55 protein-coding genes, 2 tRNA genes and 1 pseudogene (2 of these 58 cut by a window edge) are annotated in these 55,684 nt (G+C 68.2%); 41 read left to right on the forward strand and 17 right to left on the reverse strand.

All coding sequences use genetic code 11. From position 1 onward, the window contains the following. Positions 1-473 carry the beginning of an aminopeptidase N gene (pepN, locus tag ACFPJ1_RS17765; RefSeq protein ID WP_380105136.1) on the reverse strand. It extends 2,101 nt beyond the left edge of the window, so only the first 473 of its 2,574 coding nucleotides appear in the window; the start codon lies at positions 471-473; its stop codon lies off the left edge, out of view. A 161-nt stretch (positions 474-634) separates the two neighbouring features. Between pepN and ACFPJ1_RS17770 the strand changes: the two genes are divergently transcribed. The 8 genes from ACFPJ1_RS17770 to ACFPJ1_RS17805 all read left to right on the forward strand — a co-directional run bounded on the left by ACFPJ1_RS17770 (position 635) and on the right by ACFPJ1_RS17805 (position 7,513). After that, positions 635-1,249, forward strand: coding sequence for a mycothiol-dependent nitroreductase Rv2466c family protein (locus tag ACFPJ1_RS17770; protein WP_380105138.1), 615 nt, complete (start codon positions 635-637; stop codon positions 1,247-1,249). Positions 1,250-1,338: 89 nt separating this feature from the next. Then, the gene (locus ACFPJ1_RS17775) at positions 1,339-2,346 is read left to right on the forward strand and encodes a hypothetical protein (RefSeq protein ID WP_380105140.1); all 1,008 of its coding nucleotides are present in this window, start codon (positions 1,339-1,341) and stop codon (positions 2,344-2,346) included. Positions 2,347-2,368: 22 nt separating this feature from the next. Continuing rightward, positions 2,369-2,842, forward strand: coding sequence for a ribose-5-phosphate isomerase (locus tag ACFPJ1_RS17780; protein WP_380105142.1), 474 nt, complete (start codon positions 2,369-2,371; stop codon positions 2,840-2,842). Between the two features lie 159 nt (positions 2,843-3,001). Then, a complete protein-coding gene (locus tag ACFPJ1_RS17785; RefSeq protein ID WP_380105144.1) occupies positions 3,002-3,829 on the forward strand; it encodes an Fpg/Nei family DNA glycosylase in 828 nt (275 codons plus the stop codon). Positions 3,830-3,944: 115 nt separating this feature from the next. Continuing rightward, positions 3,945-5,114, forward strand: coding sequence for a PP2C family protein-serine/threonine phosphatase (locus tag ACFPJ1_RS17790; protein WP_380105146.1), 1,170 nt, complete (start codon positions 3,945-3,947; stop codon positions 5,112-5,114). 176 nt (positions 5,115-5,290) lie between these two features. After that, entirely contained in the window at positions 5,291-6,292 is a 1,002-nt protein-coding gene (locus ACFPJ1_RS17795; RefSeq protein WP_380105148.1) for a hypothetical protein, read from the forward strand. A gap of 331 nt (positions 6,293-6,623) precedes the next feature. Next, positions 6,624-7,040 (forward strand): class F sortase, encoded by a 417-nt coding sequence (locus ACFPJ1_RS17800; protein WP_380105150.1) that lies wholly within the window; start codon positions 6,624-6,626, stop codon positions 7,038-7,040. Positions 7,041-7,051: 11 nt separating this feature from the next. Continuing rightward, entirely contained in the window at positions 7,052-7,513 is a 462-nt protein-coding gene (locus ACFPJ1_RS17805; RefSeq protein WP_380105151.1) for a hypothetical protein, read from the forward strand. A gap of 173 nt (positions 7,514-7,686) precedes the next feature. Here ACFPJ1_RS17805 and ACFPJ1_RS17810 read toward each other — a convergent pair whose 3' ends face one another. Continuing rightward, a complete protein-coding gene (locus ACFPJ1_RS17810; RefSeq protein WP_380105153.1) occupies positions 7,687-8,151 on the reverse strand; it encodes a MarR family winged helix-turn-helix transcriptional regulator in 465 nt (154 codons plus the stop codon). 79 nt (positions 8,152-8,230) lie between these two features. Here ACFPJ1_RS17810 and ACFPJ1_RS17815 point away from each other — a divergent pair, with 79 nt between their 5' ends. The 4 genes from ACFPJ1_RS17815 to ACFPJ1_RS17830 all read left to right on the forward strand — a co-directional run bounded on the left by ACFPJ1_RS17815 (position 8,231) and on the right by ACFPJ1_RS17830 (position 9,771). After that, entirely contained in the window at positions 8,231-8,425 is a 195-nt protein-coding gene (locus ACFPJ1_RS17815; RefSeq protein ID WP_380105154.1) for a hypothetical protein, read from the forward strand. 62 nt (positions 8,426-8,487) lie between these two features. Continuing rightward, positions 8,488-8,922: an SRPBCC family protein gene (locus ACFPJ1_RS17820; protein ID WP_380105155.1), complete on the forward strand. Its 435-nt coding sequence runs from the start codon at positions 8,488-8,490 to the stop codon at positions 8,920-8,922. 37 nt (positions 8,923-8,959) lie between these two features. Further along, the gene (locus ACFPJ1_RS17825) at positions 8,960-9,298 is read left to right on the forward strand and encodes an ArsR/SmtB family transcription factor (protein WP_380105157.1); all 339 of its coding nucleotides are present in this window, start codon (positions 8,960-8,962) and stop codon (positions 9,296-9,298) included. Between the two features lie 35 nt (positions 9,299-9,333). Further along, positions 9,334-9,771 carry a nitroreductase family deazaflavin-dependent oxidoreductase gene (locus tag ACFPJ1_RS17830; protein ID WP_380105159.1) on the forward strand — a complete coding sequence of 146 codons (438 nt, stop codon included), beginning with the start codon at positions 9,334-9,336 and terminating at the stop codon, positions 9,769-9,771. Here ACFPJ1_RS17830 and ACFPJ1_RS17835 read toward each other — a convergent pair. Further along, positions 9,765-10,052, reverse strand: a complete 288-nt coding sequence (locus ACFPJ1_RS17835; protein WP_380105160.1) for a hypothetical protein — start codon at positions 10,050-10,052, stop codon at positions 9,765-9,767. The two genes, ACFPJ1_RS17830 and ACFPJ1_RS17835, sit on opposite strands and share 7 nt — an antisense overlap. Before the next feature lie 102 nt (positions 10,053-10,154). On the opposite strand from ACFPJ1_RS17835, the gene ACFPJ1_RS17840 reads away from it, so the two are divergent. Beyond that, positions 10,155-10,883, forward strand: coding sequence for a CDP-alcohol phosphatidyltransferase family protein (locus tag ACFPJ1_RS17840; protein WP_380105161.1), 729 nt, complete (start codon positions 10,155-10,157; stop codon positions 10,881-10,883). A 51-nt stretch (positions 10,884-10,934) separates the two neighbouring features. Further along, entirely contained in the window at positions 10,935-11,798 is an 864-nt protein-coding gene (locus tag ACFPJ1_RS17845; RefSeq protein WP_380105163.1) for a DMT family protein, read from the forward strand. A 7-nt stretch (positions 11,799-11,805) separates the two neighbouring features. On the opposite strand, the gene ACFPJ1_RS17850 is transcribed toward ACFPJ1_RS17845, so the two are convergent. Then, positions 11,806-13,002, reverse strand: a complete 1,197-nt coding sequence (locus ACFPJ1_RS17850) for an AAA family ATPase (RefSeq protein WP_380105165.1) — start codon at positions 13,000-13,002, stop codon at positions 11,806-11,808. Between the two features lie 277 nt (positions 13,003-13,279). Here ACFPJ1_RS17850 and ACFPJ1_RS17855 point away from each other — a divergent pair, with 277 nt between their 5' ends. Next, positions 13,280-14,245 carry a Gfo/Idh/MocA family protein gene (locus ACFPJ1_RS17855; protein ID WP_380105167.1) on the forward strand — a complete coding sequence of 322 codons (966 nt, stop codon included), beginning with the start codon at positions 13,280-13,282 and terminating at the stop codon, positions 14,243-14,245. Between the two features lie 5 nt (positions 14,246-14,250). Here the strand turns inward: ACFPJ1_RS17855 and ACFPJ1_RS17860 are convergent, their stop codons facing one another. The 4 genes from ACFPJ1_RS17860 to ACFPJ1_RS17875 all read right to left on the reverse strand — a co-directional run bounded on the left by ACFPJ1_RS17860 (position 14,251) and on the right by ACFPJ1_RS17875 (position 21,748). Then, a complete protein-coding gene (locus ACFPJ1_RS17860; RefSeq protein ID WP_380105169.1) occupies positions 14,251-14,991 on the reverse strand; it encodes a hypothetical protein in 741 nt (246 codons plus the stop codon). An 84-nt stretch (positions 14,992-15,075) separates the two neighbouring features. Continuing rightward, entirely contained in the window at positions 15,076-16,944 is a 1,869-nt protein-coding gene (locus ACFPJ1_RS17865; RefSeq protein ID WP_380105171.1) for an ABC transporter ATP-binding protein, read from the reverse strand. Continuing rightward, on the reverse strand, positions 16,941-18,605 hold the full coding sequence (locus ACFPJ1_RS17870) for an ABC transporter ATP-binding protein (protein ID WP_380105172.1): 1,665 nt from the start codon (positions 18,603-18,605) through the stop codon (positions 16,941-16,943). The genes ACFPJ1_RS17865 and ACFPJ1_RS17870 overlap by 4 nt, the downstream gene beginning before the upstream one ends. Positions 18,606-18,940: 335 nt before the next feature. After that, entirely contained in the window at positions 18,941-21,748 is a 2,808-nt protein-coding gene (locus ACFPJ1_RS17875) for a hypothetical protein (protein WP_380105174.1), read from the reverse strand. A gap of 164 nt (positions 21,749-21,912) precedes the next feature. On the opposite strand from ACFPJ1_RS17875, the gene ACFPJ1_RS17880 reads away from it, so the two are divergent. From ACFPJ1_RS17880 to ACFPJ1_RS17890, 3 genes are all read left to right on the forward strand, one after another. Beyond that, the gene (locus tag ACFPJ1_RS17880) at positions 21,913-22,974 is read left to right on the forward strand and encodes an AAA family ATPase (RefSeq protein WP_380105176.1); all 1,062 of its coding nucleotides are present in this window, start codon (positions 21,913-21,915) and stop codon (positions 22,972-22,974) included. A gap of 75 nt (positions 22,975-23,049) precedes the next feature. Beyond that, a complete protein-coding gene (locus tag ACFPJ1_RS17885; protein WP_380105178.1) occupies positions 23,050-24,831 on the forward strand; it encodes a vWA domain-containing protein in 1,782 nt (593 codons plus the stop codon). A 16-nt stretch (positions 24,832-24,847) separates the two neighbouring features. Continuing rightward, entirely contained in the window at positions 24,848-26,128 is a 1,281-nt protein-coding gene (locus ACFPJ1_RS17890; protein ID WP_380105179.1) for an MFS transporter, read from the forward strand. Here ACFPJ1_RS17890 and ACFPJ1_RS17895 read toward each other — a convergent pair. Next, positions 26,079-26,594: a GNAT family N-acetyltransferase gene (locus tag ACFPJ1_RS17895; RefSeq protein WP_380105181.1), complete on the reverse strand. Its 516-nt coding sequence runs from the start codon at positions 26,592-26,594 to the stop codon at positions 26,079-26,081. The genes ACFPJ1_RS17890 and ACFPJ1_RS17895 overlap by 50 nt on opposite strands. 55 nt (positions 26,595-26,649) lie before the next feature. Between ACFPJ1_RS17895 and ACFPJ1_RS17900 the strand changes: the two genes are divergently transcribed. Then, entirely contained in the window at positions 26,650-26,937 is a 288-nt protein-coding gene (locus ACFPJ1_RS17900) for a DUF1905 domain-containing protein (protein WP_380105183.1), read from the forward strand. Between the two features lie 54 nt (positions 26,938-26,991). Here ACFPJ1_RS17900 and ACFPJ1_RS17905 read toward each other — a convergent pair whose 3' ends face one another. Both ACFPJ1_RS17905 and ACFPJ1_RS17910 read right to left on the reverse strand, forming a co-directional pair. Beyond that, the gene (locus tag ACFPJ1_RS17905) at positions 26,992-27,651 is read right to left on the reverse strand and encodes a TIGR03086 family metal-binding protein (RefSeq protein WP_380105185.1); all 660 of its coding nucleotides are present in this window, start codon (positions 27,649-27,651) and stop codon (positions 26,992-26,994) included. After that, complete coding sequence (locus tag ACFPJ1_RS17910; RefSeq protein ID WP_380105187.1) at positions 27,652-28,005, reverse strand: VOC family protein; 354 nt, start codon at positions 28,003-28,005, stop codon at positions 27,652-27,654. 243 nt (positions 28,006-28,248) lie between these two features. Here ACFPJ1_RS17910 and ACFPJ1_RS17915 point away from each other — a divergent pair, with 243 nt between their 5' ends. The 3 genes from ACFPJ1_RS17915 (at position 28,249) to ACFPJ1_RS17925 (ending at position 30,107) form a co-directional block, all read left to right on the forward strand. Continuing rightward, positions 28,249-28,617 (forward strand): YciI family protein, encoded by a 369-nt coding sequence (locus ACFPJ1_RS17915; RefSeq protein WP_380105189.1) that lies wholly within the window; start codon positions 28,249-28,251, stop codon positions 28,615-28,617. Positions 28,618-28,804: 187 nt separating this feature from the next. Then, positions 28,805-29,563 (forward strand): MBL fold metallo-hydrolase, encoded by a 759-nt coding sequence (locus ACFPJ1_RS17920; protein WP_380105190.1) that lies wholly within the window; start codon positions 28,805-28,807, stop codon positions 29,561-29,563. A 229-nt stretch (positions 29,564-29,792) separates the two neighbouring features. Next, on the forward strand, positions 29,793-30,107 hold the full coding sequence (locus ACFPJ1_RS17925; RefSeq protein WP_380105192.1) for a hypothetical protein: 315 nt from the start codon (positions 29,793-29,795) through the stop codon (positions 30,105-30,107). Positions 30,108-30,822: 715 nt separating this feature from the next. Here the strand turns inward: ACFPJ1_RS17925 and ACFPJ1_RS17930 are convergent. After that, entirely contained in the window at positions 30,823-31,254 is a 432-nt protein-coding gene (locus ACFPJ1_RS17930; RefSeq protein ID WP_380105194.1) for a hypothetical protein, read from the reverse strand. Positions 31,255-31,471: 217 nt separating this feature from the next. Between ACFPJ1_RS17930 and ACFPJ1_RS17935 the strand changes: the two genes are divergently transcribed. Then, positions 31,472-31,972 (forward strand): tyrosine-type recombinase/integrase, encoded by a 501-nt coding sequence (locus ACFPJ1_RS17935; protein ID WP_380105195.1) that lies wholly within the window; start codon positions 31,472-31,474, stop codon positions 31,970-31,972. A 94-nt stretch (positions 31,973-32,066) separates the two neighbouring features. On the opposite strand, the gene ACFPJ1_RS17940 is transcribed toward ACFPJ1_RS17935, so the two are convergent. Then, a tRNA-Gly gene (locus tag ACFPJ1_RS17940) sits at positions 32,067-32,137 on the reverse strand. A gap of 124 nt (positions 32,138-32,261) precedes the next feature. Here ACFPJ1_RS17940 and ACFPJ1_RS17945 point away from each other — a divergent pair. The 6 genes from ACFPJ1_RS17945 to clpX all read left to right on the forward strand — a co-directional run bounded on the left by ACFPJ1_RS17945 (position 32,262) and on the right by clpX (position 37,094). Next, positions 32,262-32,334: transfer RNA gene (locus ACFPJ1_RS17945), tRNA-Pro, on the forward strand. 77 nt (positions 32,335-32,411) lie between these two features. Continuing rightward, positions 32,412-33,809, forward strand: coding sequence for a trigger factor (gene tig, locus ACFPJ1_RS17950; RefSeq protein ID WP_380105197.1), 1,398 nt, complete (start codon positions 32,412-32,414; stop codon positions 33,807-33,809). A 135-nt stretch (positions 33,810-33,944) separates the two neighbouring features. Next, positions 33,945-34,256 (forward strand): hypothetical protein, encoded by a 312-nt coding sequence (locus tag ACFPJ1_RS17955; protein ID WP_380105199.1) that lies wholly within the window; start codon positions 33,945-33,947, stop codon positions 34,254-34,256. A 98-nt stretch (positions 34,257-34,354) separates the two neighbouring features. Continuing rightward, on the forward strand, positions 34,355-34,978 hold the full coding sequence (locus ACFPJ1_RS17960; RefSeq protein WP_132197559.1) for a ClpP family protease: 624 nt from the start codon (positions 34,355-34,357) through the stop codon (positions 34,976-34,978). A gap of 28 nt (positions 34,979-35,006) precedes the next feature. After that, entirely contained in the window at positions 35,007-35,618 is a 612-nt protein-coding gene (locus ACFPJ1_RS17965; protein ID WP_132197557.1) for an ATP-dependent Clp protease proteolytic subunit, read from the forward strand. 180 nt (positions 35,619-35,798) lie between these two features. Then, positions 35,799-37,094, forward strand: coding sequence for an ATP-dependent Clp protease ATP-binding subunit ClpX (clpX, locus tag ACFPJ1_RS17970; RefSeq protein ID WP_380105200.1), 1,296 nt, complete (start codon positions 35,799-35,801; stop codon positions 37,092-37,094). 342 nt (positions 37,095-37,436) lie between these two features. On the opposite strand, the gene ACFPJ1_RS17975 is transcribed toward clpX, so the two are convergent. Continuing rightward, positions 37,437-37,937: a hypothetical protein gene (locus tag ACFPJ1_RS17975; protein WP_380105202.1), complete on the reverse strand. Its 501-nt coding sequence runs from the start codon at positions 37,935-37,937 to the stop codon at positions 37,437-37,439. 1,394 nt (positions 37,938-39,331) lie between these two features. Continuing rightward, the gene (valS, locus tag ACFPJ1_RS17980; protein WP_380105204.1) at positions 39,332-41,872 is read right to left on the reverse strand and encodes a valine--tRNA ligase; all 2,541 of its coding nucleotides are present in this window, start codon (positions 41,870-41,872) and stop codon (positions 39,332-39,334) included. Between the two features lie 73 nt (positions 41,873-41,945). Here valS and ACFPJ1_RS17985 point away from each other — a divergent pair, with 73 nt between their 5' ends. The 9 genes from ACFPJ1_RS17985 to ACFPJ1_RS18025 all read left to right on the forward strand — a co-directional run bounded on the left by ACFPJ1_RS17985 (position 41,946) and on the right by ACFPJ1_RS18025 (position 51,207). Next, a complete protein-coding gene (locus ACFPJ1_RS17985; protein WP_380105206.1) occupies positions 41,946-43,331 on the forward strand; it encodes a bifunctional folylpolyglutamate synthase/dihydrofolate synthase in 1,386 nt (461 codons plus the stop codon). Continuing rightward, the gene (locus ACFPJ1_RS17990; protein ID WP_380105208.1) at positions 43,328-43,693 is read left to right on the forward strand and encodes a DUF4233 domain-containing protein; all 366 of its coding nucleotides are present in this window, start codon (positions 43,328-43,330) and stop codon (positions 43,691-43,693) included. Before ACFPJ1_RS17985 ends, ACFPJ1_RS17990 begins: the two co-directional genes overlap by 4 nt. Positions 43,694-43,866: 173 nt before the next feature. Beyond that, the gene (gene ndk, locus ACFPJ1_RS17995) at positions 43,867-44,277 is read left to right on the forward strand and encodes a nucleoside-diphosphate kinase (protein ID WP_380105209.1); all 411 of its coding nucleotides are present in this window, start codon (positions 43,867-43,869) and stop codon (positions 44,275-44,277) included. A 415-nt stretch (positions 44,278-44,692) separates the two neighbouring features. Further along, positions 44,693-45,721, forward strand: a complete 1,029-nt coding sequence (mreB, locus tag ACFPJ1_RS18000) for a rod shape-determining protein (protein WP_380105210.1) — start codon at positions 44,693-44,695, stop codon at positions 45,719-45,721. A 10-nt stretch (positions 45,722-45,731) separates the two neighbouring features. After that, positions 45,732-46,658, forward strand: coding sequence for a rod shape-determining protein MreC (mreC, locus tag ACFPJ1_RS18005; RefSeq protein ID WP_380105212.1), 927 nt, complete (start codon positions 45,732-45,734; stop codon positions 46,656-46,658). Between the two features lies 1 nt (position 46,659). After that, positions 46,660-47,193 carry a rod shape-determining protein MreD gene (gene mreD / locus ACFPJ1_RS18010; RefSeq protein ID WP_380105214.1) on the forward strand — a complete coding sequence of 178 codons (534 nt, stop codon included), beginning with the start codon at positions 46,660-46,662 and terminating at the stop codon, positions 47,191-47,193. Then, the gene (mrdA, locus tag ACFPJ1_RS18015; RefSeq protein WP_380105216.1) at positions 47,190-49,241 is read left to right on the forward strand and encodes a penicillin-binding protein 2; all 2,052 of its coding nucleotides are present in this window, start codon (positions 47,190-47,192) and stop codon (positions 49,239-49,241) included. Before mreD ends, mrdA begins: the two co-directional genes overlap by 4 nt. Then, entirely contained in the window at positions 49,238-50,407 is a 1,170-nt protein-coding gene (rodA, locus tag ACFPJ1_RS18020; RefSeq protein WP_380105218.1) for a rod shape-determining protein RodA, read from the forward strand. Before mrdA ends, rodA begins: the two co-directional genes overlap by 4 nt. 50 nt (positions 50,408-50,457) lie before the next feature. After that, positions 50,458-51,207 (forward strand): hypothetical protein, encoded by a 750-nt coding sequence (locus ACFPJ1_RS18025; RefSeq protein ID WP_380105220.1) that lies wholly within the window; start codon positions 50,458-50,460, stop codon positions 51,205-51,207. Here the strand turns inward: ACFPJ1_RS18025 and ACFPJ1_RS18030 are convergent. Then, positions 51,204-51,659 carry an Lrp/AsnC family transcriptional regulator gene (locus ACFPJ1_RS18030; RefSeq protein WP_380105222.1) on the reverse strand — a complete coding sequence of 152 codons (456 nt, stop codon included), beginning with the start codon at positions 51,657-51,659 and terminating at the stop codon, positions 51,204-51,206. The two genes, ACFPJ1_RS18025 and ACFPJ1_RS18030, sit on opposite strands and share 4 nt — an antisense overlap. Before the next feature lie 79 nt (positions 51,660-51,738). Between ACFPJ1_RS18030 and ACFPJ1_RS18035 the strand changes: the two genes are divergently transcribed. Continuing rightward, positions 51,739-52,149, forward strand: a complete 411-nt coding sequence (locus ACFPJ1_RS18035; protein WP_380105223.1) for a DUF2000 domain-containing protein — start codon at positions 51,739-51,741, stop codon at positions 52,147-52,149. 85 nt (positions 52,150-52,234) lie between these two features. On the opposite strand, the gene ACFPJ1_RS18040 is transcribed toward ACFPJ1_RS18035, so the two are convergent. Next, complete coding sequence (locus ACFPJ1_RS18040; protein WP_380105225.1) at positions 52,235-53,206, reverse strand: asparaginase; 972 nt, start codon at positions 53,204-53,206, stop codon at positions 52,235-52,237. Positions 53,207-53,486: 280 nt separating this feature from the next. On the opposite strand from ACFPJ1_RS18040, the pseudogene ACFPJ1_RS18045 reads away from it, so the two are divergent. Both ACFPJ1_RS18045 and ACFPJ1_RS18050 read left to right on the forward strand, forming a co-directional pair. Further along, positions 53,487-54,163: pseudogene (locus tag ACFPJ1_RS18045) on the forward strand (alpha/beta fold hydrolase). 94 nt (positions 54,164-54,257) lie between these two features. Beyond that, positions 54,258-55,684, forward strand: the 5' portion of a protein-coding gene (locus ACFPJ1_RS18050; protein WP_380105227.1) for a hypothetical protein. The gene runs 412 nt beyond the window's last position; only the first 1,427 of its 1,839 coding nucleotides appear in the window; it begins with the start codon at positions 54,258-54,260; the stop codon falls past the right edge of the window.

Consider the following 55,684-nt stretch of genomic DNA (forward strand, 5'->3'; position numbering starts at 1 on the left):
CGGGCGGGTGCGGAGACGCTGAAGGTGAAGGGTGCCTTGAGGTCGGGCTGCTCGAAGGTGGTGAACACGCGGCGCGCGTCCGGCACCTCGAACTGGGTGTAGAGGTAGGTCTCCTTGTCGGCCGGGTCGACCGAGCGGTGTAGCCCTTCACCGGTGCGCGAGTAGACGCAGTCCGCGACCACCCGGAGCTCGTTGCGCTCCTCGAGACCCTCGAGCTGGATCCGGGCGCCGTCGTACACGGTGTCCGGGTCGAGTGAGCGGCCGTTCAGCGTGACCTCGCGGACGGTGGCCGCGATCAGGTCGGCGAAGGTGCTCGCGCCGGGTTCGGCGCTGAAGCCGAGGGTGGTCGTCGACGCGAACGTCGCGGCTCCGCTCGCGGCCGTGGTCAGGTCGAGCTCGATCGCGTAGCTGACGTCACTGATCAGGCCGGCGCGGGTACGCGCTTCGTTGCGCGTCAGGTTGGTTCCAGGCATGTCGGCATCCTATGCACCTGGATGCTTCGATTGCCGAGGGTTTCCCCGTGACTTCCGAAACGGATATGAAAGCGCATCCATCGGCCCGGGGCCGTTGCCGGATCGTGACGCCGCCACGCCCCGCGGTGACCGAGTTGGTTTCAGTTTGTACGATCGTGCATATGACCGCTCCCGCAGATTTCTGGTTCGATCCGGCCTGCCCTTGGGCCTGGATGACGTCCCGCTGGATGCTCGAGGTCGAGAAGGTCCGCGACGTCAGCACCACCTGGCACGTGATGAGCCTCGCCGTCCTGAACGACGGCCGAGACGAACTCCCCGACGAATACAAGACCTTCCTGGTCAAGGCCTGGGCCCCGGTCCGGGTGCTGATCGCTGCCGAGCAGGCGCACGGCAACGAGGTGCTGCTGCCGCTGTACACCGCGATGGGCCGGCGCATCCACGTCGAGGGCCGGGGCATCCGCGACGGCGCCGACGAGGTGATCGCCGAGTCGCTCGCCGAGGTCGGCCTGCCCGCCTCGCTGATCGAGGCCGCGACCACCGACCGGTACGACGACGCGCTGAAGAAGTCGCACCACGAGGGCATGGACCAGGTCGGCATGGAGGTCGGTACGCCGGTCATCTCGGTCGAGGGCTCCGCGTTCTTCGGCCCGGTCGTCACGCCGGCCCCGAAGGGCGAGGCCGCGGGCAAGCTCTGGGACGGCGTCCGGCTGGTGGCCGGCACCGAGGGCTTCTTCGAGATCAAGCGCACCCGCGACCGCGGCCCGATCTTCGACTGATCCTTCAGCCCGACAAGGGTTGAACGTTCGACCAGCAGCGGCGAAGGTTACTCACCAAGCACATCGTCGGATGGTGAGTAGGTTCCCGAGTGAAGCTCTTGCGTGGCTGTGTCACGGCCGGCGTCGCGGTGTTCGACCGGCAGGCGAACACGTTCACGGACGTGCTGAACCCGGACCTGCAGTTCCGGTCCGCCTCGGTAGTCAAGCTGCTGATCGCGCTGGACTACCTGTGGAACCGCGGCCCGGAGTACGACGTCCCCGCGGCCGACCGGGCCCGGCTGGAAGTGATGCTGCGCAGCAGCGATGACGACGCGGCCAGCTACTACTGGGAGCACCTCGGCGGTGCCGACATCGTCGACCGGATGGTGCCGCGGCTCGGCCTTACCCACACGGCCGGGCCGCCGGCCACCCACCCGGGCTTCTGGGGGTACGTCGCCTTCACGGCGGCCGACACGGTCCGGATCTACCGGTACTTGCTGGACCAGGCTCCGGCGCCGGTGCGCGACTTCGTGATGGGCAACCTGCACCAGGCGACCCGCTTCGGCAGCGACGGGTTCGACCAGTACTTCGGGATCGCGTCGGTGTTCGACCCGGCCTTCAGCATCAAGCAGGGCTGGTCCGGGTTCGCCGGATCGAGCGGGTTCGGCACCGATCGCGCCAAGCCCGTGGCGGCCGGGGTGGACCTGACCCGGGAGGCTCTACACACCACCGGGACCGTCGGTACGGGCGACCGGACGATTGTCGCCGTGTTCACTCTGCATCCGGACGGCACGCCGTACGGTAAGGCGTACACGGACCTGACCCGGCTCACCCGGACCCTGAACGTGCCGGGCGGTGTGATGTCTGCCGGAAGCTGGCTGACCACCACGGGTTCCGGAGTACGGGTGCGGAGTGCTCCGAACACCTCAGGTGCCATCCTCGGCACCCTGCCGTCGGGCGTCGACGTGCTGGTCGCTTGTCAGCGGAAGGGCCAGCTCATCGAGGCGCCGCCGCGTAGTAGCGAGTGGTGGGGGTACCTGCCGAAGTACGGCGGCTACGTCACCAACGTGTACGTCGGCTCGGGTGGCCCCAAGCTCCCCGGCGTCCCGGATTGCTGAAGTGGGTGGAAGACTTCGGCCCATGCGAGTGCACATCGGCTCTGACCATGCCGGCTTCGAACTGAAGAACCACCTGGTCCAGCACCTCACCGGTGCCGGCCACGACGTCGTCGACCACGGCCCGGCCGTGTACGACGCCGTCGACGACTACCCGCCGTTCTGCCTGCGCACGGCCGAGGCCGTGACCAAGGACGAGGGCAGCCTCGGCATCGTGATCGGGGGTTCGGGCAACGGCGAGCAGATCGCCGCGAACAAGGTGAAGGGCGTCCGGGCCGCGCTGGCCTGGAGCACCGAGACCGCCAGGCTCAGCCGCGAGCACAACAACGCGAACGTGGTGAGTGTCGGCGCGCGGATGCACTCCGAGGAGGAGGCGACCGGGTTCGTGGAGACGTTCCTGGCGACCGACTACTCGGGCGAGGCGCGGCACACCCGGCGGATCGAGATGCTGTCCGGCTACGAGGAGACCGGCGAACTGCCGCCCTTGCCGTCGTCCTGATCCTGCTGTTTGCTCCTTTGCTCGTTCTGAGGCTTGTGCTGTTCGGCCGTACGCGGTCTCGAGACATCCCGGGCCCGCATCGACCGGCCGGTCCCCACGACGGCCGGAGTAGGCCCACCGCTCCGGCCCTTGCCTGATGTCACACCCATAAGAGGAATCATGCCCGAAGGTCACACCCTGCACAGGCTGGCGAACGACGTCTGGGACGCCTTCGGCGGCCGACCGGTCACAGCCTCGAGCCCGCAGGGCCGCTTCGTCGAGGGCGCCGCGCGGCTGAACGGCCATGTGCTGCGCGGGACCGAGGCTCACGGCAAGCACTTCCTCGCCGACTTCGAAGGCGCCGGCTGGCTGCACATCCACCTGGGCCTGATCGGCAAGGTCGACTTCGGCGAGGCGCCGGTTCCCGAACCCGTCGGCCAGGTCCGGCTCCGCCTGCAGAACGCCACGGCGTACGCCGATCTGCGCGGCGCGACCGTGTGCGAAGTACTGACCGAGGACGAGCGGGAGACGTTGATCGGCCGGCTCGGTCCGGACCCGTTGCGCGACGACGCGGATCCGGCCCTGGCCTGGAAGCGGATCCACCGCAGCAAGCAGCCGATCGGGCAGTTGCTGATGGACCAGGGGGTGCTCAGCGGCGTCGGCAACGTGTACCGCGCCGAGGTGCTGTTCCGGGCCAAGCTGCACCCGAAGACGCCGGGCCACCTGGTGAAGAAGCGCGAGTGGCAGGGCATGTGGGAAGACCTGCTCGACCTGATGAAGTACGGCGTTGAGACCGGCCGGATCGACACCGTCGGCGACGACCACACTCCGGAAGCGATGGGCCGCGACCCGCGCCGGGACGACCACGGTGGCGAGGTCTACGTGTACCGCCGGCAGGGCCAGCACTGCTTCGTCTGCAACTCGGTGATCCGGACCGAGATCCTGGCCGGACGCAACCTCTTCTGGTGCCCGAAGTGTCAGCGCACCGGCCTGACCAGGAAGGGCTGAACGTGCCCCGGCAGGTCTCGAAGGGGGAACGATCCCGCCGAATCCGGCCTGCTGTCCGGACAAGTTGTGACGACTTGATGCGCGGACCGCGCCAGGCCGTTACATTCGTCTCACCATGAGTGGCAGCGCTGGCATGGCTCTCGCGCGACGGATCGGCCGACGGGTCGAGACGGTGCTTCGTCGCGCGCGCCGATCTCACCGGCTGGCCTTCGTCGGCCTGCTGGTCTTCACCCTCGCTCTGAGTGGCGCCGCCTTGGCGCTGCCATCCTTCATACCCGCTTCCGTCTTCGTCATACCTCTGCTGCTCGGCGGATTGCTGCTGAGATTCCGCCCACTGCTCGCGCTGACGCTGATCACGCTGATGCTGGGCTCGTACGTCGTGTCCGAACGGGCGGCGGGGCTGCCGAAGACCGGGTTCGTCCTGACCCTGGGGCTCGCCGCCTGGATCGTGCTCACCAGTGCCAAGGTGCGCAGCCGGCTGGGGGTCCCGGGCACGCGGGGCGAGTCCATGCTGATCGAGCTGCGGGACACCCTCACTGCGCAGGGCGAGCTGCCGGACCTGCCCGCCGGATGGCTCGCCGAGCAGTCGATCCAGTCGGCCGGAGGAGCGAAGTTCTCCGGCGACTTCGTGGTGTCGACGACCCGCGGTGACGAGCTCGAGGTCGCGCTGGTCGATGTCTCCGGCAAAGGAATCGATGCCGGGACCCGGGCGCTGCTGCTCTCCGGTGCCTTCGGCGGCTTGCTCGGGGTGGTGCCGGTCGAGGAGTTCCTGCCGTCCGCGAACCAGTACCTGCGCCGGCAGGACTGGGACGACGACTTCGCCACCGTCGTGCACGTCGCGGTCAACCTCGTCACCGGCGATTTCGAAGTACGGACCGCTGGGCATCCGCCGGCGATCCAGTTCGACGCGTGGTCGGGGCGCTGGCAGACACGTGACGCCGACGGGCCGCTGCTCGGCCTGATGGAAGCGCCCGAGTTCCAGGTGAACAAGGGGCAGCTGAAGCTGGGCGACGCACTCTTCCTCTACAGCGACGGCATGGTCGAGACGCCGAAGCGCGACATCGGCCAAGGCACGGATCGGCTGGCCGGTCACGCGGAACGCCTGGTGGCGAAGGGCTTCAAGGGCGCCGCCGACGAACTGGTGGAGAAGATCGGCGGCCCGGGCGACGATTCCGCCATCGTCATCATCCACCGCCAGATGCACTCCGCCGACCTCGGCCCGGAATGCCCCCCGGACCGTGCCGCCCAACTGCGCCGGCGCGGCGCAGCCCTCCTCCGACTCTGACGGTGGACTCGCGCCCACGGCCGGTCTGACGGTTGCAGGCCTGTCGGAGATAGTTGAATGCGCACACAGCGTGATGGCCGCGGTGCAAATGTGGTGAATTGTTGCCGTGAGTAGTTGACTAGTGCAACGAAAGTCCCATACTTCAGGTGAGATCCTCTCCTGAAACGAGGACAGTCATGATGGCGAAATCGGGTGTCAGCGCCCGCGCGGCCGGCGTCGTCGCCGGAGCCGGCGCGGTGTCGCTGCTGCTGGGGGCGGCCACCCTGGTCGCGGCGCCGGCCGCATCGGCCGACCAGGTCGTTGCTGCGGGCCCGAAAGCTGATCCGCCCGGCAACAACGGCTTCATCAAGATCGAGGGCGAGGACATCAGTGGCCCGCCGGACAACAATCCGCATCAGGGCTGCACGTTCCTGGTCGAGTTCTACAACTACGACGAGGGTGCCGACTTCGAGGCCGAGGTGACCTTCGAGGACCAGGCCCCGACCTCCGACGGCGGCGTGACGGTGGCGTCGGGTGACCTGACCCCCTTCATCGGCGAGGACGCCGCGGGCGGTGGCAACGACCTGGATGCCTCGGTGAAGTACACGGTGGCGTTCACGGGTCAGCCGCAGCAGGGCTACCACATCAAGATCACCATCGAGGCCGATGGATCGCAGGGTTCGCCGGTCAAGCACAAGGTGTTCTGGGTCGAGGGCTGCACCCCGCCCACCACTCCTCCGACGACGCCGCCGACCACGCCTCCTTCGACGCCTCCGACGACGCCTCCGACGACGCCTCCTTCGACGCCTCCTTCGACGCCGCCGACCACGCCTCCTTCGACGCCGCCGACCACGCCTCCTTCGACGCCGCCGACCACGCCTCCTTCGACGCCGCCGACCACGCCTCCTTCGACGCCGCCGACCACACCTCGGACCACGCCGCCCACCACGCTGCCGACGGTGAGCAGTGCAACGCCGACCGCAACCGACTCCACACCGGTCTCGGACGTCTCGGAGTCCCCGTCGACCGGCGTACCGACCGCTGTTAACGCTGGTTTCGGTGGCGGTGGTTCGGGCAGTGCGGGTATGCCCAGCGGGCCGTTGGGTCTCCTGGGTGGCGGGCTGCTCACGGCCGGCGGTCTACTGCTCGCCGCGGGATCCACGATGGCGCTCAGGCGACGCGGCAGGCACAGCATCTGACGTGACAGTCGCTCGACGACGCGGTCGACTCGCCCCCCTTCGGTGGGGTGGGTCGCTCGCACTTGCCGGGATCGGCTTGTCGGCTCTCGGCGGCTGTCTCCAGTTCGATGACCGCGACCGCGCTGGTGCTCCCGGGACCGTCCAGCCGACCGAGTCCACACCCCGCGCCGTGACTCCGCCCGGCGCGAGCTCGCCGCGTCCGACGCCGAGCGCAACGCCGAATTCGCCGGGCTCGACGGCGAGCGCGACTTCATCAGCCGGCGGGCCACGACGTACGACGCCCACAAGGCCTGTGGGCTCACCGGCGGCGCGACCCGGTGAGCCCACCCTGGTGTCCATCCCGCGGTTGGGGGTGTCCGCGCCGGTCGTGCCGATCGTTGCCGAGGAGGGCTCGCTGACGCCGCCGTCGAACCCGCGGAAGCTGGGGTGGTGGTCCGGTGGTGCCCAGCCGGGTGCGCGTCGCGGCTCTGCCGTCATCACCGGGCATACCGTGCGCGCCGGTGGCGGCGCCCTCGATGATCTGGAGCAGCTCCGAGCCGGTGATTCCGTCTCCGTGACCACCTCGCGCGGATTGCTGACCTATCGGGTCACCGGCGTCACGACGTACCGGAAGCAGGCCCTGGCGAGGAACGCGGTCCGCGTCTTCGACCAGAACGTGCCGGGGCGGCTCGTGCTGATCACCTGTGAGGACTGGAACGGCAGGGTGTACCTCAGCAACGTCGTCGTGGTCGCCCAGCGAATGGCGTAGCCTGCTCGTCCGTGACGATCGATGGGGTGGGCGAGCCTGATCTGAGTGGCGCGGACCGGACGGCGCCGGCGGCGTCGTTCGAGGACCTCCTGGCGATGACGCCGGAGTCGATGCGTGACGTGTTCCCGCCGACGCGCTGGCAACTCGGCAAGCTCTGGGCCCTCGACCTGCGGGTCGAACCGGTCGAGGTCGCCGACCTGCTCTGGATGTTCGACCTGCCGCTGTGGCAACTGAACGGCAAACGCTTCAAGGTGACCCCGAACCAGGTCGCCGCCACCCCGATGAACTTCCGCCCGCACTACCAGCGCGTGATGGACGCGGACCTCGACTTCCCCATCCATCTGGTCGCCTACCGCGGCCGCCTGGTCGTCCTCGACGGCGTCCACCGCCTCCTCAAGGCCCACTTCCTCCGCCGCCGCTGGATCGAAGCCAAGATAGCCACCGCCGCCCAACTCCAGGAATGCACCGCCTAGTGCGTGCCTGTTCCGCTAAACAGCGAACAGCTGAAGCTTGACCCCGATCGAGGACGTAAGAGCGTCAAGCCGTCGGGATGACTGGTAGACCGGCATCCATCATGAACTGGCGGGCGCGCTGACGAGACTCATCGGGCAGCGGTCCGCACCTCGACGGTGTCGCCCTCCAATGGTCAGTCGGTCGCGGCGGCGATGACTCTGGTGAGGGATTTGTGGAGGTTTTCCAGTTCGGTCAGGGACATGCCCAGGCGGTCGATGACGGCTGGGGGGATGGCGAGGGCCTTGGCGCGGAGGGACTGGCCGGCGGGGGTGAGGGTGACGGCCAGGGAGCGCTCGTCGCGAGGGTCTCGCTGGCGGAGCACGTAGCCGCTGGACTCCAGGCGCTTCAGCAAGGGGGAGAGGGTGCCGGGGTCGAGCTGGAGCAGACCGCTCAGTTGCTTCACCGACAGGGGTGATTCCTCCCACAGGGCGAGCATCACCAGGTACTGCGGATGGGTGAGGCCCATCGGCTCCAGCAGCGGGCGGTACAGCGCGATGACGCTGCGGGACGCCACCGCGAGCGCGAAGCAGACCTGACGATCCAGCGCGAGCAGGTCGGCCTCTTCAGAAGTTTCAGGTGCTTCAGGCGTTCTGGGCATTTCTCTCCTTCGGGCAGCGTTGACTAGAATATCAATTGGTGCACAAACTATTGCCACACCAAACGTCTGGAGAGTCGTGATGAGCAACAAGAACGAGGGTCTGAGCCTGCTGTACCGGATCAGGTGGCGCGCCACGTGGTTGCTGCTGCACGTCGCCGGGCCGGCCAGCCTGCCCGAGCACCTGGATCCTCGGAGCCGGATGGAGCGCGAGCGCGCCGCCAAGGTCGCGCGTGCTCAGCGGGCCAAGCAGGCGAAGGAAGCCGGTCGGCTGTAGGTCTTCCCGATGTGCAAGCAACCACTTGCACATCAGCTGCCCAGCTGACAGACTCCGGAGGCATGGACAGCATTGAGCGAGAGGTGTACGTCGAGGCGCGCCCGGAGCAGGTCTGGACCGCGCTGACGCGGCCGGAGCACTTCGCCACCTGGTACGCATTCGGTGGTGCCGACATCGACCTCCGTCCCGGCGGGCAGTTGGTGATGCGCTGGGAGGAGCACGGCGAGTACCGCGGTTTCGTCGAGAAGGTGGAGCCCGGCCGCCGGTTCGCCTACCGGTATGCGGTCGACCCGGACGTGGACCCCGCGCCGGGCAACTCCAACCTGGTCGAGTTCACCCTGACGCCTGAGGGCGAGGGGACCCGGCTGCGCGTGGTCGAGAGCGGCTTCGACCGGCTCGACCTGCCTGCGGACGTGCGAGCCAAGCAGGCTGAGGATTCGGCCAACGGCTGGGACCGTGGGCTCGAAGGACTGGCCGCCGTCGCGCGGAACCTGTGATCACCGGGGTTGTCCCTGTGACAACGGGCGAGGTTCGGTGAGCACCGGCGAGGTCCTGGCTGCCCTGGCCGACCCCACCCGCCGCCGGTTGGTGGAACTCCTCGCCCGGGCGGGCGACCGTACGGCGACCTCCCTGGCCGGCGAACTCCCCGTCACCCGACAGGCCGTCGTACAGCATCTGGGGGTGCTGAAGGAGGCGGGTGTCGTCGGCAGTCTGAAGAGCGGGCGGGAGGTCCGGTTCGGGTTGCGGCCGGACGCGCTGACCGCGACGGCCCGGTGGATGGAGGACGTCGCGTCACAGTGGGACCAGCGGCTGGCGGTGATCAAGCAGCTCGCCGAGGCGGAGACCCAGCTCGCCGAGCCGGACGCAGGGTGACGAAATGATGACGTGTCAACGGTAGACTCGGCGACATGCCTCCCGAAGACGAATATGCCCCCAGTCCGACGAAGTGGGTCCGCAACGCGGTGGAGAAGATCGAGAAGACCGGCAGTACCAGCGTGGCCGGATTCGGCGGAAGGGGTGTCGTGCTGCTGACCATGCGCGGCGCCAAGTCCGGCAAGATCCGCAAGGTGCCGGTGATGCGCGTCGAGCACGACGGCGTGTACGTCGCGGTCGCGTCGCTCGGCGGCGCCCCGAAGAACCCGGTCTGGTACTACAACCTCAAGGCCGACGCCAAGGTGCAGTTGCAGGACGGCGAGGAGACCGGCGAGTACGTCGCCCGCGAGATCGAGGGCGAGGAGTACGAGTTGTGGTGGAAGCGGTCTGTCGCCGCCTACCCGGACTACGCCGAGTACCAGAAGAAGACCACCCGGAAGATCCCGCAGTTCGTGCTGGAGCCCGTTCAGTAACTCAGAGGTTCACTGAGTGACTCGTTGAGTAACTGAGCCACACCATGCTGGCGCCGGCGGCGATCTTCAGGACGCCGTCGGTGATCCAGAGGGACCACCAGGTTGACGAGCCCGACCTCGACGACCACGCCGATGCCGAACGCGACGTACTGGTAGATCGCCGGGTAGCCGAGGCCTTCGAAGATCGTCTTGGTGATGCCGCCGATGGTCAACACCAGGCCCGACAACGCGGCGCCCGTGATCAGACCGGGCAGGAACCAACGTCCACCGCGGAATGGCATGCGGTCACGGGACTAGTACCCGCCCTGTGAGACGCTGACCACAGTAGACCGACGCGTGGCGTCGACCGAGTTCTGGGAGTCCTCCTGACCACACACGACGCGGTGCGGGAACCGTTCGTCGGGTCGACGCGACTGCGTCTGGCCGGACTTGCACTGCACGCCTATACCGCGAGCGGAACGGTGCTCGCGCTGCTGATCGTGATCGCCGCCATCGACGGCGACGCCGTCCGGGCGCTCTGGCTCGGACTCGCCGCGCTGGTGATCGACGGCACGGACGGAATGATCGCCCGCCGGCTCCGGGTCAAGGAGACGATCCCGTGGTTCGACGGGGCGATGCTCGACAACATCGTCGACTACCTGACGTACGCGTTCGCCCCGATCGTGCTGCTGTGGACCGGCGACTACCTGCCGAACGGGTTCCTTGGCGCGGCCCTGGCCGCACTGCCGCTGCTTGCCTCCAGCTACCAGTTCTGCCGGACCGACGCGAAGACCGACGACCACTTCTTCCTGGGCTTCCCGAGCTACTGGAACGTGGTCGCGTTCTACGTCGTCGTGCTCGGCCTCGGACCGACGGCGACCGGGCTGATCCTGCTGATCTGCTCGATCCTGGTGTTCGTGCCGGTGAAGTACGTCTACCCGTCGCGGACGAAGGCGTTCCGGACGATGAACCTGCTGACCACCGCGGTCTGGCTGGCGGCGTACGCCGTGCTGCTGGCGCAGATGCCGGACCCGAACCCGATCGTGATCGGGGTCTCGCTCGCCTATCTCGTGTACTACGGCGGGCTGAGCCTCTACCTCACCTTCTGGGTGCCACGGCGCAAGGTCGCCTGAGTGACAGGGCAGACCGAGTGCCAGGGCCGACCGAGTGACGGGGCTGACTGAGTGATAGGTGGATTGGGCGCCGCGCTCGGGGCGGCGGTGCTCTTCGGCATCGCCGCGATCCTGCAGGCGGTCGGCTCACGCAAGGTGCCGACCGGGTCCGAGCTCGACCCGCGGCGGCTCGCCGGGTTCGTCGGCGCGCTGTTGCGGCAGCCCGCGTTCCTCGGCGCGCTGGTGCTCAACCTGGCCGGGTTCGGGCTGCACTTCGTCGCCTTGCGGCTGCTGCCTCTCTACCTGGCCCAGGCCGGGATCGCCGCCAGCCTGGTCGTCACCGCGCTACTCGCGACCCGGCTGATGGCGGACCAACTCAGTGCGATCGAGTGGGCGGCGGTGGTCGGGGTCTGCGTCGGGCTCGGCCTGCTCGCGGTGTCGGCCGGTGACCCGGGGGAGAGCGCCCCCCACCACGGACTGACGGTCGGCCTGATCGTCGGACTCGTCTGCATCGCCGTGCTCGGTGGGCTGGCGAGCCGCTCGAAGCACGCGAGCGCCCCCGCGGTGCTCGGCCTGCTGGCCGGACTCGGGTACGCCGGAGTCGCCATCTCGGCCCGATTGCTCGAGGACGGCTCGTTCGGGGAACTCGTGCGGAGCCCGACGGCGTACACCCTGCCGATCAGCGGAGCACTCGCCTTCGTGCTCTACTCGCTCGCGCTGCAACGCGGTTCGGTGACGCTGGCAACCACCCCGATGATCGCCCTGCAAACGATCACCCCGGCCGCGGTCGGCGTACTGATCCTCGGTGACGAAGTACGCGACGGCTGGTACGCCGGGGCGCTGGGCGGGTTCGTGCTGACCGCGATCGGCGCGCTGGTCCTGGTCCGCTTCGAATCCGTCAAGGACGAGTCCGAACCGGCCGAGGCCAATCACTAGCCGGTCTTCAGCGGCTCGGCCACTTCCACGGTGGCTCGTCCAGCGGGCGTTGACCTTCGATGATGGTGGCGCCGAACTCCTTCACCAGTTCGGCGGTCCGCAGGTCGACGCCGGTCTCGTCCGCCCCGGCCTGGAGCGCGGCGAGGAACGGGCGCGAGTGGGTCACGATGATGATCTGGGTCTCCTCGGCCGCGGTGACGACGAGATTCGCCAACGCAGGCAGGAGATCCGGGTGCAGACTCGTCTCCGGCTCGTTCAGCACCAGCAGCTCGGGCGGTCGCGGGGTCAGCAGCGCCGCGACCCAGAGCAGATACCGCAGGGTGCCGTCGGACAACTCCGCACCGGACAGCGGCCGCAGCAGTCCGTGCTGCTGGAAGGCGAGCTCGAACCGCCCCGCGTTGTTGCGGATCTCGAGCTTGCTGCCAGGGAAGGCCAGGTCGATCGCCTCGTCCAGCGCGCCGTTCGGACCGATCTCCCGGATCGTCTGCAGCGCGGCGGCGACATCGGCTCCCTCCGGGCCGAGGATCGTGGTCCGGGTGCCGATCTGGACCTGGCGCGCCGGTGCGTCGACGTCGGTCCGGAGATGGTCGTAGAACCGCCACGACCGTATCCGCTCCCGGAGGGTGAGCAACTCCGGCGCCCGCTCCGGGTCGGCGAACTCACTCAGCATGCTGTCGAACGGCTGCAGCACGTGGCCGCCGTCGTGCCATTTCCCGTCGGCCTTGCGGATCCGCACCCCGCCGCCGCCCCGCTCGACGAGCAACGAGGCCGGCCGCAGGAACGGCCCGGCCCACAGCACCTCCCGCTTGATCTCGGGATCGAGGTTGAAGGCAGAGGGGCGGCTGAACTCGCCCGGCGTCGGCCGCGGGAGACCGAAGTCCATCGCGTACCCGTAGTCGTCGGACGCGAACCCCATCCGCAGACTGACTGGCCCGGTCCGGACGGTTCCCTGGATCGGCTGCTCACCTCGACGGACCGCCTTGGAGATGTTCTCCGGTCCGGCCCAGAGGGTCGACGGCAACCCGCCCTCGCGGGCCAAGGCCGCCACTGCTCCGTTCCGCGAGGCATCGGCCAGCAGCCGGAGCGCCCGGTACAGGCTGGACTTGCCGGTCCCGTTGGCGCCGGTCACCACGTTCACCCGGCCCAGCGGCATCACCAGCCGCCGGAGGGACCGGTAGTTCTCGATGGCGAGCGTGCTCAACATGCCCGCCAACGTACCCGCGCCCTCCGACAGCTGCGCCAACTTGCTCCAACGCCGAGCAGCGCCTCCTCGGCAACCCGGCGCCGGGGTCGCTGGTTCGGGGTGAGTGGTCGCTCACTCGTGGATTTCCGTTGCGGGTAATCGGTTTCTCGTGCGCGCAATCCACGAATGAGTGACCGCTCACCGGCGGGAGGTCGCTGGGTGTTGATCAGGTGGAGCGGGAGTGTGCAGGGTGTTGCGCAGGTGGAGCCGGTGGGAGCTCGCGGGCTGAGAATGGGCTATGACTGATGCTCCGATCCGCCTTGCAATCGTCGGCCTGGGTGCGATGGGCCGCCGGATGCTCGCGGAGGCCGTGACCCATTCCGACTTCGCCCTCACCCACGCCGTCGACCTGAACCCGGCCGCTGTCGCCGCAGCCTGGAACACGGGGGAGTCCGGGGTGAGCTTCAGTACGAAGGTGGAGGACGTGATCGGCGCCGATTCGGTGGACGCCGTCTATGTCGCGACTCCGCCGGCCACGCACGCGGCGCTCGTAGTACCGGCTCTCGAGGCGGGGCAGGCGGTCTTCTGCGAGAAGCCGCTGGCCGTGTCGGCTGCCGATGGCGAGGCGATGGTGGCTGCGGCGCAAGCCTCCGGCCGAGCAACCGCCGTCAACTTCTCCCTGTCGAACCAGCCGGCCACGCAGTACCTCGAACAGGCGATCGCCGACGGGCGGGCGGGCGACGTACTGGCGGTCGAGATCCGGTTCGCCTTCGCCGAGTGGCCGCGCAAGTTCCAGGCCGAGGCGACCTGGCTCGCGGGCCGTGACCAGGGCGGCTTCGTCCGCGAGGTCTTCTCCCACTTCGCCTATCTCACCGACCGCCTGCTTGGTCCCCTCGACCCGATTCACGTCCAGTTGGACCACGACGACCCCACCTCCGCCGAGACAGCGGCGTACGGCCTGCTCCGAGCGGGCAAGGTCCCGGTGCAACTCACAGGCGTCGCGGGTGCCGCCGGCCCCACGACGTACGAGTGGACCCTGCGAGGCACCAAGCAGTCCTACCGCCTGACCAACTGGACCGCCCTCTCCGTTGCCCACGGCAACTCCTGGGCCTCCCTCGACCTCCCCGCGGCCGCCCCGGAATCCACCCGCCTAACCCTCTTCGCCCAAGCCATCCACGGCCACCCCACCCCCGAACTGGCCACGTTCCCCACCGCCCACCGAACCCAACAACTCATCGAGTCCTTCCACCGCGATGTCCGGTGAACTGCCTACGGCAGCGAAGGGTCGTCCGACTCGACCTGACGGAGTTGAGCCGCGATCGCCTGGGACTCGGCGGGCACGGTGTCGTCCGGGTGATGGATCCACCAGCCCGGCCCCCAGCCCAGTACCTTTCCGAACAGTGTCAGGTGCAGACCTGACTCGAAAGTGTCCGCAGGCAAGCGGAATTCCCGGACCAGCGGGTCGTCGTCCCTTGCCGTTTCATACGTGCCCTCGCCCGGGACGTAGGCGCTCTGGTACTCCGTCCAGCAATCCACGTACGCCCAGCCGCTGGAGTTGCTGGGGATATAGCAGAGCACACGTCTGTCTACGACCAGACTTGGTTCGCCGAACTCGGCCACGATCTCGCTCCGACGTACGTCGGTGGCGCCGAAGCGTTCGCGAACGGCGGTGGTGAACGCAACCCAGTCCGCCTCGTCAAGCGTACGGTCGACGGTCAGATAGCCCAGCCGATGGAACTGCTCGGCAAATACGGATGCCACCTCGGCCGTGTAATTGCGGTCGCGTCCGAACATCTCCAGAAATGGTCCTTGCACCCCGCGACTGCCGTACCGGTACATCAGATCGCGCCAGTAACCGTCATCCCGCTCGTCGAGGAAGCACAGCTCGTCCAGGAGGCGTCGACAGACGTCCTGGACGTGGGTGCCGCTCATCGCGTACATGCCGGTCCGGGCCATGATCAAGGGCAGTTCGGCCAGCCACTTGTTCTTCAATTCCAGAGCAGAACGCATGCGGTGAGCCTAGAGCCGGGGGCCGCATAAGAAGCCGCCCCGAGCCGGACGAGGCTCGGGGCGGCTTCCATTGGTACTGCGGGGTTAGGCGAGGGAGTCTTCCCAGGCCTGGTGGAGGCCGGCGTAGTTGCCGCCGGTGGTGATGAGGTCGGCGGGGGTGCCGTCCTCGATGATGCGGCCGTGTTCGAGCACGATCACCCGGTCCGCGGTCTCCACGGTGGAGAGGCGGTGGGCGATCACGATCGCGGTCCGGTCGTCCAGGATGGTCCGCAGCGCGCGCTGGATCAGCCGCTCGCTGGGGATGTCGAGGCTGGAGGTCGCCTCGTCCAGGATCAGCACCGCCGGGTCCGCCAGGAAGGCCCGGGCGAACGCGACCAGTTGCCGCTGACCCGCGGACAGCCGGCTGCCGCGCTTCGCGACCGGGGTCTCGTAGCCGTCCGGCAGTGCCATGATGAAGTCGTGCGCGCCGATCACCTTGGCCGCTTCGACGATCTCGTCCATGGTCGCGTCCGGCTTGCCGAACCGGATGTTGTCGGCCACCGTCCCGGTGAACAGGAAGTTCTCCTGCGTCACCATCACCACCCGCTGGCGCAGGTCGTCCTCGGTCAGCTTGCGCAGGTCGATCCCGTCCAGCATGACGTGCCCGCCAGTCGGGTCGTAGAACCTCGCCACCAGTTTGGCGATCGTGGTCTTACCCGCGCCGGTGGTCCCGACCAGGGCAAGCGTCTGCCCGGCCGGTACGTCGAGCTCGAGCCCGGGCAGCACGGCCACCCCGTCGACGTACGAGAACTGCACGTTACGCAGTTGCAGGTGACCCCGTGCCTTGGTCGGCTGGGCCGGCGCCTCCGGCTCCGCGACGTCTGGCTTCTCGTTGAGCACGCCGGACAGCTTCTCCAGCGCGGCGCTCGCGGACAGGAAGGTGTTGTAGAACTGCGAGATGTCCTGCAGCGGCTCGAAGAACTGCCGCAGGTACAGCAGGAACGCGGTGAGCACCCCGACCGTGACGTGTCCGTGGTAGGCCTGCCAGCCGCCGTAGGCCAGGATGGCGACGATGGTGATGTTGCCGACGCCCTTGATCGACGGCATGAAGATCGCGTTGATCCGGAACGACTCGAGGTTGGCCTCGCGGTACTTGTCGTTGACGCCCCAGAAGATCTCCTCGTTGCGCGGCTCCCGGCGGAACGCCTGGACGGCGCGGATACCGGTCATCGACTCGACGAAGTGCACGATCACCAGTACGACGGCCTCACGCGTACGCCGGTAGACGATCGCTGACCGGCGGCGGAACCACGCGGTCAGCAGGAACAGTGCTGGGAACGACAGCAGGGCCAGCAGGCCGAGCTTGACGTCCAGCGTGAGCAGCAGGACGGACGTTCCGATCAGGGTGAGCAGTGCCGTCACCAGGCCGTCGAACCCGGTCTCCAGCATCTCGTCGATGACGTCGACGTCCGACGTCAGCCGGGAGATCACCCGGCCCGAGGTGTACTTGTCGTGGAACGACGGGCTGAGTCGCTGGAAGTGGTCGAACACTCGCCGGCGCAGACCGAGCAGGATGGTCTGACCGAGCCGGCCGGACCGCATCAGGAACAGCCAGCGGGCCGCGGCCTGGATCAGCGCCGAGGCGAAGACCGCCGCGACCACCGTGAGCAGCGTCTTGCTGCCCTCGCCGGCCAGGATCGGCGGGATACCCTTGTCGATGCCGAGGTGGACCAGGTACGGCACCGCGAGCCGCGCCGCGTTCTCCACCACGACGATCACGACGAGCAGCCAGATCAGCTTGTGGTACGGCCGCAGGAGCTCGCCGAGCAACTTGCGCGACTGCTCCTTGAGCCGCACGGTCGTTGCCCTGGACAACTCATCGTTGCCCTCCTCGGCGTACCCGCGCCAGGAGTCCTGCTGCTCGGTCGGCTGGTCGGTCGAGGACTGCGGAGGTGTCTGCTGGGTCGTCGTCATGCGTGCACCTCCTCCTCTTCCGCCGCGAGCAAGGTCCGGTACGCCGGAACCGTGGCGAGCAGTTCCGCGTGAGTCCCGACGTGGGTGATCGTGCCGTTCTCCAGCAGCGCCACCTGGTCGGCCAGCATCACCGTGGACGCGCGGTGCGCCACCACGATGCCGGTGGTCGCCGCGAGCACGTTCCGCAGCGCCTCCTCCACCAGTGCCTCGGTGTGTACGTCGAGCGCCGACAGCGTGTCGTCGAGCACCAGTACGGCGGGCCTGGCGAGCACCGCACGCGCGAGCGCGAGTCGTTGCCGTTGGCCACCGGACAGGGACATGCCCTGCTCGCCGACCCGGGTGTCCAGCCCCCAGGGCAGGTCGTTCGCGAAGGTCGCCTGGGCGATCTCCAGGGCCTGCTGAACCTCCGCCTCGGAGGCGTCCGGCCGGCCCAGCGTGATGTTCTCCCGGGCACTCATCGAGAACAGCGTCGGGTCGTCGAAGGCCGAGGCCACCGCGGTCCGCAGCGATTTCAGGGTGAGATCCCGGACGTCGTGCCCGTCGATCGTGATCCGCCCGCCGGTCACGTCGTACAGCCGGGGGACCAGGGAGGTGAGCGTGGTCTTGCCGGAGCCGGTGGCGCCGACCAGCGCCAGCGTCGTACCGGGCGGCAGGTCCAGGTTGATGTCACGCAGTACGTCGGCCGAGTCCGCGCTGAACCGGAAGCTGACGTGCTCGAACCGCAGGTGCCCCCGCGGGTTCACCAGCTCGTCCGGGCCGTCGGTGATGGTGGACTCGGTGTCCAGGATCTCGCTGATCCGGTCCGCCGACGTCATCGCCTCCTGCGCCATCGCGAGGATGGTGCCGAGCGACTCCACCGGCCAGATCAGCGACAGCATCAAGGTGATGAACGCGACCAGGGTGCCGAGCGTGATGGCCTCCCGGCCGACCGCGAGCGCGCCGAGCAGCAGCACGATCACCAGGGTCAGGTTCGGGATCACCTCCAGGAAGGTCCAGAACCGCGACGCCAGCCGGACCTTGTCCACCGACGTGTCGTAGAGCTTCACCGCGCCGCCGTTGAACTGCTTCTTCACGTGCTCGCGGCGGCCGAAGGCCTTGATCACCCGGAAGCCGACCGCCGACTCCTCGATCCGGGTGGCCAGGTCGCCCTGCTGGTCCTGTACGCGCCGGGAGATCGCCAGGTACTTCTTCTCGAACTTCAGCGACACCACGATGATCGGTGCCGCGGCCACCAGGACCACGATGCCGAGCGGCCAGTACAGCCGGAGCAGCAGGATGGTGACGACCACCAGCTGCACCACGTTGATCACCAGGAACAGCAGGCCGAAGCCCATGAACCGGCGGATGGTGGACAGGTCGGTGGTGACCCGGGAGAGCAGTTGCCCGCTCTGCCAGCGGCTGTGGAACTCCATCGGCAGCGATTGCAGCCGGATGTAGAGGTCGTTACGGAGAGCGGCCTCGAGGTCGCTGACCGCCCGGGACTGGGCCCAGCGGCGGGCCCAGACCAGCAGGACCTCGCTGATGCTGAGGCCGAGGGCCAGCAGACCCAGCGGGAGGAGCAGATCGATCTCCCGGCGGGTGACCGGACCGTCGATGATGGCCCGGGTGACCAGGGGGACGGTGAGGCCGACGCCGACGCCCAGCATGGCGGTGGAGAACATGATCGCCAGGCGCCACTTGTGGGGGCGGAGATAGGGGCGGAGTCGCCAGAGATTCTGGCTCCGCCGGGGGGTACTGCGGCTAGAAGGGGCTGCGATCGACGGCGCTTGGACAGGTTGCTCTGAGGGCATCTGGAGGGGCGCACTTCCCAACATGCTCGGCACGGGAGGGGGACGCGACCGGAAAACGGCGCACTTTCCAGTATCGCTCAGTAGGTAAGCGCTTGTCCTGCGATTTCCATTCCCCGGTGATGAATTACCGCTTTGTGCAATGGGTGAGCCCTGCCACCGCGCGGTGACAGGGCTCACACCCATCACGAATCGTGATGAGTCGGGGGTCAGGGATTCTGGCGGAGGAAGGCGACTCCGTCGATGACAGCCGGCGCGGTCGAGGTGGAGACGAGCTTGATGGCGCCACTGCGGAACGGCGTGATCGGCAGATAGGTCACCTTGCGCTGGGTGGCGGTGGCTGCGAGTGACACCGTGCCGATCTTGATGTTCGCGTGGTAGACGTCCACCTTGCCCTGGCCCGGGCCGTTGATCGTGACGAGCAGGACCCGCACGCCGGCCTCGGCGGTCTTGGTCAGGTAGGCGCCGCTCTTGAGCAGGGTCGAGGTGGTGCCCTGGAAGGCCAGCGTGCTGGTCCCCCTGGTCACCGTGCCGCCCGACGACGAGATCAGGGCCCGGTCGTCCTGCGGAGCCACCGTGCACAGCTGCGGTGACCAGGCCGACAGGTTCCCGAGGACGTCCCGCGCGCGGACCATGAAGCACTCGTCCATGCCCAGCCGCGGAGCCCAGGTGATCGACGTGATCTGGGTGTTCTGCCAGGTTGCCGGGTAGATCCACTTGCCTAACGCGGCACCCGCGGCGGCCGTCTTATAGACGACGTCGTACGTCGAGACCGAGGTCTCGTCCGTGTACGCCCAGCGGACCGTGGTCGGGCTGGTCAGGGTGATCCGGTCGCCGATCTTCAGGGTGACGGCCGTCGGCGCGATGCCGTCGACCTCGGTGCAGTACGAGCTGCTCCAGGCGCTCAGGTTCCCGGCGTAGTCGCGGGCGCGGACCTGCCAGCAGGTGTCGGTGCCCGCCGCGGCGCTCATGCTGGCGGCTGTGGCCTTCAGCCCTTGCCAGCCGGCCACCTGGTTCCAGGCGCCGTACGGCGAGGTCCGGTTCGGGCGCTGCTGGATCCTCAGGTCGTACGAGAGGATGCCGCTGGCCGGCGCGTTCGGGTCCTGCGGATCTGTGTAGGCCCACTCGAACGAGAGGCTCGTGTTGTCCCGCAGACGGTCGCCCGCCGAGGCGCTCGTCAGCGTCGGCGGGGTCGTGTCCGGCCGCTGCTGCGGGTCCGGTGCCAGCCAGCTGAGCGTGGCGATCCGCGGTCGGGCGTCGGCATCGGCGTAGACGATCTTAGGACCGCCTGCGCCGTCCGCACGGAAGCTCGCGGGCTGCAGGCGACCGAGGATCGGGCCGTAGCGACGCTGGCCCAGCGACTGGTCGTTCAGGTCGGTGACGAGCAGGTCCTTCGTCGGCAGACCGCTCGAGTCCTCGCTCGCGGAGGACTGCACCACGAACCCGTTGCCGAGCTGGGCGTCAGCCCCGACGGTCAGGATGCGTGGGGCTTCCGGCCCCTTCACGTCGACGACCTGGTTGCCGCCGTTGCAGCCGGACAGCAGAGCCCAGCGGCCGTTGACCCGATCCGGGCCGACCGAGCAACCACTGGCGACGGTGACGGTCTTGGTGGTGTCGAGGACGAGGTCCTTGCCGGCCAGTAGGCCGGGCTCGGTCACCTTCCAGACGGTGTTGTCCGCCAGCGCGAACGGGGGAGCGTAGTCCGCGATCTTGGTCTTGGTGGCGACGTCGTAGATCTCCGCGGCGGCTGCTCCGGCCACGTGGTGCGAGACCAGCTTGCCGCCCTTGCCGAGCACGACCTCGTCGGTTGCCGGGAAGGTCAGGTCACCAGCGGAACCACGCACTCGCGCGGTGGTCCCTTGGTAGCTGACCAGCGTGGTCCCTTCCAGTTGCAGCGGCTTGGTCGCGTTGCTGGTGTTCAGCGCGCTCCAGGTGCTGCCGTCGGTGGTCGTCTCGTAGAGGCCGTGGTCCGGCTGGCTGTCCGAGGTGACCACGCGCGCGCCGGACAGGCCGACGTTGCTGACCTGTGCCGTGAAGGCCGGAGTCGCCTTCACCGTCTGCAGCACGCCGTCGGCGCCGACACTGGCCACCTTGCTCTGGGCTGAGACGAGCAGCCGGCCGTTCCCGAGGTCGGTGGCGTCGTGCACGCCGGTCAGGAAGGACTGGGTCACTGTTCCGTCGGTGACCGCGACCTTGGCTATCACCTTGGTCGCGGGCACCAGCACCGCCACGTCGTCGCCGACAGTCAGGAGGGGCTGTCCGAAGGGCACCTCGACGGTGCCGGTGGTCGCGCTCGTCCGCTGCTTCCAGCCGAGCGTCTTGGAGTCCGCGGTGGCGGCGGTCTGCCAGATCACCCGGTTCGGGGTCAGCTGCGCCCAGGCGGGATTGACCGCCAGGGTCGCGGCCGCGGTCGCGGTACCGGTGGCCACGTCGACGACGTACAGGTGGCCGGCGACGCTGATCAGGAGGGCGGTATCCGTGCTGTCGAGGATCGCGGGGTCGCCGAAGGTTGCACCGGTGACGGGCTTCTCGGTGTTGTTGACGCCGCGCAGGGCGAACGAGCCGCCGTCAGCCGCACGGGACAGCAGGATGCCGCCGGGGTACGCGCCCTGGTACGTCGCACCGGCCGGTACGTCGACGTCGGTGCTCGCGTCGGTGGAGATGTCCCGGAAGGTAACCTTCGTCGCGCTCGGGGCGACGACGTACTTGCCGAGCAGGGTGGGGACCTTGTCAGGCTCGTCGCGCAGTCGCGGGGCGGTGCGGACGAGCGCGCCGTTCGTGGTGCTGAGGATCTCCCACGGCTCGGGCGAATGGTCGTCCGCCTGCCCGTATGACGTCACGTAGTACGAGCTCGTCGCCTGCCTGATCTGTACCGCGGGGTCGGCGACCAGGCGGTTCCCCAGTGCGGTGCCCTGCCCGAGGTGGGCCGGCGGATCGGCGGCCATCACCTGACTCGCGACGAGTGGCACCAGGATCAGCGCGCAGGCACCAGCCAGCGCCTTGGTACGGAACATCATGCGTGACTCTCCCCCGGGGACGCCGCACCCTCGGCGTGTCCCCTTGACCGCGGAACAATAACCGTTGCGGCCGGTCACCGGACAGCGCCGGTCGATATCCAGGTGACAGGCGAGCGGCGGCTGCGGGACCCTCAGGGGATTCGATTTCCCGCGGAAAGGACCCGATGCAGGCTGCCATCACGGTGACACCGGCCCAGTTGCCCGAGGTGTTGCTGCACGTCGCCGTCGTCCGCCCGGTGTTCCTCTGGGGAGCGCCCGGGATCGGCAAGAGCAGTCTGGTCCGCGCGTTCGCGGAGTCGCTCGGGCTGGAGTGCGTCACGCTGCTCGGCACCCAGCTCGCGCCCGAGGACCTGATCGGCGTACCGCAGATCGTGGACGGGCGGAGCAGGTTCGCGCCGCCGCTGAGCATCGCCCGGGACGGGCCGTACTGCCTGTTCTTGGACGAGCTGAACGCGTCGACAGCCGAGGTGCAGAAGGCGTTCTACTCGCTGATCCTGGATCGCCGGATCGGGGAGTACGAGCTGCCGCCGGGTTCGGTCGTGATCGGCGCGGGCAACCGGGCCACGGACAACGCGCTGGCCCGGCCGATGGCCTCGGCGCTGGTGAACCGGCTGGTGCACCTGCATCTGCGCGCCTCGGCGGACGACTGGTTGCGTTGGGCCAGTGGCGCCGGCATCCACCCGTGGGTGCTGGACTACCTGCGGAACCGGCCCGATCACCTGTGGACCGCGCCGCCGAAGACGGAGGAGCCGTTTTCGACGCCGCGAAGCTGGCACATGCTGTCGGACGCGTTGCACTCGTACGGCGCGGGGGTCGACGACGAGATGCTGCGGGTGCTTGCCTTCGGCACCTTGACGGCGGCGCACGCCTCGACCTTCCGGGCATTCGTGAAGACGATCCGGAACTCCTTCGGGTTCGAGGCGGTGCTGAAGGGTGAGGCCGGCTGGCCGGCGGCGCCTGAGGATCGCGATCTGCTGTACTTCCTGGCCGAGACGTTCCGGGCCCGGCTGGTGAAGGAGCTGGCGGCGGACAAGGTCTCGGCGAGTCCGGCCGCCAAGCAGTTGGCCCATCGGGGCAAGGCGTTGCTGGTGGAGTTGGCGGCGATCTCGCTCGAGGTGGCGCAGATCGTGATCGCGTCGGACGAGGACGGCCGGCCGGTGCTGCCGGCCTGGTTCCTGGTCGAGGTGACGAGGGACCTGCCGCGACTCGTGGCTGCTCGGGCCTGATGAGCGCGCTGGTACGTGGTCCGCGGCGCTGCGGTCTTCGGGGTTGCCGGGGGTTGGGGCCTGGTGCGGTGGGCGATGGTTAGGAAGAAGGCGCGGCGGGATCCGGCGCTGGAGGCGATCCATGCCGCCTGGAAGGTGATCTCGGCGCATCCCCTGTTCGCCCCGATGGCGAGCGAGTGGAGGGTGCCGCAACGTCAGGACCAGTTCCCTCGCGACGGCTGGGGGACCGTCGACTCGAACGGGCAGGTCCGCGTGCACCCGACCCGGCGGGCGTCTGCCGAGGAGTGGACCTGGGTGTTCGCGCACCTGCTGATCCACCTCGGCCTCGGCCATGCGGACCCCGATCGACCCGCGCCGGATGCCGCTGCCGGCGCGGCCTGCGATGTCGCCGTGAACAGGTTCCTCGGGTCGCTCAAGATCGGTCGGCCGGTCGTCGAGCTACCACCGTCGTACCCGGGCACCGATGAGGATGCCCTCGCGCGGCAGTGGCGCCGCGTCGGCGTACCGGCCGAGTACTGCGATCTCGGTGTGGCGGGTGCTCATTCGGACGTGCTGATCGCGGCGTACACCGGCTGGGGCGATCCGCCGAAGTGGGAGGAACGGTTCGCGGCCGGGTTGTCGGCCGCGGCGACCGCGGCGGTGGATGTGGCCGGTGGCGCGCGGACGTCCTTGTCGGACTCTCGGAGCCGCGTCGACGTGTGGGACTCCGCGCTCGGCTGGTTCGTCTCGTCCTATCCGTTGCTGGGGGCAATGGCCGCCTGCATGAAGGTGGTCGCCGACGTCGAGGTCGCGCGCGGCTGGGACATCCACGTGGCTGCCGTGAACGCCGCCGCGGGGGAGATCTACGTGAACCCGCTGACGTCGCTGACGCAGAACGAGTGGCGCTTCGTGATGGCCCACGAGATGCTGCACGCCGCCCTGCGGCACGGCGAGCGGGTGGGCGGCCGGGATCCCTACCTGTGGAACGTGGCGGCCGACCTGGTGATCAACGGGTGGCTGCTGGAGATGGGCGTCGGAGTGATGCCGGACGGCGCACTGCACGATCCGGCGCTCAAGGGGTTGTCCGCTGAGGCCGTGTACGACCGGATTACCACCGACCTGCGCCGCTACCGGAAGCTGGCGACGCTGCGCGGTGTGGGACTCGGCGACGTGCTGGGTCAGCCACTGCCTCATCCTGGCGAGTACCGCCGGGCCACTGGGCTCGACGACATCTACCGGCGCGCACTGACGACCGGGCTGGCGTACCACGATCCCTCGCGCGGGTTGCTCCCTGGTGGGTTGGTGGAGGAGATCCGGGCGCTGGACCACCCGCCGCTGGCCTGGGATGCGCAGCTGGCCCGGTGGTTCGAGGAGCACGTGCCTTCGGTGACGCGTGTGCGGACGTATGCGCGCGCCTCCCGTCGTCAGGCCAGTACTCCGGACATCCCACGGCCGGGGTGGATCCGCCCGGTGTCGCAGGAGTTGCTCCCGACGTACGGGGTGGTGCTGGACACCTCGGGCTCGATGGACCGGGTACTGCTGGGGAAAGCGCTCGGCGCGATCGCGTCGTACTCGCAGGCGCGGGACGTTCCGGCGGCGCGGGTGGTCTACTGCGATGCCGCCGCGTATGACGCGGGGTACATCCCGGTCGAGGAGATCGGCGGGCGCGTGCAGGTGCGTGGCCGTGGCGGGACCGTGCTGCAGCCGGGGGTGGATCTCCTGGAGCGGGCTGAGGACTTCCCGGCGACCGGGCCGATCTTGCTCATCACCGACGGGTACTGCGACGTGGTGCGCGTGCGGCGCGATCATGCCTGGCTGATCCCGGCCTCTGCGTCGCTGCCCTTCACTCCACGAGGGCCTGTGTTTCGCGTGCAGTGAACAAGCATCGCTGGTGGTGAACAGGCGTAGTACTGGGCTCTGCCGGCTGACAGGTTGCTGGGCATGCCATGGGTCGTCAGGGGGTGAGTTCCGCAAGCTGTGGATAGGTCAGGCCATATCTGCCGGCGGTAATGCGATCACCACAGTCGCGCTGCCACTGGTCGCGGTGGTTGCGCTTGGTGCCACGCCGTTCCAGATGGGGTTGCTGGCTGCGCTGACAGTGCTGCCGCACTTGCTGTTCGGCCTGCCTGCTGGGGTCTGGGTGGATCGCCTGTCGCTGCGTCGGCTGATGGTCGTCGCTGACGTGGGACGGGCCTTGCTGCTCGGCGCCATCCCAGTGCTGTCCGCTCTCGGCTTGCTGCGGGTGGAACACCTGTATGTGGTGGCTGTGCTGGTCGGCGTGCTGACGCTGCTGTCCGATACGGCGTCCATGACGTTACTGCCTTCACTGGTGGCACGGGATGACCTGATGCGGGCCAACAGCGCGTCCATGCTCAACCAGACCGTCGCCTCGACCACTGGTCCTTCGGTGGCCGGGTTCCTGGTGCAGTTGGTGAGCGCCCCATTCGCGATCGCCATCGACGCGCTGTCCTTCGTCGTCTCCGCGGTGTCTTCTTACTTGTTGCGGGAGCCGGCCCGTACTCCGGCCGCCGTGGGTACCCGGGTGCGGCTGTCCGAGGGTCTACGGGTGCTCTTCGCTCATCCGGTGCTGCGGCCGCTCACCATCGCCGCAACCATCGGGGCGATCACCGGCGCCATGCAAGGTCCGCTGGTCGTCCTCTACCTGGTCCGGGAGCTCCACTGGTCGCCTGCGATGGTCGGCGTGGCTATCACAGTCGCGGGCGCCGCTTCAGTCGTCGGCGCGGCGGTCGCCCCGGCGTACAGCACCCGCCTCGGCCTGGGGCGCGCGTACCTCTCCGGCCAGGTCCCGGCCTCGCTCGGCGGCGTCCTCCTTGCTCTGGCCGCAAGCCCACTGGTCTTCCTGGCTCAACTCCTCAGCGGCCTGGGCATGCCGCTCTACGGCGTGCCGCAACGGACACTCCGCCAGTCGCTGGTCCCCGAACCCCTCCTAGGCCAGACCACAGCCACCTGGCGAACCCTCGCCATAGGAGGCCAAACCTTCGGCGCCCTCACGTCCGGCCTACTCGCCGGCCCATTGGGTCTCCGCCTGACCCTGACCCTCAGCACCGCCGGCATGGTCCTCGGCACCTTGCCCGTAGCCCTTTCACCCCTGCGCCGACTCTCGTCTACGCCAGCCGCTTCCTCAGCTGAGCACAAACCGTCTCGTACCGCATGACCGATCCGTCAGGGTTCTCCTGGTCCCACCCCTCGAGCCTCTCCTCGTACGCGACATAGCCCAACCGCTCGTACAGGGCCCGGGCTCGCGGATTGCTCAACTCGACCGCGACCTCGGCCCGCTGCAGCCCTCGACCACGAATCCGTTCCTCAGCAGCCCCGATCAGCAACGTTCCGATCCCACAGGACTGCAGCGCCGGCTGCACCGCCAGCTGCCACAGCGACCCGGCCCCCGGATGCGGCACGTAGTCCACCCCACCGATCGCGACCGGCAGGCCCGCCTTCGTACACACCGCCAAGTAGTCGACTTCACCCAACTTCACCCGCTGGAGCTCGCGCCGCACCTGCTCCAGATGCAGCTCAGTCCCCGCGAACCGACACGCCCCCAAGTCTTCCTCGACCAGATCCCGCACCCCCACCTCGACCACAATGGCCGCCACCCGCACCACCTCCACTCGCAGTCTCACGGTCCGCACCTAGTGCAACAACGCAAATCCGCGGCTGGATTCTTATGCTTGCGGGATGGAGCTGGAGTTCAGTGGTGAGATGTGGTTCTGGAAGGGCCCTTCGCCGTGGCATTTCGTCACCGTCCCCGACGACCAGTGCGGCGACCTGGAGGCGACGTCCACCGCCGTCTCCTACGGCTGGGGCATGATCCCCGTCACCGCCCAGATCGGCGAGACCAACTGGAAGACAGCCCTCTGGCCCAAGGACGGCGCCTACATAGTCCCCATCAAGTCCTGGGTCCGAAAAGCGGAAGACCTAGAACTAGGCGACCTCATCACCGTCAACGTCGAAGTAGACCTCTGACCTCTGACCTCGGCCACGGGGCACGCAGTACCGGAACATCTGACGTGTAGGTGATCAGGGGCGGCGGCCGAAGGCGTCTAGCAGGCGGTTCTGGGGTGACGAGTTGTCCGGGAGGTTGGCGCTTGCGCCGGGGCCGAAGGCGCCCATCGTGCGCATCTCGTCAAGATTCGGTTCGACCAGGGCCCACAGGGCCTCGATCACAGCGGGATCCAGGGACGGGTCGAGGCCCCCGCCAACCGCCAGGTCCCACGAGTGAACGACCAACTCTCCGAGCCGAAACCGCACGAACGTATCCAGAGAGATATCGCCGCTCGGGTGGTGCAGCACCCGGTTCTCGTCGGCGCCTGCGAACGCCGTCGACTGGCTTTCGCAGGACGCCACCACCGCGCCGAGTGGGTCGTCGCCCAGCTGATCCGCGTCAAGCCCAGCAGTCGCCTCCGCCACCGACGCCCCCGCCAGCAGCCGTACCGCGAAGACGTTGCCGGCCACCACATGGTCGACAACCTCACGAACGGTGATGTCACAGGGAGTGCCGTTGTCCCACACGTCCACCGGCAGCGACCCAACCACCCGCTCGAACTCACCAGCCGCCGCCCGAATAACCTCCACGGCACCGGAGGCTACGCCGCCCCCCGGCCCGAACAAGGTAGTCGCACGGGAGAGGGCGTCAACACGACTGAGCCTGAAGCCCAGATTCGGGATCAGAACAGCCACTTATTGACGTCGCTGGCCAAGGACACAGAACTCGTTACCTTCGGGGTCTGCCAAGACAACCCACGATTGATCACCCTGGCCAATATCAACACGCTGTGCGCCGTGAGCCACCAGACGAGCCACCTCGGCGTCCTGGTCATCAGGCCTGAAGTCGAGATGCAGTCGGCTCTTGGCCTTCTTGCTCTCATCAAGCCGGACGAAGTCCAACCCCGGCAGGCGATCCGGCTCCGGGCGGATCTCGAACTCGTCATCAGAGGAGTAGACCACCACCCAACCAAGAGCTGTAGCCCACCACTGCCCCAAGGCCACCGGATCTACCGAGTGAACAACTACCTGTTCCCATTCCAAGGTCATCCGCCGACCTTAGACCTGCCAGGGCCTCAGAAGCAGGCACTTTAGTTCGAAGAATGGACGGTGCCCGGGCTGACCGGCGGTCAGACGCCAGGACGGCGGCGATTGTCCTCTGTCGGGTGATGCGCGGCGCTCGTCCGCCAGGCGCGGATGCCGGAGGATTCTGACGCGGTGTCGGATTGGGCTGCCGCCGTTCGTGGAGAAGGTGGAGAGTGACCGCAGGGGCCACGCCGCAGAGGAGGAGACATGACCGAGTACCTCATCGCATTCAACGACGAGTGGGTGGGCGATCTCACGGACGAAGATCTACGCAACGCGTCGAGGGCTACAAGGGCGCTCAGGGCAGAGATGACGGCTGCCGGGGTCCTCATCTTCACCGGCGGCCTGGACGACGCTGCACCCGTGTTCAGTGTCGATGCGTCGAGCGGCGCCCCGCTGTTCACAGACGGCCCGTACGTCGAGTCCAAGGAGCATCTCGGCGGCTTCGCCGTCGTCGACGTGGCCGACGAGGAGGCTGCGCGGCTGTGGGCGGGAAAGATCGCGGAGGCCTGCGGTTGGCCGCAGGAGGTGCGACGTTTCCGGTACGCAACCGCCGGCGTCCCCGAGACTGCCTGAACGTCAAATGATCGACCGCCTGACCCAGACGTGAGAGTAGGCCCTAGCCACCGAATCCCTGTGGCTGGGGCCTTCTGCTGTCCGAGCGGGTGACGAGAATCGAACTCGGGGACGCCCGCCGGTCCCGAATCCGGACCCGAGGGCGTCGCAACTCGCGCCGGATGGAGACACCTGAGAAAGTGAACGGATGCTGAATCAGGTGGCCGACGGCGTGTGGGTCCGGCAGAGCGAGTGGGTCTGGAGCAATGCCATCGTGGTGCGCGGGGAGGGTGGGTTGATCCTGGTCGATCCCGGCATCGACGGTTCCGATCTGAACCAGCTCGCCGATGACGTGGACCGGCTCGGCAGTCCGGTGGTCGCCGGGTTCTCCACCCATCCCCACTGGGACCACCTGCTCTGGCATTCCCGGTTCGGCGACGTACCGCGCTACGCCACCCCCGGCGGCGCCCAGGCTGCCAGTGAAGCCCGAGAGCGGGCGCAGGCGATGGCGGCGGAGAGCGCGTCGGGCATCCCTCTCGAGCTGATCGGGCTCCTCTCCCCGCTGCCCGCGGACGGGGGACCCGTGCCGGGCGAGATCGTCGAGCATCAGGCGCACGCCATCGGCCATGCCGCGGTCCTCCTTGCGGACCGCGGCGTCCTGCTCGCCGGCGACATGCTCTCCGACGTCCTGATCCCGCTCCTCGACCCTCGCCGCCCCGATCAGGTGGGCGCCTATGAGACGGCACTCGACCGGCTCGGTGAGGCCGCCCGGCACGCCGATGTCCTGGTCCCCGGCCACGGGGCCGTTGCCGAGGGTCCCGAGGTGGCGGCCCGCCTTGCTGCCGATCATGCCTACATCGACGCGCTGCGGCGAGGAGAGGAACCGGTCGACGCGCGTCTGAGTCAAGACTGGCTCTCCGGCCCCCACCAGTCGAACCTGGAGCAAGCCCGACACTCATCCGGATGAACGTCGGCGTCATCGCGCTCGTCGCCGCCAACCGTTGAGCCCTCCGATCGGCGGCGACGAATCGCACGCGGCCTGATCTGGCCCAGATGTGAAGAAGGCCCCTAGCCACCGAATCCCTGTGGCTGGGGGCGTTCTGCTGTCGGAGCGGGTGACGAGAATCGAACTCGCGTAGCCAGTTTGGAAGATCGGACGAAGCGACCTGGCCGGGGTGTATCTCGAAGATTCGTGGGTGTTGGACGTAGCGCCGACGGAGCACGGCGTGTCCTTCCGCCTTGAAGCTGTGCTGACTCCGGAACACCCCCGGTACCGGCCCCGACCGGCGGATGAGCAGTACTGCTACCTGACCGGCTGGTTGTCGGTGCGAAGCAGCGAACCGGTTGAGGTTCGGCTCAGCGGCATACCTCCGGCGATCGACGCCAGCGGCGAGCAGGACCTGGGCAACATCGACCGCTTCGTTCTCCATGCAGGCGAGGTTTGGGCGATGGAGGGCGATTGGGGATCTGCCCGCGTCGCCCATCCCGAGGTGTCCTTGCGATTCGAATAGACCGACACAGGGCACGGACATCGGCACGACCGCGCGGGCGGCAGATCCGGACGCCCATCAGGGATCATCGGAGCCATGGATACTCCGACCGGACTGGAAGCTGTCGTCGTTGCGCCATGAGCGAGCGGCGACGCCGGTGCTAGGGCTCGATCGAAACGTGTTTGGCGCCGTTGCCGTGCAATTCAAGAACCAGCAGGTCCAGGTCACCGAAGTCGTACAGCAGACGCACTCGGCCGTCCGCATGGAACTCGATGCCGTCTAGCCAGAGGTCCGCGTGAGGATAGCTGCGATGCCAACCTGGCGGCGCCGCGCTCAACGCGTCCGCAGCGAGCACTGGTAGCTGTGGGATGAGCGATCTGAGGATCCCCGAGGTCTCCGCGACGCGAGCGTCGGCTCGGTCTCCATGGATCTCGACGGCGAGCCGGGGGTCGCCATCCTTCGCCGGGCGCCCCAGCGCCGCCCGCAGTCCGGGTCCGCGCGCCGAAGGCGCGCCCTTGATCCATGAGAGCCAAACTCGGCAGAGAGCGGGTCAGGCGGAGTCCTCCGTCGGGTGATGCGCAACACTCGCCCGCCAGGTGATCTGCGACAGTCGAAAGCGCGGATCGCGGCTAGATCAGTGCCCGTTGCTTGTGCCCATAGATACGACGACGATGATCGGCGCTACCGATGATCGGAGCCATAGGCACAAGGTGTGATGTTGCCGGTAAGTGCGCCGTCAGGGTGCTCGTCGCGACCGCAACACGAGCGCGGCGGTTACCGCCAATATGATCGTGCCGATGGACTCCACCACCAGTGTGGTGGGCACCAGCTTGAAGCTTAAGACCTCGTGAATGCCAAAAAGTCCAACGGTCAGCGCGAGCACCAGCGCAAGCAGCGTGCCCACCACGAATAGCAGGCTCAGTGCCGTTGCCAGCGTCAGGAGCCGCCCACGCAGCACGGTGACCGCGATTGCCAGCACGAGCGCGCCAACCGCGTTGAGCAGGAACAGCGCGCCAAGCAAGCCGCCTACTCCGTAGAACACGAGGTAGAGATGGATCCCGCCCATCACCAGCAACATGATCGCACTAAGTAGTCGCCAGGCGATCAGCGTGCGGTGGCTGACACCGAACGAACGGAATGAACCGGTTGCCGTAGGCTGCGATGACATGTCCTGACCTGCCTTACACTCGTGGGCCCGTGCGAGCCGAGGCCTGTACAGATGAACACGGACGATCCGCCCGAATAGTTCAGCCTGATGACACGAGCTGAACCGTCGCTGGCCCCAACGCCGATGAACGCTCTGCCATCCGACCAAGTCGTCGAACACGCGATCCCGCGTCCGATCGACCGCCCCGACAGTCCGGCTCGACCATGGTTGTTGTCGCGTGGGGCGGAGCCGCCGTGACCAATGCCGGCTCGTCGTCGTGCCGCCGAAGTCCGATACGAGCGAGCGCGGTGTGACCATCCCCGAAGTCCTGGTCGGCGAGCTGGCGGCACACCTGAACAAGTACGTCGGTCCGGACGATGACGCGCTCCTGTTTGTGGGGGAGCGCGGTGGCACGCCAAAGCGGGGGAGCTGGCGGAGCACCGTTAAGTGGACGAGCCGGGTGGCGGAAGCTGGACTCCCGGCAGGGTTCACCTTCCATGACCTGCGTCACACGGGTAATCACCTGGCGTCGATGAGTGGCGCGTCCACTCGGGAGCTGATGCAACGCATGGGCCACTCGACGATGCGGGCTCCACTGATCTACCAGCACGCCACGGATGAGCGCGCGCGGGAGATCGCCGTCCGGCTGAACGAGGTAGTTGAACGGGAAACGAAGGTCAGGGATGGGGGCACGCCGGATGACGACGGGACTGCCGGGGTGCTGGTGCCGGTCCCTTAGCGCACGGGGAGGGCACGGCGCTCGAATCCGGTCCGCGCATGACGAAGGGCCCCCAGCCTCAGAATCCCTGTGGCTGGGGGCCTTTCGCGTGCCGAGCGGGTGACGAGAATCGAACTCGCGTAGCCAGTTTGGAAGACTGGGGCTCTACCATTGAGCTACACCCGCGTGCGGTCGCGTCGGCGAGCGCTCGGACATGATTCCACATCCTGTGGTCCGGACCCAATTCCGGGGTCGGGGAGGGTGGTGGAGCGAGCACTGGTCCGCGTCCACTAGACTCGTGCGGTCACTGCGGGGCGTAGCGTAGTGGCTAGCGCGCCTGCTTTGGGAGCAGGAGACCGCAGGTTCGAGTCCTGTCGCCCCGACAAACCCCAGCAGCACCGTGCAGCGTGGCCTGTCCGGCCCCGGCTGTGAACGTCATCTACCAAGGAGAACCGCCACCGTGAAGAGCACCGTCGAGTCCGTGAGCCCGACCAAGGTCCGGCTCATCGTCGAGGTGCCGTTCGAGGAGCTCAAGCCGAGCCTCGACGCGGCGTACCAGAGTATCGCCCAGCAGATCGTCGTCCCGGGCTTCCGCAAGGGCAAGGTTCCCCCGCAGGTGATCGACCAGCGGGTCGGTCGTGGGCCGGTTCTCGAAGAGGCCATCAACGACGCGCTGCCGAAGCTGTACTCGCAGGCGGTCCAGGACAACCAGGTCAAGGCGATCGGCCGGCCCGAGGTCGACGTGACCGAGTTCAACGACAAGGAGAGCCTGCAGTTCTCCGCCGAGGTCGAGGTCCGTCCCGAGATCACCCTGCCGGACCTGGACGGGATCGAGGCCGGTGTCGACGACATCGCGATCGGCGACGACGAGGTGACCGAGCAGATCGAGGCGCTGCGTCAGCGGTTCGGCTCGCTGAACCCGGTCGAGCGCGCGGTGCAGGACAAGGACTTCATCACGATCGACCTGTCGGCCACCAAGGACGGCGAGAAGATCGAGGAGGCGCAGGCGACCGGCCTGTCGTACCAGGTCGGCAGCGGTCAGCTGCTCGACGGGCTGGATGAGGCCGTCATCGGCCTGTCAGCGGACGAGTCGGCCACCTTCACCACCCAGCTGGTCGGCGGCGAGCTCAAGGGCGAGGACGTCCAGGTCGAGGTCAAGGTGACCGCGGTCAAGGAGCAGGAGCTGCCCGAGTTCGACGACGACTTCGCGCAGACCGCGTCGGAGTTCGACACCGCCGAGGAGCTCACCACCGACGTACGCGGCCGGCTGGAGCGCGGCAAGCGTCTCGAGCAGGCCGGCGACGCCCGTGACGCGGTGCTCGAGAAGATCCTCACCATGGTCGACGTGCCGGTCCCCGAGGGCCTGCTGACCGACGAGCTGGCGGCCCGCCGGGAGAACCTCGAGCAGCAGCTCGGCTACTCCGGGATGACCTTCGCGCAGTTCCTCGAGGGCGAGGAGCAGACCGAGGAAGAGTTCGACGAGGACCTGAAGAAGCGTTCCGAGGACGCGATCAAGGCCCAGTTCGTGCTCGACATGGTCGCCGAGCAGCAGGAGCTGAGCGTCAACGACCAGGAGCTGACGGAGCACATCGTCCGGCACGCGCAGCGCTCGGGCATCAGCCCGGACCAGTTCGCGCAGCACGCGGTCGAGAACAACCTGGTGCCGAGCCTGGTCTCCGAGGTCGTCCGCGGCAAGGCGCTCGCGCACCTGGTCGAGAACGCCAAGGTCACCGACGCCTCCGGCAACGAGGTCGAGTTGAAGACCTTGCAGCCGGACGGCACGTACGCCGACCCGGAGGCGGAGCAGGCCGACACCGACGAGGCCGCGGCCCCGGCGGAAGAGCCCGCCAAGGCCTGATCAAGCCCCACACAGAGCACTCACTACGGCCCGGATCCTGCTGGATCCGGGCCGTAGTTCGTCTGTGAAAGCGATCTGAAAGCGACCGTCCATACCTTTGCGGCTGTTCTTCCCAACCGCGAGAGGGGTCGGTTGATGAAGCCGAAGGTGACGGATCTCCAGCAGCCGCGCGTACGGCGGGTGCAGGGCCAGCCTGTACTTCGCCCGGTCGGGTCGCGCCTGCATCGGGAGATCCCGGTGCGCCACGGGGCTGGCAGACAAGCGCGCGCGGGCGATCCCGCAGTACCGGCCAGGCCTGGTCTCGCAGTACCGGGTCGGCCCGCCTTCGCCGTACCGGGACGGCCTGCGCCCGCAGTACAGGGGAGGGCGCAGGCCGGCGCGGTTCCTGCTGCCCGGATGCGGAAGAAACTGCACCACTTCGGGTCGGCTGTCGTGTGTACGTGGTGACGTTGGACGTCTTCGCTCAGAGCAGACACAGTGCGCCGTGAGCGAACACTTGCCGACCACCCTTAGGTCTGTCGCCACGGACCAGTAATGTCGGCTTCGTGAACGAGACATTTGCAGCCAGCCCCACCGCCGCGGGCGGCAACGGATCCGGCGGACTCGACGACCACATCTACCAGCGCCTGCTGAGCAACCGGATCATCTTCCTGGGGTCCGAGGTCCGCGACGACAACGCGAACGCGATCTGCGCTCAGATGCTGCTCCTCAACGCCGAGGACCCCAACAAGGACATCTGGCTGTACATCAACTCGCCGGGTGGTTCGGTGGACTCGGGCATGGCGATCTACGACACCATGCAGTGGATCTCCAACGACGTCGCCACGGTCGGGATGGGCCTGGCCGCCTCGATGGGGCAGTTCCTGCTCTGCGCCGGCGCGAAGAACAAGCGGTTCGCCCTGCCGCACGCGCGGATCATGATGCACCAGCCGTCCGGCGGTATGGGTGGAACCGCCTCCGACATCAAGATCCAGGCCGAGCAGTCGCTGCACATCAAGGCGCAGCTGTTCCGCCTGATCGCGGAGCACACCAGTCAGCCGCTGGAGCAGGTCGAGAACGACGCCGACCGCGACCGCTGGTTCACCGCGGAGCAGGCGAAGGACTACGGCTTCATCGACCACGTCGTGGCCAGCGCCGCCCAGCTGAGCAGCGGCAGCCCCAACTCCTGATCTCCCACTCCGTAGTAAGGAAACTCGCATGAACTACTTCATCCCGCAGTGGGAGGAGCGCACGTCGTACGGCATGCGCCGGATCGACCCCTACACCAAGCTGTTCGAGGACCGGATCATCTTCCTCGGCACCCCGATCACCGACGAGATCGCCAACGCCGTGATGGCGCAGCTGCTCTGCCTGCAGGCGATGGACTCCGACCGGGACATCAGCATCTACATCAACTCGCCCGGTGGTTCGTTCACGGCGCTGACCGCGATCTACGACACGATCCGCTACATCAAGCCGGACGTGCAGACGGTCTGCCTCGGCCAGGCCGCCTCGGCCGCCGCGGTGCTGCTCGCCGCCGGTACGCCGGGCAAGCGGCTTGCGCTGCCGAACAGCCGGATCATCATCCACCAGCCGGCCACCGAGGGCACCTACGGCCAGTCGAGTGACATCGAGATCCAGGCGAACGAGATCCTCCGGCTCCGCGCGTTGCTGGAGACGATGATCGCCGAGGCCAGCGGCAAGCCGCTCGAAGAGGTCTCCCGCGACATCGAGCGGGACAAGTTCCTGACCGCCGAGCAGGCCATCGAGTACGGCCTGATCGACGACATCCTGCAGACCCTCAAGACCCCGGTTCCGGCCGGCGTCTGACCGGACCACCCCCGGTTCGGCGGTGCTGTCAAGGGGGGCGGGCGTTCGCCACCGGCGTAGTCACAACGCGTCGGTGAGCGCAGCGTTTCGGCCCTCGGCGCGGTACCGTCGAAATCGGGATCCGGGCCCTGTTCGGGTTCGACAGCCCGGTTCGACTGCTCAGAGAAGGGATCTGTCCCGGTGGCACGCATAGGTGACGGCGGCGACCTGCTCAAATGCTCGTTCTGCGGGAAGAGCCAGAAGCAGGTCAAGAAGCTCATCGCCGGTCCCGGCGTCTACATCTGCGATGAATGCATCGATCTCTGCAACGAGATCATCGAGGAGGAGCTCAACGAGGGCTCCGAGGTCGGTCTGACGGAGCTGCCGAAGCCCCGTGAGATCTACGACTTCCTCAATGCCTACGTCGTCGGACAGGACGTGGCGAAGAAGGCGCTCGCAGTGGCGGTCTACAACCACTACAAGCGGGTCCGCGACGGCCAGGGCTCCTCGACCGCCGGCCGCCACGCCAAGGACGAGGCAGTCGAGCTGGCGAAGTCCAACATCCTGCTGATCGGCCCGACGGGCTGCGGCAAGACGTACCTGGCCCAGACTCTCGCGCGAATGCTGAACGTGCCGTTCGCGATCGCGGACGCCACCGCGCTGACCGAGGCGGGGTACGTCGGCGAGGACGTCGAGAACATCCTGCTGAAGCTGATCCAGGCCGCTGACTACGACGTCAAGAAGGCCGAGACCGGCATCATCTACATCGACGAGGTCGACAAGATCGCCCGCAAGAGCGAGAACCCGTCGATCACCCGCGATGTCTCCGGCGAGGGCGTGCAGCAGGCCCTGCTGAAGATCCTGGAAGGGACTACGGCCAGCGTCCCGCCGCAGGGCGGCCGCAAGCACCCGCACCAGGAGTTCATCCAGATCGACACCACCAACGTGCTGTTCATCGTCGGCGGCGCGTTCGCCGGCCTGGATCACATGGTGGAGCAGCGGGTCGGCAAGAAGACGCTCGGCTTCAACGCCAAGCGCGAGCCGGAGAAGCCCCGCGAGGTCGGCGGCTACTCCGACGTGATGCCGGAAGACCTGCTGAAGTTCGGCCTGATCCCCGAGTTCATCGGCCGGCTCCCGGTCATCACCACTGTGTCCCCGCTGGACCGGGACGCGCTGATCAAGATCCTGTCCGAGCCGAAGAACGCGCTGGTCAAGCAGTACCGGCGGCTCTTCGAGATCGACAACGTCGAGCTGGAGTTCAGCGACGACGCGGTCGAGGCGATCGCGGATCAGGCGCTGCTGCGCGGCACCGGTGCTCGCGGCCTGCGCGCCATCATGGAGGAGGTGCTCCTCAACGTGATGTACGAGGTGCCCAGCCGTGAGGACGTGGCCAAGGTCGTCGTCACCGGCGAGGTCGTGCTGGAGAACGTGAACCCGACCCTGATCCCGCGGGATCAGATCGAGCGGAAGCGGGAGCGGCGCGAGAAGACCGCCTGACCGCTCGGGGTTTCTGTTCCGAGCTCGGTGTTTCGAGAGAGGCCGGCATCCGCTGACAGGCGGGTGCCGGCCTCCTTCTCGTGGTGGACGCGGACCGAGGGACCGCCCGCCCAGCGTCGATGGCGGCCCACCGTCGCCGAGCGTCGGGCGACTGTTGCCGCTGGCAAGTTGCCGGACGGGGCGGGAAGAGCGCCTGCGCCGACGCCACCATCACGGCGTGCCTGGTGAAGTTGCAGTCTCCCGCTGACGGGTCGACGTGTCAGCCGGACCGGAAGCCGTTCGATCCGTTGCCCACGGCAAAGTCCGGCGGTTCTCGTTGTGTGTATCGCGACTTTGTGTGGGTTACTTCATGGCGGTGAAGGCTTCGTCGGCGACGGGGCCGACGTCGTTCACGCCGGCGTCGGCGTTGGCTGCCTGGGCGATCACCGTCAGGGTGTTTGAACCCCGGTAGCACTGGGTCGGCAGGTTGTCGGTCGACTCGACGCAGGTGGACTTCCCGACGACCTTGACCTGATCAGGCGTCGCCCCGGAATCCTTGACCGTCTTGTCGATGTCGACCCGTCCACGCATCGCGATCACGACGAACAGCCGCTTGCCGTCGAGATTCCCGTACGCCTCGACCGTCGCCTGTTTTCCGTCGTTGATCCGGCTCAACGCATCCTTGGTCTGGTCGAGCTGCAACTGCCCGCGAATCCCTTGGTCCGTGATCCGATCCAGCCCGGCCAGCTTCGCCGGCGGCTCGATCCCGCGCGAGGCGTTCAACCGGTTCATCGGCCCGATCCCCGCGAAATACCCCAACCCGGCAATGACCACCAGCGCCACCAGCACGGCCCCGATGGTCACCCAGGGATTCCGGCGCCACTGAACCTTCCGAACACGGCCCCAAACCCGCTTCCCAAAACCACCGATCCCACGAGCGCGCTTAGCCCGCTTGTGGCCCTTCCCAACAACCAATGCCTCCTCAACCACAGACCCACCCTTCCCCCCGTCGGTGGGCGCACCACTGGCCCCGGAGCCGCCGGCAGCGGTACTGCCACCAAGCCCAGAGCTACCACCCCTAGTCGAGCCGACGACGTGCGTGCCAGCACTCTGCGGGGCAATCGGCTGGGTGTCATCAGCCGCAATGTCACGCCCAACCACTCCACCGCCCACCGCACCAGCAGCTGCACCGGTCCCAGACCCGCCCGCAGCCCTGATACCGGTAGCAGCGCCGGTTCCCGCGCCGCGTGCAGTCCCACTCCCCGCACCCGCGCCAGCGCTCGGCGTACTGGCCGCACCGGCGCTCGGCATGCCGGCCGCACCAGCGCCCGGCCTACCGGTTCCTGGGCGAGCCGGAGAACTGGGGCCGGAGTTGGGCGGAGTAGCTGGTCCAGCGCTCGCCGGAGGACTGGTCGGAGTGCTCGGTCTGGTGGTGCCGGCTGTGCCAGGTACAGGAGCAGTCGGCGTGCCTGTAGGCGGGGTTGCCGGGGCGGTGCCTGCAGTATCAGTGCGTGGGCTCGTCGGAGCGTTGGTCGGGCTGCTCGCTGCCGGCGTACCGGTCGCCGGGTTGGCTGGAGAGCCAAGTGCGGGAGCAGTCGACGTGCCAGAGGCTGCGCTGCCCGCGGAGCTGGCCGGGGCGCCTGCGTCTGCGGTCGCCGGCGCGTTGGCGGCGCGCTGCGGTGCGGGTGAGGCAGACGGCGTGCTCGCGGGGGTTCCGTGGAAGGGGAGTTCACGGGGCGTGGCGGGGGTGGGGGACTTCTGGATGGGGCGCTTCCGGGGGCCGGCGGGGGGCTTCTCGGGGGAAGCGGCGGTGGGTGTGCGGCGTGCGGCCTCGGAGGCGGCGGTGAGTGCCGCGGCGGCGTCTGAGGCGGGTGTTGCGGGCGCGGTGTCAGGCGTTTCCGCCGAGGCGGCGGATTCGGGGGCTGCCTTCTTGCTGGTACGGCGGCGCGGCGTGGCCTTCTTGGCCGGCGGCGTGGTCGCGTCGGCCGGCGGAGTCTCGGCGCGCGGGGTGGAGGAGTCGTCCGTGGGGGGAGGGGTGGTGGGGTCGGTCATGGATGCTCCTCGGGGCGCGGACGGACTCGCCGGGGTGGGCCGTGTGTCGGTCCCGATGGTTCCATATCGGGACAAATTGGTTCCGCAGCGTAGTCGGTCGTTTCGCAGCGGTAGCGCCCGCCTCCTCAGAAGCGAGCGCTACCAGGCTGCGATCGGCCATCGCCAACGGTCAACCGGTCGACCAAGATCCGGCCGGTCGGCCAAGGTCAGAGAGTTGCGACGACCGAGACGGTATCGGACTCGTCAGGGCTCCAGACGATCTCGCCGGTGATCCGGCCCGCGGCGCGCAGGTCGACCTCGGCCTGCTCGGCGAGGGCCAGGCGGTCGGCGGGGCCGCTCACCTCGACCTTGGAGACCTCGGTCTTCATCGAGACCTGGGCAGTGGACTTGGCACCGCGGATCCCGGCCAGAACCTCCGCCACGGCGTCGAGGACCCGCGGGTCCTGCTCCGGGGTCGCGACGTCCACGGACGCGACCGGCCAGGACGTGAGGTGGATCGAGCCTTCCTGCCACCAGGACCAGACCTCTTCGGTCGCGTACGGCAGGTACGGCGCGAGCAGGCGCAGCTGGACCGACAGGGCGACGGCTAGAGCCGCCTTGGCCGAGTCGGCGCCGGCTTCACCATGTCCGCCGTACGCGCGCTCCTTTACCAGTTCCACGTAGTCGTCGCAGAACGTCCAGAAGAACCGCTCCGTGGCCTCGAGGGCACCGGTGTAGTCGTAGTTCTCGAAGGCTGCGGTCGCCGTGTCGACGACGGTGCGCAGCTGAGCGAGCATCGCCAGGTCGACGGGCTGCGTCACGGCAGCGGCGTCCACGGTGGTGGCGCCGAAGCTGAGCACGAACTTCGAGGCGTTCAGGACCTTGATCGCGAGCCGGCGACCGACCTTCATCTGCGACTCGTCGAACGGCGAGTCCAGACCCGGCCGGGCCATCGCCGCACGCCAGCGGACCGCGTCCGAGCCGAACTTGTTCAGGATGTCGTCCGGCAGCGCCGCGTTGCCCTTGGACTTGCTGAACTTCTTCCGGTCCGGGTCGACGACGAAGCCCGAGATCATCGAGCGCTTCCACGGCAGCGTGCCGTTCTCGTACTTCGCGCGGACCACCCGGGAGAACAGCCAGGTCCGGATGATGTCGTGCGCGTGGGTGTTCAGGTCCATCGGGAAGGTCCGCGCGAACAGGTCCTCGTCCCGCTCCCAGCCGGTGACGATCTGCGGCGTCAGCGACGAGGTGGCCCAGGTGTCCATCACATCCGGGTCCGCCTGGAACCCGCCCGGCTTGCCGCGCTGGGACTCGTCGTACCCGCTGGGGGCCTGCGAGGTCGGGTCGATGGGCAGGTCTTCCTCGCGCGGCATCAGCGGGTGCTCGTAGTCCGGCTCGCCGTCGTGGGCGATCGGGTACCAGACCGGGAAGGGCACGCCGAAGAAGCGCTGGCGGGAGATCAGCCAGTCGCCGTTCAGGCCCTCGACCCAGTTCTGGTAGCGGTGCCGCATGTGCTCCGGCACCCACTCCTCCTCCAGCCCGAGCTCGACGAACTCCTCGCGCAGGTGCTCGTCACGCCCGCCGTTCGCGATGTACCACTGCCGGGTGGAGACGATCTCGAGCGGCTTGTCGCCCTTCTCGTAGAAGTTCGCCATCCGCTCCGTCGGCTTCGGCTCGCCGTCCAGGTCGCCGCTCTCGCGCAGCTTCGCGACGATCAGCTCGCGCGCGCTGAAGACGGTCTTGCCCGCCAGCTCGGCGTACAGCTCCGAACCCTCGAGCCACTCGGGGGTGTCGCGGAGCAGGCGGCCGTCGCGGCCGATCACGGTGCGGACCGGCAGTTGCAGCTCGCGCCACCACTGGACGTCGGTGAGGTCGCCGAAGGTGCAGCACATCGCGATGCCGGCGCCCTTGTCCGGCTCCGCCGCCTCGTGTGCCAGGACCGGCAGCTCCACGTCGAACAGCGGCGAGCGGACCGTCGTACCGAAGAGGTCCTTGTACCGCTCGTCGGACGGGTGCGCGATCAGCGCGACGCACGCCGGGATCAGCTCGGGCCGGGTGGTCTCGATGTAGATCGGGCCGTTCGGACCGTGGAACGCGATCCGGTGGAACGCGCCTGGGTACGGACGGGCCTCCAGCTCGGCCTGCGCGACGGCGGTCTGGAAGGTGACGTCCCAAAGGGTCGGCGCCTCGGACAGGTACGCCTCGCCGCGGGCGAAGTTGCGCAGGAAGGCGCGCTGCGACGCGCGGCGCGAGTCCTCCGAGATGGTCGTGTAGAGGTAGTTCCAGTCGACGCTGAGGCCGACCTGGCGCCACATCCGCTCGAAGGCCTGCTCGTCGATGTGCGTCAGCTCACCGCACAGGTCGACGAAGTTCTGCCGGCTGACCGGGAGCTGCTTCTTCGGATCCGGCTTCTCCGGCGGCTCGAAGGACGCGTCGTACGGCAGCGTCGGGTCGCAGCGCACGCCGTAATAGTTCTGCACCCGCCGCTCGGTGGGCAGACCGTTGTCGTCCCAGCCGATCGGGTAGAAGACCTTCTTGCCGCGCATCCGCTGGAAGCGGGCGATCAGGTCGGTGTGGGTGTAGCTGAAGATGTGGCCGACGTGCAGCTTGCCTGACACGGTGGGCGGCGGGGTGTCGATCGAGTAGACGTCGGCCCGCTCAGCCGTCCGGTCGAACGCGTACGTCTGCTGTTCCTTCCATACGGCAGCCCATTTCTCCTCGAGGCCTTCGAGGGTGGGCTTGTCAGGAACACGGGACGTTTCGGTCATGCGCCAATCGTAGTGGTTGTCAAGGGGTGCTTCCGACCGGTTATCCACACCCCTCACTAGAGTGGGTCTCCTGATGAGCGACCTTTCGTTTGCCGAAGTGTCGGCGCGGCTCCAGGCCCGTTGGCCGGAGCACAAGATCTCACCCACGCTGGACCGCGTCCGGCGGCTCGTCGAGTTGCTCGGCGATCCGCAGAAGACGTACCCCGTGGTCCACCTGACCGGTACCAACGGCAAGACCTCCACGGCGCGGATGATCGACTCGCTGCTGCAGGAGGCCGGGCTGCGGACCGGGCGGTTCACCAGCCCGCACCTGGAGTCGGTCCGGGAGCGGATCACGCTCAACGGCGAGCCCATCGACGAGCAACGGTTCGTCGAGATCTACACCGAGATCGAGCCGTACGTGAACGTGGTGGACTCCGAGAACGAGCATCCGCTGTCCTTCTTCGAGGTGATGACCGGTATGGCGTTCGCGGCGTTCGCGGACGCACCCGTCGACGTCGCGGTGATCGAGGTCGGCCTCGGCGGCACCTGGGACTCCACGAACGTCGCTGACGGCACCGTCTCGGTGATCACCCCGGTCGCGGTCGACCACGCGCACATACTCGGCGGCGATCCCGTCACGATCGCGCAGGACAAGGCCGGGATCATCAAGCAGGGCGGTACGGCGGTGATCTCGCAGCAGAGCCTCGAGGTGTTCGAGGTACTGCTCCGCCGGGCGGCCGAGGTCGGTGCCCAGGTGGCGCGGGAAGGTCTGGAGTTCGGCGTCACGGCGCGCTCCGTGGCAGTCGGCGGACAACTGGTGTCGTTCAAGGGACTCGGCGGCGAGTACGAGGACGTGTTCCTCCCGCTGCATGGCGAGTACCAGGCCCACAACGCGGCGACCGCCCTCGCGGCAGTCGAGGCACTGCTCGGCTCCGGCGCGCAGACCGAGGACCGGATCACCAACGATCTGGTCCAGGCCGGATTCGCCGAGGTGACGAGCCCCGGCCGAATGGAGGTCGTGCGGACCAGCCCGACGGTGATCGTCGACGCGGCGCACAACCCGCACGGCGCCGAGGCGACCGCCGCCACCGTGACCGAGGCGTTCGCGTTTCAGCCGCTGATCGGCGTACTGGGCTGTATGAAGGACAAGGACGTGTACGGCCTCCTCGAGGCGTACGAGCCGATCATGGAGACGGTCGTCTGCACCCGGAACTCGTTCGCCGAGCGGTCGATGCCGGCCGAGGAACTGGGCGAGATCGCCGCGGAGATCTTCGGCGAGGACCGGGTACTGGTCCGGCCGAAGCTGATCGACGCGATCGACGACGCGATCCGGCTGGCCGAGGAGAACGCGCTCGCGATGGGTACCGGTGGCGTCCTGATCACCGGTTCGGTGATCACCGCGGGTGAGGCCCGCTCGCTGCTCGTCCGCAAGGACCGGTCGCAGCAGTCCCAGGAGCAGTCGGGGAACCGGCGATGAGGTCGCTCGCATCGATCGTGCTGGGCTTCGAGGCGCTCGTGCTCGCCCTCGTCACCCCGGTGATGATCTCGGTCGCCGACGTCGAACCCAGTACTGCGCTGCCGCTGTGCCTCGGGCTCGCAGTACTGGCTGTCGTCGCGGCCGGGCTGCTCGGGAACCCGGTCGGCTATGTGCTCGGCTCGATCATCCAGGTCGCGGCGGTCGGCCTCGGCTTCGTCGTACCGGTGATGTTCGCGCTCGGTCTGGCCTTCGGCACGTTCTGGGTGATGGCGATCGTGCTGGGGAAGCGGGTCGACGAGGCGAAGGCGGCGGCCCAGGCTCAATCCGCTCAGGGCGGCCCGGCGCAGCAAGAACCAAGCTGACGCGAACCGGCGCCACCTTGAGGCAGTGACGCCGACTCGCAACCCATCGCGACAGAGTCGGCAAGCCCCCCTCGCCTTCTCTGCTACCTGCTAGATGCGCCATCCGCGTGAAAAGTTGTGATCGATAGGCTCAGCGGCGAAAGGCCGCCTAGAAACCCCGGAGTTGAACAGACATGTCGCAGCGCACCCTCGTCCTGCTGAAGCCCGACACGGTACGCCGTGGCCTGGTCGGGGAGGTCCTCGGCCGCTTCGAGGAGAAGGGCCTGTCCATCGTCGCGATGGACCTGCGCACCATTGACGGCGAACAGGCCGACCAGCACTACGCCGAGCACGTCGAGCGCGACTTCTACCCGCCGCTGCGCGCCTTCGTCACCAGCGGCCCCCTGGTCGCCCTGGTCCTCGAGGGTGACGAGGCCGTCGAGGTGGTCCGCGCCCTGAACGGCGCCACCGACGGCCGCAAGGCAGCCCCCGGCACCATCCGCGGCGACTTCTCCCTCTCCAACCGCGAGAACCTCGTCCACGGCTCCGACTCCCCGGAATCCGCCTCCCGCGAAATCAAGATCTGGTTCCCGGATCTCCCCTGACCCTGTACTCCGGGGTCCGGCGACGCACCCCGGCGGGCGCGACTCGTTTGTCGCCGCTCGATCAGTACCAGGTGGTTGAGCGGGCGGCGTACGGACCGACAGGACGTACTGGGATTTCTCCGCGCCTGAACCTCGTCGGTAGGCGTGGAGGTTGGCGTCGCATGCGACCTCTTCCTGTCCTTAGGTACGGCGGTGCCGACGCAGGAGCGACGTGGGCTAGTACCGTCAGGCGGCTGATGACCCGCAACGCCAAGCAGGGCAACGGGACCCGTGGACTTCTCGGGGTCACTAGTCGGATACGATGCGTGGGCGGTCGACCTGGGTAATCCGGACTTGTCGGGCCCGTGTCGATGCGGCGGCGACAGTGGTCGCGCGCTTAGCCTGAGAACCCGGATCGAGCGGAAGGGCGCCGTCGATGGCGAACAGCATGCTCGGCCGCGATATGGCGGTCGACCTCGGAACGGCGAACACCCTGGTCTACGTGCGCGGTCGCGGCGTGGTCCTGAACGAGCCGTCCGTCGTGGCGACCCGGACGGACGAACCGCGTGAGGCGGTCGCGTTCGGGCACGAGGCCAAGAAGATGATCGGCCGTACGCCGGGCAACATCACCGCGATCCGGCCGCTCAAGGACGGCGTGATCGCCGACTTCGACGCGGCCGAGCAGATGCTGCGGTACTTCATCCAGCGGGTGCACCGCCGGCGGTACTTCGCCAAGCCCCGGATCGTCGTCTGCGTGCCGTCCGGGATCACCGCGGTCGAGCAGCGCGCGGTCCGCGACGCCGGGTACATGGCCGGCGCGCGCAAGGTCTACATCATCGAGGAGCCGATGGCCGCCGCGCTCGGCTCCAACCTCGAGGTCCGCGACGCCACCGGCAACATGGTGGTCGACATCGGCGGTGGCACCACCGAGGTCGCGGTGATCTCGTTCGGCGGCATCGTCACCAGCCAGTCGATCCGGGTGGCCGGCGACGCCATCGACAAGGCGGTCGTGAACTACTGCAAGAAGGAGTACTCGCTGATGCTCGGCGAGGCCACCTCCGAGCAGATCAAGATGACCATCGGCTCGGCCTTCCCGACCTCCGACGGCCCAGACACCGAGATCCGCGGCCGGGACATGGTGTCCGGGCTGCCGCGCACCGTGAAGGTGTCGTCGTCGAGCATCCGGCAGGCGATCGAGGAGCCGATCACCGCGATCGTCGACGCGGTCAAGGCCACCCTGGACAAGACCCCGCCCGAACTGGCCGGCGACATCGTCGACCGCGGCATCGTGCTGACCGGCGGCGGCGCGCTGCTGAAGGGCATGGACGAGCGGCTGCGGCACGAGACCGGTATCCCGATCCACGTCGCCGAGAACCCGCTGGACGCCGTCGTCCTCGGGGCCGGCAAATGCGTCGACAACATCGAGACGCTGAACCGAATCCTCGTCACCGACCGCCGCCGCTGAGACAGACGCGATGCTCACAGACCTCGGAACACCGGCCAAGGGCCTGGTCCGGTCGGCCGGTATGCCGCGGGAGATCCGCCGCCGCCGGACGATCCTGGTGCTGGTGATCCTGGCCTCCTTCACCCTGATCGTGCTGGACGCGCGGCGCTCGGCCGGTTCGCCGGTGGAGCCGCTCCGGCATGCCGCGGCGGCCGTGTTCGGTCCGCTGGAGTCGGGTGCGACCAACGCCAGGCAGCCTGTGGACAACCTCCGCGACCGGTTCGCCGAAGTGGATAGGCTCAAGGCAGAGAACGAGAAACTCCAAGCGGAGAACGAAAAACTCAACAGTGACCTGAAGACCACCGACTACGCCCGCAGCCGCGCGGCGGAGCTGGATCGGCTGCTGAAGGTCGCTCCGGCCTACACGGTGACGCCGGCGCGGGTGATCGGGTTCGGCAGCGCGCAGAGCTTCAACCACACGGTGACGATCGACGCCGGTACTGCGGACGGGGTGCGGCCGGACATGACCGTGCTCAACGGCGACGGGCTCGTCGGCCGGGTGGTGCGCACCACCGAGGCGACCGCGACCGTGCTGCTCATCGGCGACCGCAACTCGACCGTCGGCGGCCGGTTGAACTCCACGCTCGCGCTTGGGTTCGTCTCCGGCCGTGGTGAGGTGGGCTCGCACGCGACGCTGGACTACAAGTTGGTGGATCTGAAGGCGCAGCCCAAGCCGGGTGACCGGATCGTCACCTGGGGGTCGAGCGGCAACGCGCCGTACGTCCCGGGGGTGCCGATCGGTCAGATCACCTCGGTGACGCCGGTGCAGGGCGCGCTCGGCTCGACCGCGCAGGTGAAGCCGTTCGTCGACCCGAGCAGCATCGACACGGTCGGCGTTGTCACCGGTCCACCCGCCCGGGCGCCGCGCACCACGGTGACTCCGGAGAAGGGACGCTGACGTGCCCGCGCTCCGGATCGCCCTGGCCGCGCTGTTCCTGATGATCGCCGTCACCGTGCAGACCTCGGTGCTGCCGCACATCGCCGTCGCCGGGGTCACCGGCGACCTGGTGATGATCGTGGTCCTCGCGCTCGGCCTGGCAAGAGGACCCGAGTGGGGTGCGATCGCCGGGTTCGCCGGCGGCCTGATGCTCGACGTGGTGCCACCCGCGGACCACACGGCCGGCCGCTGGGCTCTCGCGCTGGCACTCTCCGGCTACGTCGCGGGCCTGATCCGGCGAGAGACCTCCGCCGGACCAGTGGGACCACTCGGCGTCGCGGTGACCGTAGTACTGGGTGCGGTGCTGTCCCTGACCGTGTACTCCGCGACCGGGTCGCTGTTGCACGATCCGGCGGTCGACTGGGGTGAGTTCGGGGTCCGGGTCGGGATCGCCGCCGGGTACGACGTGGTCGGCGCGATCGTGGTGATCCCGCTGGTGATGTGGGTGATGCGACGGGTCGTGCCGGCCCGGGAGCGGCAGCGGGTGCTGCGATGAGCTTCGACAGCTTCAACCCGGCGCCGCTGAAGCCGCGGTTGCGCCTGTTCGTGATCCAGGTGCTGGTCTTCTCGTTGATGTTCACCCTGCTGGCGCGGCTCTGGTACATGCAGGTGATGTCCTCCGAGGACTACAGCCAGGCCGCCACCGAGAACCACACCCGCGAGGTGCTCGTCCCGGCCCCACGCGGCACGATCGTCGACGCGGCCGGCCGCACCCTGGTCGGCAACCGGGTGTCGCTGGTGATCACCGTCGACCGGTCCGTGCTGGCCAAGCTGCCGGACGACCAGCAGAAGGCGGTGCTCGCCCGGCTGGCGAAGGTGCTCGGCCAGAAGCCGAAGGACCTGACCGCCCGGACCATGCTCTGCGGTGAGCCCGGGGCATCGAAGCCACCCGCCTGCTGGAACGGCACGCCGTACCAGCCGATCCCGGTGGCCAAGGACGTCAGCGAGCAGGTGGCGATCGAGGTGATGGAGCGCCGCGAGGACTTCCCGGGCGTGGCGGCGGAATCGGCCGCGCTGCGGGCCTACCCCTCACCGTACGGGGTGAACGCGGCGCACATCCTGGGCTATCTGTCGCCGATCACCACCACCGAGCTGGACGGCCTCGAGAAGGCCGGGCAGGACTCGGTGCCGCACCGTTCGGACCTCGTCGGCCGCGCCGGGGTCGAGCGCACGTACGACCAGTTGCTGCGCGGGAAGCCCGGCGTGAAGAACGTGATCGTCGACGCAGTCGGATACACCACCGGTCTGCAGAAGCAGACCGCGCCAGTGCCGGGGTCGACGCTGATGACGAGCATCGACGCACGGGTCCAGGCGTCGGTCGAAGCGCAGTTGCGCGGCGCGATCATGACGGCCCGCAAGCAGTACGACAAGATCACCAAGCGCAAGTACGTCGCCGACTCCGGCGCGGCCGTGGTGATGGACACCAAGACCGGCCAGATCGTCGCGATGGCGAGCTACCCCAGCTACGACCCGGGCGTCTGGGTCGGCGGCATCTCGCAGCGCGAACTCGACGCGCTCTACTCGGCCAAGTCCGGGACCCCGCTGGTGTCGCGGGCGTTGCAGGGCCAGCTGGCACCGGGCTCGACCTTCAAGCCGATCACCACCGCGGCCGCCATGGCCAACGGGTACAGCACGAAGACCCGGCTCGACTGCTCGTCGTTCTTCGAGGTCGGCAACCGCAGGTTCAAGAACTACGAGTCCGCCTCCTACGGGATGATCGGCTTCGACCAGGCGCTCGCGCTGTCCTGCGACACCTTCTTCTACCGGATCGCCTACAACCTGTGGCTCAAGGAGGGCGGCAACTCCGGCGACATCAACGCGGTGGACCCGCTGGTCGAGATGGCGAAGAAGTTCGGCCTCGGCAAGCCGACCGGGATCGACCTGCCCGGCGAGGTGTCTGGCCGGATCGCCGACCGCAAGTGGAAGAAGGAGTACTACGACGCGCAGAAGGACTACTACTGCAAGCTCGCGGAGAACCCGCCCTCCGGGACGTCGGCGTTCCTGAAGCAGTTCTCCCGCGAGTTCTGCGTGGACGGCTACCGCTACCGCGCGGGTGACGCCGTGAACTTCGCCATCGGCCAGGGCGACACAACGCTCACACCGTTGCAGCTGGCCACGGTCTACTCGGCGCTCTCGAACGGCGGCACCCTCTGGCAGCCGCACGTGGCGAAGGCGGTGATCGGCCCGAACGGCAAGGCGCGCCCCGTCCCGAGCAAGGTCGCGTCCCGCCTCCCTGTGCCCGCCTCGACGCTGCGCTACATCGACAAGGCGCTGAAGGAGACCACCCGCACCGGTACGGCGGCCTGGAAGTTCACCGGGTTCCCCCTGGACCAGATCCCGATCCGCGCCAAGACCGGTACGGCCGAGGTCTACGGCAAGCAGACCACCTCGTGGCTCGCGTCGTACTCGGATCGCTATGCCGTGGTGATGATGATCAGCCAGGCCGGCACTGGGTCCGGCGCCTCCGGCGACGCGGTACGGAAGATCTACGAGACGCTCTACAACATCAAGCCCGCTCCGCCCGCGAAGCAGCCGGCGCAATGAGCCTGCTGACGCCGATCCGTCAGGCGCGACCCCGAGCCGATCGGCGCTCCGCCCTCTGGCACGCCGACTGGGTGCTCGTGATCGGCGTGCTCGCGCTGTCAGCGATCGGGTCGCTGCTGATCTGGTCCGCGACCTACCGGCGCACCTCACTCACCGACGGCAACGAGTACGAGTTCCTGGTCCGGCACGCGCTGAACTTCGTGATCGGCCTGGTGCTCGCGATCGGTGCCGCCCTCACCGACCACCGCCGCGTCCGCATCCTCGCGCCCGTCCTGTACGCCGCGTCGGTGCTCGGGCTGATCCTCGTGCTGGTGCCCGGGGTCGGCGCGGTGATCAACGGGTCGCGCTCGTGGATCCAGCTGCCGTGGATGTCGGTCCAGCCGAGCGAGTTCGCCAAGCTCGCGGTGATCGTCGGGATGGCGCTGCTGATCGCGGAGAAGGGCGAGACGAACCACCGCGAGAACGCCCGCACGATCGACATCGCCCAGGCGATCGCGGTCGCCGCGGTACCGGTGCTGCTGGTGATGCTGCAGCCCGACCTCGGCACGGTGATGGTGCTCGGCTCGATCATGTTTGGCATCGTCGCGGTCTCCGGCGTACCGAAGCGGTGGATGCTCGGCATCGTCACCGCGGCGACACTGATCGGCGCACTGGCGATCCAGCTGAACGTGCTGAAGGAGTACCAGCTCGCCCGGTTCACCGCGTTCGCGGACCCGTCGCAGGACCCGCAGGGCATCGGCTACAACGTGAACCAGGCGCGGATCGCGATCGGCAACGGCGGGGTCTTCGGGCAGGGGCTGTTCCACGGGTCGCAGACGCAGAACGCGTTCGTGCCCGAGCAGCACACCGACTTCGTCTTCACCGTGGCCGGTGAGGAGCTAGGGCTGATCGGCGCCGGCGCGATCATCTTCCTGTTCGCGCTGATCCTGTGGCGCGGGCTGCGGATCGCGGTGAACGCGAGGGACGCGTTCGGCCGGCTGGTGGCCACCGGAGTGGTCTGCTGGTTCGCCTTCCAGGCCTTCGAGAACATCGGCATGACGCTCGGGATCATGCCCGTCACCGGTCTTCCGCTGCCGTTCGTCTCCTACGGCGGATCGTCGATGTTCGCCGGGCTGCTGGCGGTCGGGCTGCTGCAGAACATCCACCTTCGATCCCACCAGGTGTGAGTCGGGTACTCTTCAGCCTTCCCTAGGCCCTCGACGGTTCTGGATGGGTTATGAAGCTCGCGCCGTTCCCGCTCGCCGTTGCCGCAGCTCTCACGTTCACGCTCGCCGCCTGTGGCGAGGACCAACCCAGCGGAGCGGTTTCACCGTCCGCCTCGACCCCCACGGCTCCGGTCAGTACTCCGGCCGAGCCGACGCCCTCAGAGACCCCGACCGAGGTCGGCCCGACCCAGCGGACGAAGTCCGAGCTGACCAAGGCTCTGCTCGAGCTGAAGGATCTGCCGAGCGGGTTCTCGCTGGAGCCGGAGGACTCCGACGACGAGAGCGCGGGCACCTTCTCGTCGCCGACCAGCAAGTGCAAGACGCTGGTGAAGTACCTGAACTCCGAGAAGGCGCCCGGCTCCAAGACGAGCGCGGCGCGGTCCTTCTCGGGCAGCCAGGAGGGTCCGTACATCGACTTCGGCATCGACTCCATGGTCACCACCAAGGCGGTCCGGAAGCTGCAGACCTCATACAAGGAAGCTGTCGAGTCCTGCAAGAAGGTGACCATGCGCGTCCCCGGTCAGGGCTCGTCGCCGATGGAGGTCGTGGAGATCCCGGCTCCGGAGTTCGGTGAGGAACCGTTCGCCTTCAAGCTGACCGGGACCGCCGGGCCGCTCGAGGGCCGCGAGTTCACCGCCGCCACCACGGGCATCGGCGACGTCATCCTCTCCGTCTCGATCCTGGCCGGCCAGGAAGGCGAGCTCGACGGCGCCACCGAGGCCGCCGTGGAAAAGGCCCGCACCGTCCTCGCCGATAGCTAGCGCTCCAGTGGCATCACGGTGGTTCGGCGGTGGTGTTCGAAGACGACTGAGCTGCGGATGTCGCCGATCTCCTGGCGTTTGGCCAGGTCGAGGACGAGGTCCCGGAGGGCCTGGGTGTCCTTGACGGCGACGTGGGCGAGGAAGTCGGAGGCGCCGGAGACCATGAAGAGTTCGAGGGTCTGGGGCAGCTTGTTCACGTAGTCCTGGAACGCGGTCGCGACGGCCATCGCCTGCGGGCGGAGCTTGATCGAGATGATCGCCTGGGTGGACCGCTCGATCGCCTGCAGGTCGACCTCGGCGTGGTACCCGGTGATCACGCCACGGTCCTTGAGGCCGCGGATCCGCTCCAGGCAGGTCGACGGCGCGATGCCCAGCTCGGCGGCCATGTCGCGGTTGGTGCGGCGCGCGTCGTTCTGCAGCAGCCGCAGGAGCGCCGTATCAAGTTCGTCCATGACGATCAGTTTGGCAGCTCTGCCGAACATCGTTCGGTCGTCGGTATGGATTGGTGTGCAGGCGGCTACCTTGGCCGACATGTTGGCGAACAAGCTGGTGGTGGTGATCGACGCGGACGCGCCGGTGGGGGTGGCGTTGAACGCGGCTGCTCTGCTCGGGGTCGGGCTGGGATCCGATGTCGCAGAGCTGGTCGGCGAGGACTCGACGGACGGCTCCGGTGGGGATCATCCGGGCATCTGCGTACATCCGATCCCGGTGTTGAAGGCTGATGCGGGGCGGTTGCGGGAACTGCGAGAGGCGGCTGCTGCGCGGGACGGGGTCGCGGTGCACGACATCAACCAGGTGGCGCGGACGTCGCGAACCTACGAGCAGTACCTCGCGACGATGAGTGGCACCAAGGAAGAAGACCTCGAGTACACCGGCCTCGCCATCTATGGCCCTCGCTCCGCCGTCGACTCCCTGACCGGAGCCCTCGCCCTATACGGATAGCGCGTGGTTCGCCCGCTGGCACCTTGTAAGACGACAGTCGGCGAACAGCCCGTCAGCCGAGCCCCGAGCCTGGGGATCGGCCGGGCTAGATCGTCAGGGTGATGTGGCCGACCGGCTTGCCGCCGCCGAGGACTGGCAGCGTGCGGAGTTCGTCCGCCGCAGACACGTCGTACCCGCACTTCTCGAGCAGGGTGAGGCCGAGCGCCGTGGTGGCTCGCGGGTTGCCGTCGATGACCTTGACGGCAACGGCATGGCCATCCGGAGTCGCCATCCCGATCACCCCTTCGGCACCGCCCTTCGCGATCACGCCAGGCAGCAGGCGCATCACCTCGGTGTTCTGGTGTCCCTTGCCACCCACGAGTTCCGGGTACCGGCGCATCGCCTCAGCCACGCGGTTGTCCGCAGTACCGGCGTCTGCCGTAGCGAGACGGCTGAAGGCGAGCGCCAGCCCACGCAACGGCATCCCCAGGAGGGGAGCGCCGCAGCCGTCGACCGTCACGATGCCAGTGGACGAGTGGGTCAGCCGCTCGATCTCGGCCGCGATCACTCGCTGCACAGGAGACGTCGGGTCAAGGTAGTCCGCCGGATCGTCGCCGTGGGCAACCATCGCCTTCAGCATCGCGGCGTGCTTGCCTGAGCAATTCATCCGGACCTTCTCCGGCTCGATGCCCTCAGCAATCGACCGGAACAGGGTGGGTTCGTCCTGAGGCCGATCGGGCGGGCACCCCAACGCCTCGCGATCAAGCCCCGCAGCCTTCAACATCCCATCGACCAGGGCGACATGCCGATCCTCGCCGGTGTGACTCCCGGCCGCGATCGCCGTCTCCTCATCACTGAGCTCAGCACCCGCGACGATGCACCCCACGGCCTGCAAGGGCTTGGCGGTCGACCGCGGCAACACCACCGCCTCGACATCTCCGGCCGCGAACACCACCTCACCGCCCGGATCCACCGCCACCGCCACCCCGAAGTGCCTGCTCTCCACAAACCCACTCCGCACAACCGTCGCCAACTCCACGACCCGATCCATCCCCGGCACACCCACAACCACAGCCACACCCACTCCTCCACACTCAGCCGCCGCCGCAGGCTATCAACCGAATCCTGCGGAAGACCGGAACGGCGAATCGGGCCGGGGCCGCCGCGTTTGCGGAGCGGGTCGACGGCCTCGGTGGTGAGGGTTCAAGTGGATGGGTGGTGGTGCCGAACGTCAGGGTTCCGGCCCTGAACCGCTCAGATCTCCGTAGGGTGGGCTCATGCGACTCCATCACGAGATCACCGGTCCCGAGGACGCGCCTGTGGTTCTGCTCGGCTCTTCGCTGGGGACGACGCACGCGATGTGGGCTCCGCAGTTGGACGTGCTGGCGGAGCGGTTCCGGGTGGTCGCGTTCGATCACCGCGGCCACGGTGAATCCGAGGCGCCCCCGGGCCCTACTCGATCGAGGACCTCGGCGGAGATGTCGTAGACCTGTTGAACGAGCTGCTCGTGGAGAAGGCGTCGTACGTCGGGATCTCGCTGGGAGGGGCGGTCGGGCTATGGCTCGCGGAGAACGCCCCGGACCGGTTCCACCGGTTCGCGCTGTTCTGCCCGCCGGCGTACCCGGCAGCGGGCCAGCAGATGTGGATCGACCGGGCCGCCCAGGTCCGCGCCGAGGGCATCCAGGCGATCGTTGAGCCCACCCTGGCCCGCTGGTTCCTCCCGGAGTACGTCGAAGCCCACCCCGCCGAGGTGGAGACGATCCGCCAGCAACTGCTGAACACCTCGGACGAGGGTTATGCGGCCTGCTGCGAGGCGCTCGGTTCGATGGATCTGCGCGACAAGCTGGCCGACATCACCGCGCCCGTCCTGCTCGCCACCGCGGACTCCGACACCTCCGTCCCGCCGGAAACCGTCATCCCACTGGCCGCCCAGATCCCCTGCGCCCACCTGGAAGTCCTCGATCACGCCGCCCACCTGGTCACCTACACCCACCCCGACCGCACCGGCCCCCTCCTCCTCACCCACCTCACTTGAGTCGCTGGCGCCAGCTCCGAGCCTGCAGGTCAGCACGCACCTTCCGCTGAACAGGCTGTCGGTCGGGCCCCCTAGGCTCTCCACCACCTAACGAATGGAGACCAGGGTGGGGCGCTGGGCGACATACATCGTGGGGAGCGAGCGGGAGGATCCGCCTGCTGCCTACTACCGGTACGGCGGAACCGCGGCCGGGTGGTCCTGGTGGGAACTTCCCATCTCCCGGGGCGAGCCCTGGGACCCAGGGCTCGGCTACACCTTGGTCACTCACGTTTACGACAGTGACGCAGCGGTCATCCACGGCCTCCACGACGGCGAACCCCAGTGGCAGTGGACCTTCGGTGAATCGATCGCGGCGTTCTACCAGGGCCGCGAGGTCGATGACTCGGAGCTGGAAGACACCCTGCCGGCCCGCGCGAACGAAGTTTCCCGGCAGATCGCCGCCTGGGCAGCCGGCGCGGAGCTTCCTGAGGTGGACGAGGCGGCAGTGGCCGACCAGTTGCAGAACGGTCATGTCTTCGCCGAGACCGGCTTCGCGGAGCTCCTCGAAAGCCTGCGGATCGTGGTCGACGACAGTACGGTCGAAGGCCGCGAACTGGTGCCCGAAATCGTCGAACCCGACGCCTCGGACGAGGTCGAGAAGACGGACACCGGGCCCACCATGGAGGGGGTTCTGGCGGCGGCCATTGACCACGGTTCGGCCGGCTGGCGCGAGCTGGTCGCGACCAATTGGTTGCACACCTTCGGTGAGCCACCCGCGATAGTTGCCATCAACGGGTCGGCGGCAGTCGCCTTCGATCCGCCGATCTCGCTGAGCAGCTACGGTCGCGAGAGCCGGCGCGACTGGGTCTCGGAGCTGCTGGGCGTGACCGGCGAGTGGCAGGTGGTACCGCCGGAGCATGCTGGCGGTCTGCTCGACGCGGTGGCCTGGGCTCGCGAGCACGTCGGAGTACAGGGCCGGCCGGCCGACGAGGCTCGCTTGCCGCTGAACGTCGAGCTCCCGTTGGACTATCCCGACGGCGTGGAGGCGCCGGGCCGGTATCCGGACATCAGCTGGAACGAGTGGTGGCGGTACTCGATCGCCGATCCGTACCACGCCGGCTTCGAGCTCGCGATGGGTACGGAGCTTCTGGATCGCGTGGATGAGGTCGCCGACTGGCTGGACTACGCCCGCTCCCTGCTGCTGACGCCGCTCACCGAGAAGTACGCCGAGGCCGGGGGCAAGGTGCCTTCCGGCGAGCGGGACGTACCGCCGTACGGACTCTCCGTGACGGTGTCGTACAAGTCGGTACGCGGCCGCTACGGAGGCACCGGAGGAGATGACAAAGGGTGGCGCCGGGCGCTCAAGCGGCTCCGGGCCGGTGAGCTGACCTCCGTGAGCATCGGTGCCGGGGTAGCGGACGGCAGGGGAAACCAGCGAGACATCCAGCCTTGGGGCGGGCTGTCCATCGGCGCCCAGCTCGCGGCCGACCGTGAGTTCTACAGCCTGCCCGCTCACCTGACTGTGCAGATCTCGGAGCCGAT

This window comes from Kribbella qitaiheensis (genome assembly GCF_042657745.1).
GTDB lineage: Bacteria > Actinomycetota > Actinomycetes > Propionibacteriales > Kribbellaceae > Kribbella > Kribbella qitaiheensis.

Coding starts and splice junctions, on each gene's coding strand:
- ACFPJ1_RS17910 (WP_380105187.1), bottom strand. CDS start 28,005: ATGACCTTGGAATGGGAACAGGTAGTTGTTCACTCGGTAGATCCGGTG.
- ACFPJ1_RS17830 (WP_380105159.1), top strand. CDS start 9,334: ATGCCTCCCGAAGACGAATATGCCCCCAGTCCGACGAAGTGGGTCCGC.
- ACFPJ1_RS17815 (WP_380105154.1), top strand. CDS start 8,231: ATGAGCAACAAGAACGAGGGTCTGAGCCTGCTGTACCGGATCAGGTGG.
- ACFPJ1_RS17770 (WP_380105138.1), top strand. CDS start 635: ATGACCGCTCCCGCAGATTTCTGGTTCGATCCGGCCTGCCCTTGGGCC.
- ACFPJ1_RS17860 (WP_380105169.1), bottom strand. CDS start 14,991: ATGCGTTCTGCTCTGGAATTGAAGAACAAGTGGCTGGCCGAACTGCCC.
- ACFPJ1_RS17920 (WP_380105190.1), top strand. CDS start 28,805: ATGCTGAATCAGGTGGCCGACGGCGTGTGGGTCCGGCAGAGCGAGTGG.
- ACFPJ1_RS17865 (WP_380105171.1), bottom strand. CDS start 16,944: ATGACGACGACCCAGCAGACACCTCCGCAGTCCTCGACCGACCAGCCG.
- ACFPJ1_RS17965 (WP_132197557.1), top strand. CDS start 35,007: ATGAACTACTTCATCCCGCAGTGGGAGGAGCGCACGTCGTACGGCATG.
- ACFPJ1_RS17955 (WP_380105199.1), top strand. CDS start 33,945: ATGAAGCCGAAGGTGACGGATCTCCAGCAGCCGCGCGTACGGCGGGTG.
- ACFPJ1_RS17885 (WP_380105178.1), top strand. CDS start 23,050: ATGGTTAGGAAGAAGGCGCGGCGGGATCCGGCGCTGGAGGCGATCCAT.
- ACFPJ1_RS17835 (WP_380105160.1), bottom strand. CDS start 10,052: ATGCCATTCCGCGGTGGACGTTGGTTCCTGCCCGGTCTGATCACGGGC.
- ACFPJ1_RS17875 (WP_380105174.1), bottom strand. CDS start 21,748: ATGATGTTCCGTACCAAGGCGCTGGCTGGTGCCTGCGCGCTGATCCTG.
- ACFPJ1_RS17930 (WP_380105194.1), bottom strand. CDS start 31,254: ATGTCATCGCAGCCTACGGCAACCGGTTCATTCCGTTCGTTCGGTGTC.
- ACFPJ1_RS17855 (WP_380105167.1), top strand. CDS start 13,280: ATGACTGATGCTCCGATCCGCCTTGCAATCGTCGGCCTGGGTGCGATG.
- mreB (WP_380105210.1), top strand. CDS start 44,693: ATGGCGAACAGCATGCTCGGCCGCGATATGGCGGTCGACCTCGGAACG.
- mreC (WP_380105212.1), top strand. CDS start 45,732: ATGCTCACAGACCTCGGAACACCGGCCAAGGGCCTGGTCCGGTCGGCC.
- ndk (WP_380105209.1), top strand. CDS start 43,867: ATGTCGCAGCGCACCCTCGTCCTGCTGAAGCCCGACACGGTACGCCGT.
- ACFPJ1_RS17870 (WP_380105172.1), bottom strand. CDS start 18,605: ATGTTCTCCACCGCCATGCTGGGCGTCGGCGTCGGCCTCACCGTCCCC.
- ACFPJ1_RS17850 (WP_380105165.1), bottom strand. CDS start 13,002: ATGTTGAGCACGCTCGCCATCGAGAACTACCGGTCCCTCCGGCGGCTG.
- valS (WP_380105204.1), bottom strand. CDS start 41,872: ATGACCGAAACGTCCCGTGTTCCTGACAAGCCCACCCTCGAAGGCCTC.
- ACFPJ1_RS17790 (WP_380105146.1), top strand. CDS start 3,945: ATGAGTGGCAGCGCTGGCATGGCTCTCGCGCGACGGATCGGCCGACGG.
- ACFPJ1_RS17785 (WP_380105144.1), top strand. CDS start 3,002: ATGCCCGAAGGTCACACCCTGCACAGGCTGGCGAACGACGTCTGGGAC.
- ACFPJ1_RS17780 (WP_380105142.1), top strand. CDS start 2,369: ATGCGAGTGCACATCGGCTCTGACCATGCCGGCTTCGAACTGAAGAAC.
- ACFPJ1_RS17990 (WP_380105208.1), top strand. CDS start 43,328: ATGAGGTCGCTCGCATCGATCGTGCTGGGCTTCGAGGCGCTCGTGCTC.
- ACFPJ1_RS18025 (WP_380105220.1), top strand. CDS start 50,458: ATGAAGCTCGCGCCGTTCCCGCTCGCCGTTGCCGCAGCTCTCACGTTC.
- ACFPJ1_RS18030 (WP_380105222.1), bottom strand. CDS start 51,659: ATGGACGAACTTGATACGGCGCTCCTGCGGCTGCTGCAGAACGACGCG.
- ACFPJ1_RS17880 (WP_380105176.1), top strand. CDS start 21,913: ATGCAGGCTGCCATCACGGTGACACCGGCCCAGTTGCCCGAGGTGTTG.
- ACFPJ1_RS18035 (WP_380105223.1), top strand. CDS start 51,739: ATGTTGGCGAACAAGCTGGTGGTGGTGATCGACGCGGACGCGCCGGTG.
- mrdA (WP_380105216.1), top strand. CDS start 47,190: ATGAGCTTCGACAGCTTCAACCCGGCGCCGCTGAAGCCGCGGTTGCGC.
- ACFPJ1_RS17915 (WP_380105189.1), top strand. CDS start 28,249: ATGACCGAGTACCTCATCGCATTCAACGACGAGTGGGTGGGCGATCTC.
- ACFPJ1_RS17810 (WP_380105153.1), bottom strand. CDS start 8,151: ATGCCCAGAACGCCTGAAGCACCTGAAACTTCTGAAGAGGCCGACCTG.
- ACFPJ1_RS17900 (WP_380105183.1), top strand. CDS start 26,650: ATGGAGCTGGAGTTCAGTGGTGAGATGTGGTTCTGGAAGGGCCCTTCG.
- ACFPJ1_RS17985 (WP_380105206.1), top strand. CDS start 41,946: ATGAGCGACCTTTCGTTTGCCGAAGTGTCGGCGCGGCTCCAGGCCCGT.
- rodA (WP_380105218.1), top strand. CDS start 49,238: ATGAGCCTGCTGACGCCGATCCGTCAGGCGCGACCCCGAGCCGATCGG.
- ACFPJ1_RS17795 (WP_380105148.1), top strand. CDS start 5,291: ATGATGGCGAAATCGGGTGTCAGCGCCCGCGCGGCCGGCGTCGTCGCC.
- ACFPJ1_RS17820 (WP_380105155.1), top strand. CDS start 8,488: ATGGACAGCATTGAGCGAGAGGTGTACGTCGAGGCGCGCCCGGAGCAG.